At 49.8% G+C, this 57,671-nt stretch carries 51 protein-coding genes (1 of these 51 running past the window's edge); 31 read left to right on the forward strand and 20 right to left on the reverse strand.

Annotated features, from left to right (window positions below):
• Positions 1 to 108: IS4/Tn5 family transposase DNA-binding protein (locus tag L6J37_RS17065; RefSeq protein ID WP_237796058.1), on the reverse strand; the 108-nt coding region annotated here is incomplete at its 3' end.
• A gap of 51 nt (positions 109 to 159) precedes the next feature.
• Between L6J37_RS17065 and L6J37_RS17070 the strand changes: the two genes are divergently transcribed.
• Positions 160 to 960 (forward strand): hypothetical protein, encoded by an 801-nt coding sequence (locus tag L6J37_RS17070; RefSeq protein ID WP_237796030.1) that lies wholly within the window; start codon positions 160 to 162, stop codon positions 958 to 960.
• Here L6J37_RS17070 and miaE read toward each other — a convergent pair.
• Together miaE and L6J37_RS17080 are read right to left on the reverse strand one after the other, a co-directional pair.
• Positions 947 to 1,738, reverse strand: a complete 792-nt coding sequence (gene miaE / locus L6J37_RS17075; protein ID WP_192015303.1) for a tRNA isopentenyl-2-thiomethyl-A-37 hydroxylase MiaE — start codon at positions 1,736 to 1,738, stop codon at positions 947 to 949. The genes L6J37_RS17070 and miaE overlap by 14 nt on opposite strands.
• A gap of 219 nt (positions 1,739 to 1,957) precedes the next feature.
• Positions 1,958 to 2,740: an AraC family transcriptional regulator gene (locus L6J37_RS17080; protein WP_237796031.1), complete on the reverse strand. Its 783-nt coding sequence runs from the start codon at positions 2,738 to 2,740 to the stop codon at positions 1,958 to 1,960.
• Between the two features lie 179 nt (positions 2,741 to 2,919).
• Between L6J37_RS17080 and L6J37_RS17085 the strand changes: the two genes are divergently transcribed.
• The 6 genes from L6J37_RS17085 (at position 2,920) to L6J37_RS17110 (ending at position 10,383) form a co-directional block, all read left to right on the forward strand.
• A complete protein-coding gene (locus L6J37_RS17085) occupies positions 2,920 to 3,879 on the forward strand; it encodes an ornithine cyclodeaminase family protein (RefSeq protein WP_237796032.1) in 960 nt (319 codons plus the stop codon).
• Positions 3,880 to 4,015: 136 nt separating this feature from the next.
• Positions 4,016 to 5,500: a Na+/H+ antiporter NhaC gene (nhaC, locus tag L6J37_RS17090; RefSeq protein ID WP_218383092.1), complete on the forward strand. Its 1,485-nt coding sequence runs from the start codon at positions 4,016 to 4,018 to the stop codon at positions 5,498 to 5,500.
• 40 nt (positions 5,501 to 5,540) lie between these two features.
• Positions 5,541 to 6,821 (forward strand): NAD(P)/FAD-dependent oxidoreductase, encoded by a 1,281-nt coding sequence (locus tag L6J37_RS17095; RefSeq protein ID WP_218383094.1) that lies wholly within the window; start codon positions 5,541 to 5,543, stop codon positions 6,819 to 6,821.
• Between the two features lie 361 nt (positions 6,822 to 7,182).
• Positions 7,183 to 8,196, forward strand: coding sequence for an ABC transporter substrate-binding protein (locus L6J37_RS17100; protein WP_237796033.1), 1,014 nt, complete (start codon positions 7,183 to 7,185; stop codon positions 8,194 to 8,196).
• 59 nt (positions 8,197 to 8,255) lie between these two features.
• Positions 8,256 to 9,155, forward strand: coding sequence for an ABC transporter permease (locus L6J37_RS17105; RefSeq protein WP_192015305.1), 900 nt, complete (start codon positions 8,256 to 8,258; stop codon positions 9,153 to 9,155).
• A complete protein-coding gene (locus tag L6J37_RS17110; RefSeq protein ID WP_237796034.1) occupies positions 9,148 to 10,383 on the forward strand; it encodes a quaternary amine ABC transporter ATP-binding protein in 1,236 nt (411 codons plus the stop codon). The genes L6J37_RS17105 and L6J37_RS17110 overlap by 8 nt, the downstream gene beginning before the upstream one ends.
• A gap of 103 nt (positions 10,384 to 10,486) precedes the next feature.
• On the opposite strand, the gene L6J37_RS17115 is transcribed toward L6J37_RS17110, so the two are convergent.
• Positions 10,487 to 11,248, reverse strand: coding sequence for a hypothetical protein (locus tag L6J37_RS17115; protein ID WP_027253385.1), 762 nt, complete (start codon positions 11,246 to 11,248; stop codon positions 10,487 to 10,489).
• Between the two features lie 313 nt (positions 11,249 to 11,561).
• On the opposite strand from L6J37_RS17115, the gene cysB reads away from it, so the two are divergent.
• The 3 genes from cysB to L6J37_RS17130 all read left to right on the forward strand — a co-directional run bounded on the left by cysB (position 11,562) and on the right by L6J37_RS17130 (position 14,601).
• Positions 11,562 to 12,536 (forward strand): HTH-type transcriptional regulator CysB, encoded by a 975-nt coding sequence (gene cysB, locus L6J37_RS17120; protein ID WP_192015307.1) that lies wholly within the window; start codon positions 11,562 to 11,564, stop codon positions 12,534 to 12,536.
• Between the two features lie 134 nt (positions 12,537 to 12,670).
• A complete protein-coding gene (locus L6J37_RS17125; protein ID WP_237796035.1) occupies positions 12,671 to 13,873 on the forward strand; it encodes a methyltransferase in 1,203 nt (400 codons plus the stop codon).
• Complete coding sequence (locus tag L6J37_RS17130; protein WP_237796037.1) at positions 13,873 to 14,601, forward strand: sulfite exporter TauE/SafE family protein; 729 nt, start codon at positions 13,873 to 13,875, stop codon at positions 14,599 to 14,601. The genes L6J37_RS17125 and L6J37_RS17130 overlap by 1 nt, the downstream gene beginning before the upstream one ends.
• A 55-nt stretch (positions 14,602 to 14,656) precedes the next feature.
• Here L6J37_RS17130 and L6J37_RS17135 read toward each other — a convergent pair whose 3' ends face one another.
• Together L6J37_RS17135 and tyrP are read right to left on the reverse strand one after the other, a co-directional pair.
• Positions 14,657 to 16,621: a putative bifunctional diguanylate cyclase/phosphodiesterase gene (locus L6J37_RS17135; RefSeq protein WP_218383103.1), complete on the reverse strand. Its 1,965-nt coding sequence runs from the start codon at positions 16,619 to 16,621 to the stop codon at positions 14,657 to 14,659.
• A gap of 314 nt (positions 16,622 to 16,935) precedes the next feature.
• Positions 16,936 to 18,141, reverse strand: a complete 1,206-nt coding sequence (gene tyrP / locus L6J37_RS17140) for a tyrosine transporter TyrP (protein ID WP_237796039.1) — start codon at positions 18,139 to 18,141, stop codon at positions 16,936 to 16,938.
• Positions 18,142 to 18,597: 456 nt separating this feature from the next.
• Here tyrP and L6J37_RS17145 point away from each other — a divergent pair, with 456 nt between their 5' ends.
• Positions 18,598 to 19,830 (forward strand): CinA family nicotinamide mononucleotide deamidase-related protein, encoded by a 1,233-nt coding sequence (locus L6J37_RS17145; protein ID WP_218383106.1) that lies wholly within the window; start codon positions 18,598 to 18,600, stop codon positions 19,828 to 19,830.
• Positions 19,831 to 19,926: 96 nt separating this feature from the next.
• Here L6J37_RS17145 and L6J37_RS17150 read toward each other — a convergent pair whose 3' ends face one another.
• The 5 genes from L6J37_RS17150 to ubiG form a co-directional block, all read right to left on the reverse strand.
• The gene (locus L6J37_RS17150) at positions 19,927 to 20,214 is read right to left on the reverse strand and encodes a 2Fe-2S iron-sulfur cluster-binding protein (protein WP_192015313.1); all 288 of its coding nucleotides are present in this window, start codon (positions 20,212 to 20,214) and stop codon (positions 19,927 to 19,929) included.
• On the reverse strand, positions 20,211 to 21,344 hold the full coding sequence (gene nrdB, locus L6J37_RS17155; protein ID WP_027253377.1) for a class Ia ribonucleoside-diphosphate reductase subunit beta: 1,134 nt from the start codon (positions 21,342 to 21,344) through the stop codon (positions 20,211 to 20,213). Before nrdB ends, L6J37_RS17150 begins: the two co-directional genes overlap by 4 nt.
• 53 nt (positions 21,345 to 21,397) lie before the next feature.
• A complete protein-coding gene (nrdA, locus tag L6J37_RS17160; RefSeq protein ID WP_192015314.1) occupies positions 21,398 to 23,665 on the reverse strand; it encodes a class 1a ribonucleoside-diphosphate reductase subunit alpha in 2,268 nt (755 codons plus the stop codon).
• 344 nt (positions 23,666 to 24,009) lie between these two features.
• Entirely contained in the window at positions 24,010 to 24,726 is a 717-nt protein-coding gene (locus L6J37_RS17165; protein WP_225445107.1) for an HAD family hydrolase, read from the reverse strand.
• Positions 24,727 to 24,905: 179 nt separating this feature from the next.
• Positions 24,906 to 25,616: a bifunctional 2-polyprenyl-6-hydroxyphenol methylase/3-demethylubiquinol 3-O-methyltransferase UbiG gene (gene ubiG / locus L6J37_RS17170; protein WP_192015315.1), complete on the reverse strand. Its 711-nt coding sequence runs from the start codon at positions 25,614 to 25,616 to the stop codon at positions 24,906 to 24,908.
• A gap of 335 nt (positions 25,617 to 25,951) precedes the next feature.
• Here ubiG and gyrA point away from each other — a divergent pair, with 335 nt between their 5' ends.
• From gyrA to pyrF, 10 genes are all read left to right on the forward strand, one after another.
• Positions 25,952 to 28,594 (forward strand): DNA topoisomerase (ATP-hydrolyzing) subunit A, encoded by a 2,643-nt coding sequence (gene gyrA, locus L6J37_RS17175; RefSeq protein WP_218383110.1) that lies wholly within the window; start codon positions 25,952 to 25,954, stop codon positions 28,592 to 28,594.
• A gap of 239 nt (positions 28,595 to 28,833) precedes the next feature.
• Positions 28,834 to 29,916, forward strand: a complete 1,083-nt coding sequence (gene serC, locus L6J37_RS17180) for a 3-phosphoserine/phosphohydroxythreonine transaminase (protein ID WP_218383114.1) — start codon at positions 28,834 to 28,836, stop codon at positions 29,914 to 29,916.
• 86 nt (positions 29,917 to 30,002) lie between these two features.
• Positions 30,003 to 30,236 carry a hypothetical protein gene (locus L6J37_RS17185; protein WP_218383116.1) on the forward strand — a complete coding sequence of 78 codons (234 nt, stop codon included), beginning with the start codon at positions 30,003 to 30,005 and terminating at the stop codon, positions 30,234 to 30,236.
• A gap of 166 nt (positions 30,237 to 30,402) precedes the next feature.
• Positions 30,403 to 31,686 carry a 3-phosphoshikimate 1-carboxyvinyltransferase gene (gene aroA / locus L6J37_RS17190; protein WP_218383118.1) on the forward strand — a complete coding sequence of 428 codons (1,284 nt, stop codon included), beginning with the start codon at positions 30,403 to 30,405 and terminating at the stop codon, positions 31,684 to 31,686.
• A gap of 150 nt (positions 31,687 to 31,836) precedes the next feature.
• On the forward strand, positions 31,837 to 32,529 hold the full coding sequence (gene cmk / locus L6J37_RS17195) for a (d)CMP kinase (RefSeq protein WP_237796043.1): 693 nt from the start codon (positions 31,837 to 31,839) through the stop codon (positions 32,527 to 32,529).
• Positions 32,530 to 32,622: 93 nt separating this feature from the next.
• Positions 32,623 to 34,293 carry a 30S ribosomal protein S1 gene (gene rpsA, locus L6J37_RS17200; RefSeq protein WP_192015321.1) on the forward strand — a complete coding sequence of 557 codons (1,671 nt, stop codon included), beginning with the start codon at positions 32,623 to 32,625 and terminating at the stop codon, positions 34,291 to 34,293.
• 74 nt (positions 34,294 to 34,367) lie between these two features.
• A complete protein-coding gene (ihfB, locus tag L6J37_RS17205; protein WP_027253366.1) occupies positions 34,368 to 34,658 on the forward strand; it encodes an integration host factor subunit beta in 291 nt (96 codons plus the stop codon).
• A 129-nt stretch (positions 34,659 to 34,787) separates the two neighbouring features.
• Positions 34,788 to 35,075 (forward strand): LapA family protein, encoded by a 288-nt coding sequence (locus L6J37_RS17210; protein ID WP_046219696.1) that lies wholly within the window; start codon positions 34,788 to 34,790, stop codon positions 35,073 to 35,075.
• A 7-nt stretch (positions 35,076 to 35,082) separates the two neighbouring features.
• A complete protein-coding gene (gene lapB, locus L6J37_RS17215; protein ID WP_192015322.1) occupies positions 35,083 to 36,252 on the forward strand; it encodes a lipopolysaccharide assembly protein LapB in 1,170 nt (389 codons plus the stop codon).
• Positions 36,253 to 36,351: 99 nt separating this feature from the next.
• Positions 36,352 to 37,050: an orotidine-5'-phosphate decarboxylase gene (gene pyrF / locus L6J37_RS17220; RefSeq protein WP_192015323.1), complete on the forward strand. Its 699-nt coding sequence runs from the start codon at positions 36,352 to 36,354 to the stop codon at positions 37,048 to 37,050.
• A 340-nt stretch (positions 37,051 to 37,390) separates the two neighbouring features.
• Here pyrF and L6J37_RS17225 read toward each other — a convergent pair whose 3' ends face one another.
• From L6J37_RS17225 to pspF, 6 genes are all read right to left on the reverse strand, one after another.
• A complete protein-coding gene (locus L6J37_RS17225) occupies positions 37,391 to 38,215 on the reverse strand; it encodes a peptide ABC transporter ATP-binding protein (protein ID WP_192015324.1) in 825 nt (274 codons plus the stop codon).
• Complete coding sequence (locus tag L6J37_RS17230) at positions 38,212 to 39,210, reverse strand: peptide ABC transporter ATP-binding protein (RefSeq protein WP_192015325.1); 999 nt, start codon at positions 39,208 to 39,210, stop codon at positions 38,212 to 38,214. Before L6J37_RS17230 ends, L6J37_RS17225 begins: the two co-directional genes overlap by 4 nt.
• Positions 39,210 to 40,097: a putrescine export ABC transporter permease SapC gene (sapC, locus tag L6J37_RS17235; RefSeq protein ID WP_192015326.1), complete on the reverse strand. Its 888-nt coding sequence runs from the start codon at positions 40,095 to 40,097 to the stop codon at positions 39,210 to 39,212. Before sapC ends, L6J37_RS17230 begins: the two co-directional genes overlap by 1 nt.
• Positions 40,084 to 41,046 (reverse strand): ABC transporter permease, encoded by a 963-nt coding sequence (locus tag L6J37_RS17240; protein ID WP_192015327.1) that lies wholly within the window; start codon positions 41,044 to 41,046, stop codon positions 40,084 to 40,086. Before L6J37_RS17240 ends, sapC begins: the two co-directional genes overlap by 14 nt.
• 3 nt (positions 41,047 to 41,049) lie before the next feature.
• Positions 41,050 to 42,669: an ABC transporter substrate-binding protein SapA gene (gene sapA, locus L6J37_RS17245; RefSeq protein ID WP_237796044.1), complete on the reverse strand. Its 1,620-nt coding sequence runs from the start codon at positions 42,667 to 42,669 to the stop codon at positions 41,050 to 41,052.
• Between the two features lie 121 nt (positions 42,670 to 42,790).
• Positions 42,791 to 43,813, reverse strand: a complete 1,023-nt coding sequence (gene pspF, locus L6J37_RS17250; RefSeq protein ID WP_218383122.1) for a phage shock protein operon transcriptional activator — start codon at positions 43,811 to 43,813, stop codon at positions 42,791 to 42,793.
• 286 nt (positions 43,814 to 44,099) lie between these two features.
• On the opposite strand from pspF, the gene pspA reads away from it, so the two are divergent.
• The 6 genes from pspA (at position 44,100) to tyrR (ending at position 49,665) form a co-directional block, all read left to right on the forward strand.
• Positions 44,100 to 44,765, forward strand: coding sequence for a phage shock protein PspA (gene pspA / locus L6J37_RS17255; RefSeq protein WP_192015330.1), 666 nt, complete (start codon positions 44,100 to 44,102; stop codon positions 44,763 to 44,765).
• Between the two features lie 21 nt (positions 44,766 to 44,786).
• Positions 44,787 to 45,017: an envelope stress response membrane protein PspB gene (gene pspB / locus L6J37_RS17260; protein WP_027253354.1), complete on the forward strand. Its 231-nt coding sequence runs from the start codon at positions 44,787 to 44,789 to the stop codon at positions 45,015 to 45,017.
• A complete protein-coding gene (gene pspC, locus L6J37_RS17265) occupies positions 45,014 to 45,400 on the forward strand; it encodes an envelope stress response membrane protein PspC (RefSeq protein WP_237796045.1) in 387 nt (128 codons plus the stop codon). The genes pspB and pspC overlap by 4 nt, the downstream gene beginning before the upstream one ends.
• Before the next feature lie 83 nt (positions 45,401 to 45,483).
• Complete coding sequence (locus L6J37_RS17270) at positions 45,484 to 46,881, forward strand: YcjX family protein (RefSeq protein ID WP_192015332.1); 1,398 nt, start codon at positions 45,484 to 45,486, stop codon at positions 46,879 to 46,881.
• Positions 46,878 to 47,915, forward strand: a complete 1,038-nt coding sequence (locus L6J37_RS17275) for a YcjF family protein (protein WP_192015333.1) — start codon at positions 46,878 to 46,880, stop codon at positions 47,913 to 47,915. Before L6J37_RS17270 ends, L6J37_RS17275 begins: the two co-directional genes overlap by 4 nt.
• Before the next feature lie 214 nt (positions 47,916 to 48,129).
• Complete coding sequence (gene tyrR, locus L6J37_RS17280; RefSeq protein WP_192015334.1) at positions 48,130 to 49,665, forward strand: transcriptional regulator TyrR; 1,536 nt, start codon at positions 48,130 to 48,132, stop codon at positions 49,663 to 49,665.
• A 42-nt stretch (positions 49,666 to 49,707) separates the two neighbouring features.
• Here tyrR and L6J37_RS17285 read toward each other — a convergent pair whose 3' ends face one another.
• On the reverse strand, positions 49,708 to 50,193 hold the full coding sequence (locus tag L6J37_RS17285) for a methylated-DNA--[protein]-cysteine S-methyltransferase (RefSeq protein ID WP_192015335.1): 486 nt from the start codon (positions 50,191 to 50,193) through the stop codon (positions 49,708 to 49,710).
• A gap of 109 nt (positions 50,194 to 50,302) precedes the next feature.
• On the opposite strand from L6J37_RS17285, the gene rimJ reads away from it, so the two are divergent.
• Entirely contained in the window at positions 50,303 to 50,887 is a 585-nt protein-coding gene (gene rimJ / locus L6J37_RS17290; RefSeq protein ID WP_225445108.1) for a ribosomal protein S5-alanine N-acetyltransferase, read from the forward strand.
• Between the two features lie 113 nt (positions 50,888 to 51,000).
• Here rimJ and pyk read toward each other — a convergent pair whose 3' ends face one another.
• Positions 51,001 to 52,446 (reverse strand): pyruvate kinase, encoded by a 1,446-nt coding sequence (gene pyk / locus L6J37_RS17295; RefSeq protein WP_192015336.1) that lies wholly within the window; start codon positions 52,444 to 52,446, stop codon positions 51,001 to 51,003.
• A 284-nt stretch (positions 52,447 to 52,730) separates the two neighbouring features.
• Positions 52,731 to 53,585 (reverse strand): MurR/RpiR family transcriptional regulator, encoded by an 855-nt coding sequence (locus L6J37_RS17300; protein WP_046219713.1) that lies wholly within the window; start codon positions 53,583 to 53,585, stop codon positions 52,731 to 52,733.
• Positions 53,586 to 53,895: 310 nt separating this feature from the next.
• Here L6J37_RS17300 and L6J37_RS17305 point away from each other — a divergent pair, with 310 nt between their 5' ends.
• The 3 genes from L6J37_RS17305 to L6J37_RS17315 form a co-directional block, all read left to right on the forward strand.
• Positions 53,896 to 54,732 (forward strand): NAD-dependent epimerase/dehydratase family protein, encoded by an 837-nt coding sequence (locus L6J37_RS17305; RefSeq protein WP_237796046.1) that lies wholly within the window; start codon positions 53,896 to 53,898, stop codon positions 54,730 to 54,732.
• A 579-nt stretch (positions 54,733 to 55,311) separates the two neighbouring features.
• Positions 55,312 to 55,983, forward strand: a complete 672-nt coding sequence (locus tag L6J37_RS17310; protein ID WP_192015337.1) for a TetR/AcrR family transcriptional regulator — start codon at positions 55,312 to 55,314, stop codon at positions 55,981 to 55,983.
• A gap of 69 nt (positions 55,984 to 56,052) precedes the next feature.
• Positions 56,053 to 57,671: the 5' portion of an acyl-CoA dehydrogenase gene (locus L6J37_RS17315; RefSeq protein ID WP_237796047.1), read on the forward strand. The gene runs 655 nt beyond the window's last position; only the first 1,619 of its 2,274 coding nucleotides appear in the window; the start codon lies at positions 56,053 to 56,055; its stop codon lies off the right edge, out of view.

Below are 57,671 nucleotides of genomic sequence, written 5' to 3' on the forward strand. Positions count from 1 at the left end.
AGCGAGTTGCGCTGCCAACTGTACAAGTCGTTTGGTTCTGCGTACATCCCCCAACTTTGCACTCTGGAAAACACTCTGAGCCCACACGGATGGTTCACTTACAAACATGACAAGTTATATCTAAAACAAAAGGTCAGGATCAGATCAAACTTCTTCTAAATGGTTCAAAAAAAATCCCCCGGTGAAAACCGGGGGATTTGTGTAGAAGAGACAGGGCTGGTGCCGGGACAGACAGCACCGTTTTCGCAGCTCGAAAGCTGGGAAAAAGGGTGTGAGTATGCGCTGCTGAATGAAAATCGTGCTGGCTGGATGGCGGTGCCGGCACACAGGCAGCGATTATCCGCTTTTGTTCGTCAGATGCCGCTGCCTGCTGCTATGGTACCGGCAGATTACCGTGTTGCGAAAGGCATGTTGCAATCTGATCTGTCCTGTCACCACACCGGGGTGGCTGTGGATTTCTCAGACCTGGCAGTGCCTGACGCTCCGCTCTCTGTGCTGACTTATCAGTTGCGGGATCATATTGCCCTGGCTGAGCAACTGGCAGCGGCACTCAATGCCGCCGGTATTCCAGCGACTTGCTGTGTGGAAACATTTCCGGACTTCAACCGGACAGAGCGGCTGGCTCAGGCGGATATCATTATTTCCGGTGAAGTGTTTGGCGAAGATGCGGAACTGAGCTGGATGGAATGGCTCAAAGCGAGCACTGCGCTGGCCGTATGCCTGCAGCCACAGCAGCAGACACGGTTGCGGCGAGAATTAGAAACCGTCTTTCTGTCTGACAATCTGGCTGAGCGGCTGGACAAATTTCAGGAGATCGAACAATGGCTGGTGGACATCGGCATCTATCGTCCCTTGTGGCAAAACCGCCAGCAGCTCAATGTCCGAAGTCATCTCAATGGGGTATCACTGCTGGCGAATGGCTGGATTGATTTCAGCCGTGTGTTATTCAGCTCACCATAGCGGTGGCCGGAATGCCGCTGTGGAAGCGGAAATCTTGATCCGGGGTGTTGATGAGTCCGGCTTCGCGCTGGCCAATGTGCAGAATTCGGTCACTGATATCCTTACCGGCAATTTGCTCGGCCAGATTCAGGTAATCCTGATAATGACGGGCTTCAGAGCGCAGTAACGAGATGTAAAACTTTTTGAGTTCATCATCAAGAAACGGCGCCAGTCTGGCGAAACGCTCGCAGGAGCGAGCTTCAATGTAAGCGCCAACAATCAGTTTATCGATCAAGGTGGCGGGTTCATGAGTACGCACGGCTTTCATCAGCCCGCGGGCATAGTTGCCGGCACTCAGGTTTGAGTAAGCGATGCCGCGCTTGTCCATGATTTCAAGTACCTGTTCAAAGTGGTGGAATTCTTCTTTGATCAGGCGAACCATCCTATCAATCAGATCCTGGCCGTAAGGACAATCCGCCCTTGCTGTCAGTTCAGCACTCAGGCCATTCTTTCTGCCGTGGAAGGCGTCTTTTTGGCGTGACCTGCCATAGACGAAATCTTCGTACGGTTTGGCCCAGTCAAGCAGTGCCTGGCCGCTTTTCTCATCCACGGCGTATTTGCGGATCAGGAAAATAGCGGTCTGGCTGGCTTTCAGCTCACAGTTACAGTGATCAACCAGCAAGGCATTGAGGTTTTCCGGTTTGCGTGCCTCCTCAAGCCAGCTCTCTGGGGTTTCGCAATGCAGAAACCGGCGGACGGGAAGAAGTAGCTCGTTGATCATGCTCTGAGTGTCTGTCATGGATGGGTCTTATTGCTGAGTTGAACAGGGGAAAGAGAACCGGCGGATTATAACAAAGCTCTTCTAGCAGGAACAAGTTAACAAAACTTAGCTATCTAACAAAAAGCGAACCCATCGATTTGGCTTCGCTTTTGATCTTTAGCAGTGCTTGCTCGGGCGGATGGTCTGTGAATGCTACTTGATATTTATATACAACGTGGACCTGCCTGCAAGCTGTTGTTAGCGCGGTTTTCGGCGTGCGTCACTCGGTGAATGTTGAAAGCTGCGTTTGTAGGCACGAGAGAAACTAGACAGTTGGGAAAAACCAACATCTGCTGCAAGTTCTGTCATTGGTATACCGCTGTTGAGAAGCAAAAATTGCGCTTTTTGCATGCGTCTTTGCATCACGTACTTTTGCGGTGTAACCCCAAACTGCTTTTGGCATAAACAATAAAAGTGGCTCTCACTTAAATACATAGCGTGAGCAAGTTGGGTATTGGATAAGGCAGTGGTGATGTTTTGGTCTATATAAGCATTTAAATGGTTGGCGTCTAGGCGGCGGTGGGAGGGTGGCGCTGTATACGTCGATGACATTTGACCTAATTGTGTCAAAAATAACGAGACTAGCTGACAGTTTATCTGTGGTGACATCTGATCCTGATTAACTTTCTGAGCGGCAAAATCTAGCAACAGCTGGCTTTCTGCTCCTAAGTCTAAAAAGTAAGGCTGCTGAAATACCGACTCTTTTAATGATAGGTTGCACGCTTGTTCTAGAGCTTGGATATAAGGATCGGCAGGAGCTAAATCGATGACTAATAATTCACTGTCTTCACTTAAGCCATTGTAAAAATGTGGCGCATTAGCCGGCACTACGGCAACCGTTCCGTGACCTATCTGCTGACTTTCACTCTCAAACTCACAGGCCATTGTGCCTCTCCAACCGAGAAGCACTTGAGCGTAGCTGTGCAGGTGTTGGCCCTGACGTCTGGCGATAACATTTCTTCTTATCTGGGTTTGATTCACAGTACATTTCCTACTTTTAACTGCGCCGCTTAATTTCCCAACTGTAGTCTTTCCTTACCCAAAATTTTTCAGTTCCAGAGTCTGGGGTAAGAACGACAGAGTCTCAGGCAAATGTTAGTTCTGTTAATGGATATGATAATAGAACATCAACAGTAAGTTAACATGAAAGGAAGGATGACATGCAACTCAACCAACAACAGGTACACGATGCACTACCTTGGCTGCCACTAGTCGAAGCTCTAAAGGATATTTTTACGCGTGATGTAACGGCTCCTATTCGCCACCATCATACGATGCATGTACCGCAAGATCCGAGTGCGATTTTATTATTAATGCCTGCATGGATTGAAGGTGAGTATTTGGGCGTTAAACAGGTGAATGTATTTCCGGGAAATTCTGCTCATAATAAACCAGGGTTAAGCAGTCATTACCTACTTAGTTGTGGTCAGACTGGGCAAATGTTGGCTCAGATTGATGGTAACGAGTTAACTGCGCGTAGAACCGCTGCTGCTTCTGCTTTGGCTTCTCGTTATCTATCGCGTGAAACGGCTAGCAAAATGCTGATGGTTGGGGCAGGCAGAGTTGCACGACGTTTAGTGCCTGCGCATTTGAGTGTTCGCCCTATCGAAACCGTTCATGTGTGGGATATTAATCCATCAGCTGCAGAGCAATTGGCAACAGAACTTCGCGATGAAGGAGTGGATGCCATGGCATGTGCAAATGACCAGTTGGAAGCGATAGCGCGAGAAGCTGATTTGATTAGTTGTGCAACGCTGTCAACCGTACCAATTATTAAAGGTGAATGGTTAAAACCTGGTGCCCACTTAGACTTGGTAGGGAGCTTTACCCCGACGATGCGTGAAACGGATAATGAAGCACTAACACGGGCGAATGTTTTCGTTGATGTCAAAGCAGCAGCGCTTGTTGAGACGGGGGAATTGATCATGCCTATGCGAGATGGAGCGATCACTGAAGAGAGTATTTTAGCTGACTTCTCGGTTTTGTGTCGTGGCCAGCATGCCGGACGTGCAGACCTTGACGATCCAGAAGCGGCAATCACACTTTTTAAATCGGTTGGTGATTCTCGCGAAGATCTAGCTGGCGCTATTCTGGCTTATCAGTCAGTACAGAGTGCTTAAACAATAATAAGACCGAAGTGTACTTGGTTTTTATTTTGCTTTGTATCGGTCTTTTTATTTTATCTTCCAGCTGGATCTCCATGCGCTGCGCATTTTTTTCGGTGTGGTTTTTGCGACTTCATTTGGCAAAATACTTATGATTAAAAAGAATTTAGACTATACAGCTCCGCCACCGCTTGCTCTCGCGATCGTACCAATTATCCTTACCATGGGATTGTTAGCGATACAGATTTTTTATTATGATGATTTCACCCCGCATATAGCATTAGCGATTGGTTTTGCTATTACAGCGTTGGTTGGCTGGTATCAAGGACTGCGGTGGAAGGAAATTGAATCTGGTGCATTTCGTGTCTTACACGTGGCGATGCCTTCGATTGCCACTCTTATTGTTGTAGGCATGTTGGTGAGTACATGGATTGCTAGTGGTACGGTACCCACTCTGATCTACTACGGTTTAGTGTTAATCGAACCTCAGTGGTTTCTTGCTGCAACCATGTTGCTGTGTTCTGTCGTTTCCCTTTCCATTGGCTCTAGTTGGACAACCGTTGGTACTGTTGGGCTTGCCTTAGTTGGCATTGGTTTCGCTTTTGGTATCCCTGCACACTGGACAGCGGGAGCGGTTGTATCGGGTGCTTTCTTTGGAGACAAAATATCACCTTTATCTGATACCACTAATCTTGCCGCCGCAGTCACAGAAACCAATGTGTTTGCGCATATTAAAAATATGATGCCGACGACTGTTCCTGCAATGCTTATTGCTTTAGCGCTCTACTCTATTCTGGGTGGAGTGTTAATGGAGGATGTGACATCGGGTGCCCGGCAGCAGTTGCAAGATATTACTGCTATTCAATCAGGATTAGAGAATCATTTCAGCCTAGGTTTACTGCCTTTACTGCCACTCTTGGTTGTGATGCTGTTGGCGTTTTACAAAATAGCGCCAATCCCAGCCTTATTCACGGGCTTTGTTTTAGGCGCTGGTGTCGCCGTGCATAATTATGATTACAATCTTAATGACATCCTGACGTTTGCTCATAGTGGTTACAAGATAGATACCGGATCTTCTGCTCTGGATAATTTACTGAATCGTGGCGGCGTCACCTCAATGACCTGGGTTATTACCTTAATGATGTTTGCTTTAGCATTTGGTGGCGCGCTTGAACGTACAGGCTGTTTGGAATCTGTCGTTAATGCAATCATGAAATCCACTAGAGGTTTCAAAAGGTTGCAGACTAATACCATTCTTACCTCGATTGCGACTAACGCCGTATCTGGTGATGTGTACCTTTCTATTGCATTACCTGGCCGTATGTTTGGACCGCAATATGACAAGCTGGGCTATAGCAGACTCAATTTATCCAGAGCGATTGAAGAAGGAGGTACGTTAGTCTCGCCACTGATCCCCTGGAATGCGGGAGGAGCATTTGTGATGGGGACGCTAGGGCTTGCTCTTGCTCCCGGAGATTACAGTGCCTTGCTATATGCACCGTTGGCATTTGCTTGTTGGCTGTCACCCGTTATCGGCATTTTTTATGCACAGATCGGGTGGTTCTCAAAGCGTGCTGAGGAAGCGGCCACGACAGTAAAAGAGGCAGTCGCCGTTGCGAGTGGAAGATTCCACTGAACAGTGCCATAAAGATTTTTAGCAGGCCAATAGGTAAGACATGACACAATCCGTTATGAACACATTTAATGAGGCTAAGACTACGGTTGCTGTGATTGGCGCTGGAGTGGTTGGACTGTGCACAGCTCTAGAAGCGCAGCGCCATGGCTATCAAGTAACGCTGTTTGATAAAGGAGGGCCGGGTGAAGGAGCTTCGTTTGGCAATGCTGGTTACTTAGCAACAGAATTAATTGATCCTCTGGCAACAAAAAAGACATTATCTTCGGCACTTAAAATGTGGATAGACCCGAAAGGTCCACTGGCGCTGCCTTGGCAATATTTACCGAAAGCACTTCCCTGGTTGGCGCGCTTTATTCGGTCTGCTTCTTCTTCACGTGTTGAGAAAAGCCGATACGCCCTCTACCAACTCAATCAAGCGGCCGTTCCGGCTTGGCAGCGTTGCTTGGCTGATATTGGAGCGAAAGAGTATCTGGTACCATCTGGGTATTTATTGGTATGGGAGTCAGAAACAAAGTTGGAAGAGGCAAAGGAGCATGCCGCTTACCTTGCACAATGGGGTATAGAAAACGTTCTATTGCAAGGCGCGCAACTGAGGGAGAAAGAGCCTGAGCTGGCTGCGAGTGTTAGCCATGCTCTGTTTTTTCCCAATGCTTGCCGAGTTAATGATCCTTACCTGTTATCGAAACATCTATTTGCGGTTTTTGAGGAACGAGGTGGATGCTTTGAACAAACAGAAGTGAAAAACATTACTCCTCAAGGTGACTTTGTCGAGGTTGTAACCAGACAACCGTCTAGGTTTGAACATGTGGTGCTTTGTACTGGGGCTTGGGGGAAACCGCTACTCGAGCAAACAGGGATTTTTGTTCCACTTGAAGCAGAGCGTGGATATCACCTGACAATAGATACCACCGAAATAGAGCCTAAACTACTCAATCACCCTATCGGTTCTGCGGAACGTAAATTTGTGATGAGCCCTTTGGAGTCAGGTTTAAGGGTGGTAGGGATAACAGAAATTGGAGGCTTACGGTTACCTGCGTTCACTCATCGATTTAATGTGCTGCGTCATCACAGTCGGCAATTGTTGCCGGTATTGAACAATCCGGCGTTGCAGGTGAGTGAATGGATGGGGCATAGGCCAACGCTGTCTGATTCACTTCCGGTGATAGATCGGCATCCGCGTCATCCCCAGCTCTTGTTTGCCTTTGGTAATCAGCATTTGGGGCTGACTCAAGCTGCAATTAGTGCGGAATTGGTGATCAGTCTGTTACGAAAAACAGAGCCTGAGTTTGACGTGACTCCGTATCGGGTGGACCGATTTTAAACTTTTACAGCACACTTTTACTGTCCGCTTCCTCTTTAGCGAGACAGTTTAAACTGTCTCGGCATAGGGAAGTGGACTGTGTCCAGGTTCATTAAACCACACAATAGGTCTTATTGCTGAGTTGAACAGGGGAAAGAAAACCGGCGGATTATAACAAAGCTCTTTCTGAGCGGCCAGAGAATGACGGATATTGGCTCACCGGAAGAAACTAAGAAAAAAATGAACCACTTAGCTTTAAAAAATAGGGCTGTATCATCGTTATTCCATTTTGGTGTGTTTATACTGAAAACGTATGTGTCGATGGCTGGTGAAGGAGGTCTGCCGGTTATTGGCATCCAGATACATCAGAAAAGGACTTTATATGCACTTACCCCGGATTGCCCCCTGGTTACTGGCCGCTGTGACTTTACCTTTGAGTGTTAATGCGCAGGCTGAACAAGCGTGCGGGCATGTCACCATTGCCGACATGAACTGGAATTCCGCCACCTTTATTGCCCATTTGGATCAGTTTATTTTACAACAAGGATACGGCTGTGACGCCGAGCTTGTCCCCGGCGACAGCATTCCTACCACAACGTCCATGATTGAAAAAAGTGAGCCGGATATTGCCCCTGAAATGTGGAGCAATACCATGCGCGAAGCACTGGATAAAGGTGTTAAGGAAGGTCGGTTGCGCTATGCCGGTGTGACGTTATCTGACGGGGGTGAAGAAGGCTTCTGGGTGCCGGCCTACATGGTGGACAAAGAGCCAAGCCTGAAAACTCTGGCTGGGGTGAAAGCCAATGCCGGTTTGTTTAAGCATCCTGAAGACCCGGATAAATCCGCCATGATGGGCTGTCCTGCTGGCTGGACCTGCCAGATCACTTCTGAGCATTTGTTTGACGCACTCAAATTGGGCGATTCAGGTTTTGAGCTGGTGGATCCCGGTTCAGGCGCTGGTCTGGCGGCATCCATTGCAAAAGCCTATGAGCGGCAGGAGCCTTGGTTTGGTTACTACTGGGCGCCCACCGCGGTTCTGGGCAAGTACGAGATGGTGAAAGTAGACTTCGGCACAGGGGTAGATGCCGAGCATTATAAGGCTTGTATTACTCAGGCTGACTGTCTGGACCCCAAACCGACCATGTATCCGCCGTCACCGGTTGATACTGTGGTGACTGAGAGTTTTGCGGCACGAGCGCCTGACGCGCTGGCCTATTTATCAAAGCGCGCCTTTACCAATCCGCAAATGAACAGCATGCTGGCCTGGATGGAAGACAACCAGGCCGACGGTGAAATAGCTGCAGAGCACTTTCTCGCGGATAATGTGTCACTGTGGAGCCAGTGGGTAACGCCGGAAGCGTTACAGCGCATTAAGCAAGCCCTGGCGGCTCGCTGAACCAGCCAGACCCGGTAGCTGCCGGGTCTGTTCATTTTACCGATCTACGGCACCCCGATATGTCTGAACTCTCCTGGATTACCGATTTCCCCCAACTTGACCGTTATCAACTTCTCGCGATTCGTAAAACCCTCGATGGCGCATATCGTACGTTTTCACGTGAGTACGGCGACAGTATTGAATCTTTTTTTGACCCGCTGCTCTCTATGCTGATTGGCTTTGAAAAGCTGCTGCTGAACACCCCCTGGTGGCTGATGATTGCCATATTAGCCGGACTGGCTTTTTATGCCAGCCGTTCCTGGAAGCTGGTATGCGGTGTGGTGGTTGCTTTTGTGTTCATTGGTCTTTTCGGTATGTGGGAAGATACTATGCGTACTATGAGCATCATTATTGCTTCCACCCTGCTGGCGATAGTACTGGGTTTACCGATAGGGATTCTGATGGCCCGTTCAGACAGGGCGCAAAGTGTGATCACCCCGCTGCTGGATGTGATGCAAACCATGCCGGCGTTTGTGTACCTGATCCCGGTTGTGATGCTGTTGGGCATAGGCAAAATACCGGGCCTGATTGCTGTGGTGATTTATGCGATCCCCCCTGTGATCCGCCTGACTAATCTGGGTATCCGGCTGGTGGACAAAGAAGTGCTCGAAGCGGCAGAAGCGTATGGCGCGAGCGGCTGGCAACGGTTGACTGGTGTGCAGTTACCGCTGGCGATGCCGACTATCATGGCGGGGATTAATCAGACCATTATGATGGCGCTGGCCATGGTGGTGATAGCGTCCATGATTGGCGTAAAAGGCTTGGGGCAGCCTGTTCTTAAATCGATTACTAACCAGTACTTTACGCTGGGTCTGCTCAACGGGCTGGCCATAGTGGCGCTGGCTATCATTTTTGATCGTATCTCTCAAAGCTATGCCCGGCGCACTCAGCAACATCTTTCGGGGCGAAAACATGACTGATTCAATCCACACGCAAGACACAGGCACCACGCCGCTCATCCGTGTGCGCGATTTGTACAAGGTGTTCGGCCCCCAATCTGAGCGGGTACTGAAACAGGTGCATGCCGGAAAATCAAAATCTGCCATTCTGGCGGAAACCGGGCATACGGTCGGCCTGAACAAGATTAACCTGTCGATATGCCAGGGCGAGATATTTGTCGTGATGGGTTTGTCCGGTTCAGGCAAGTCGACCTTGATCCGGCATTTTAATCGTCTTATTGAGCCGTCTGCCGGCCAGGTGGAAATTGACGGGGTGGATGTCACCGCTTTGAGTGCTTCTGCATTGCAGGCATTCCGGCGACAGCGGATGGCAATGGTCTTTCAGCGTTTTGCCTTACTGCCTCACCGGACTGTGTTGCAAAACATTGGCTATGGCCTGCAAATACAAGGCGTTGATAACAGTGAGTGGCGGGAAAAAGCCAGCTACTGGCTGGAGACTGTGGGGCTGGCAGGCTATGGCGAACACTATCCATCGAGCTTGTCCGGCGGGCAGCAGCAGCGGGTTGGACTGGCGAGGGCACTTTGCACCGATGCCGATATACTGCTGATGGATGAGGCCTTTTCGGCACTGGACCCGCTGATTCGCAGCGAGATGCAGGAGCAGCTGATGGCCCTGCAGTCCAAACTCGGTAAGACCATCATCTTTATTACACACGATCTGGACGAAGCACTGCGGCTGGGAGACAGGATCGCGATTTTGTGCGACGGTGAGCTGATTCAGCAGGGCCGGCCTGTGGATATTTTGCTGCACCCCATTGACGATTATGTCGAAGCCTTTGTTAAAGATGTGAATCGGTCCAGAGTGCTGAAAGTCGAGGCTGTCATGTCGCCGGGCGCGCACTGTGTTGGGTTATGTTCGGTATCTGAGGCGAATCGCTACATGGAGCAGCATAGCCTGAACGAAGTTTATGTACTGAATGAGCAGCAGCGGTATCTGGGCGTGCTGACCCGTCACAGTATTGAAAAGGCCATGACTGACGATCCGGATGGACAGTTAGAAGAATCGGCCTTGCTGCCGGTGCCTGCGATTTCGCGTCACCAGCTGCTAGAGCAGGTGTTGCCCGTCACCCTGGAGGCAGATGTCGCTTTGCCTGTGCTGGGAGAGCAGGGGGAAGTGTGCGGCCGTCTATCACGTTCCACACTGGCCAAAGTGCTCAGTGAACATCATGTCCTAAACCCCACATCGTAATCACCACGTCGTAATCACAATGTCGGCTAATTAATTGTTCGGTACAGCCCAAACGAATCAGGCCGCTTAAAAGCGGCCTGATTGGATTAGCAATGTGCTGTCTTTACCATTTCTTTTTCGGCTGGAACAGGATATCCAGTTCGTCCTGTTCTTTTTCCAGCATTTCCTGGCGCTGTTTCGCATTGCTCTGATTCTGCGAGCTGTCAATTTCATCCAGCATGGCCTGCAATTTTTCGCGGGCCTGGTTAGCATAATTGTGATTTTTGGTCGCCAGCGCATCCAGCCCTTTTCTTAACAGCTGTTTGGCAGTACCAATCTGGCGTTTCATGCGGGCATCGTTGGCACGTTTAACAACGTTTTCAATGTTGATACGCAGCTGTAACCCTTCCAGACGCGCATTCTCAGCAACGAATGCCTGGGTGCCCAGACGGCCTTTGCTGTGTTCGCTTTTAACTACCTGTTTCAGGCGTTTAACCAACTGCAGCATAGCAATAGCCTGACGGTCTGTGGTGGGTACTTTAAAGCCAGACATTTCGTTAGGAGTGTAATTTTGCTGCAGCTGATGAATCTGCTCCCGGACGTTGTTAATACGCTGGGGCATAGAGCGATCTTTTTGATCAACCTCGAACATGCTTTCCAGGGCTGACAGAATGCGTTGATTCAGACAGACCAGTAGTTCTTTGCTGTAAGGCAAATGATGAGCATGACCTATCAGATCTTCACTGGAGTCGATGATGGCAATGTGCTTGGCCAATTCCTGCTGCTTCTGGCTCTCCAGCTGCTGCCGGTACTGAATGATAACGTTATAACCCACAACCAGGACTAACAACAGGCCGATAAGACCGACCACTAAAGGTATACTCATAAAACTCGATCAGATAATCCACAGACAAATGAAGCCATAAGATACACCATCTGATCATGAGGTCATAGCATAGGGTAGAATTTTGCTCATAGCCTCACATTCGCAGTGCGCACATTTTTACATTGGGAGAGGCCGCCGGTGACCTGTCGCTAACGCCGGGCCAGTATAGATTTCCACCTGTTGTCAAATTATGGTGGTCAGAACCCTTGTGTTGCTGTACATGTGCATTTTAGACACTATGATACTGTATATAACATAGTGAAATAGATAGTCGCATTGTTAGAATGTAACGGACTATATTTGGGGCGGGAAAATGAAACTACAACAATTACGCTATATCGTTGAGGTGGTAAACCATAATCTCAATGTGTCCTCAACGGCTGAAAATCTGTATACCTCTCAACCGGGCATCAGCAAGCAGGTACGTTTACTTGAGGATGAGCTCGGCATTCAAATTTTCGAGCGTAGCGGTAAGCACCTGACCAAAGTGACGCCAGCGGGTGAGAACATTGTCCGTATTGCTCGTGATATTCTTTCGCGAGTAGAAAGCATTAAATCGGTTGCCGGCGAGTATACGCACCCGGAAATGGGCACACTGCATATCGCGACGACACACACACAGGCGCGTTATGCGTTACCGAATGTGATTCAGGGCTTTATTGAACGTTACCCGAAAGTTTCATTACACATGCATCAGGGAACACCTTCCCAGATAGCGGATGCGGTTTCCAAGGGCACCACTGTCTTTGCCATAGCAACGGAAGCACTGCATTTATATCAGGACATGATTATGTTGCCGTGCTATCACTGGAATCGCTCAATTGTGGTGCGCTCGGATCATCCCTTGGCCCAGAAGAAAGATATTACGATTCACGATCTGGCGGCTTATCCCTTAGTGACTTACGTATTTGGTTTTACCGGGCGTTCTGAACTGGATAATGCGTTTAACCGCTCCGGGCTAACACCGCGTATTGTGTTTACGGCGACAGATGCTGATGTGATCAAGACCTATGTGCGTCTGGGAATTGGCGTCGGTGTGATGGCGAGCATGGCGATTGATCCTGAGACGGATCATGATCTGGTTGCCATTGATGCCAGCCACATTTTTGAAGCCAGTACGACGACCATTGGCTTTAAGAAAGGCACCTTCCTGCGTACCTATATGTACGATTTCATGGAGCGCTTCGCCCCGCATCTGACCCGGAACGTGGTTGATCAGGCATTAGCACTCAAGAGTAATGATGAAATAGAAGCCATGTTTGCCAGTATTAAACTGCCGGTGCGCTGAGTTTTTAAAGCCCTGCAGTAATCAATAAGCCGCACTCTGCGGCTTTTTTGTACTCTCTTCACTATTCACTGCTTTTGCGACCTGATATGAGATAAAATACGGCCCTTTAGTTAATTAGCGTATCAGGGGCGTCAATGTCTGCCTATTCAGACACATTTTGTCAGTTGGATGCCTTGCTCACTCAGGAACGAGCATACTGGCAGTTTATGCCTTTCGCCTGCCACGAATATCCCTGGCAGCACAGTATGCCTGCGCTGTCGGACTGGCTGGATTCTCTGTCCGATCAGGATGTGGCGAACTTATTGGAAGACACTGCTGCGCTCATTGGTGAATTAGCGGTTTTTCTCCCAGTTCTGCCTGAAATGCATCAACTTGCCAATATTCCTGTACTGCCTCCAGTCTCAGAGATTTCGCCGCGTCTGCCCCGAGGATTAGATGTCGGTATTCCGGGCCGGAAATGGCAGCAGGTGCTGGCATTCAATGCAGTACTGCCTTCGCACAAGCTTCCCTGGCTGGAATGGTGTGCCGGGAAAGGATATTTAGGGCGCGTGCTTGCAGCATGTCATAACACCCGGGTCACCAGCCTTGAATGGCAACGCAGTTTGACTGAAGACGGTCAGTCTGCAGCGAACCAGTTGGGGTTGCCAATGACCTTCGTTCAGGCGGATGCTTTTGCACCGGAAAGCGCCAGTGTGATACGACCAAGTCAGCATGCGGTGGCTTTACATGCCTGCGGCGATCTGCACGTCAGTTTGCTGGAGCGGGTGGCTGCAAAGCGCACAGCGGCAGTCAGTATCTCACCTTGCTGCTACCACCTGATCCGTCATGATGCGTATCAACCATTGTCGGCACCGGCAATAAAGAGTGAGCTGAGATTATCAAAGCACGATCTGAGAATGCCGTTGCAGGAAACCGTCACAGCCGGACAACGGGTGAAACAGCAGCGATTTGTCGAAGTCAGTTACCGTCTGGGCTTTAATGCTTTGCAGAAACATCTGACCCACAATGACGCTTATTTGCCTGTCCCCAACGTACAGAAAGCCCTTTTAAAGAATGGTTTTGCTGATTTTTGTCTGTGGGCCGCTCAGCAAAAAGGATTGCAACTGCCGGAGGACATTGATTATGCGCACTGGCAGCAAAAGGGAGAAGCCTGCTTTCGGAAGGTAGAGCGCATGGAACTGGTTCGTCAGGCTTTTCGCCGACCCCTTGAAATGTGGTTGGTTTTTGACAGGGCGCTGTTTATGGAAGATGCCGGATATCAGGTGTCTGTTGGCACATTCTGTGATAAACCCATCACACCAAGAAATATTCTTATTCACGCACAATTGGAGAAATAATGGAGACAAGCACGCTGATTTTCTGTGCGCTGGCTTTATCGGCTGGTTGTTTTGTTCAAAGTACCGTTGGCTTTGGCATGGCCATTGTGGCGGCGCCGATTGTGTATTTTTATGAACCACGTTTTGTTCCGGGTGTGGTGACATTTGTTGGTCTGATACTGGCGCTGATTAATATGTGGCAGTACCGGCGAATGATTTCATTTACCGGAATGAGCGCGGCGTTTGTGGGGCGTGTGCCTGGCACCATAGTTGCCGGCTGGATCTTGGTATACATCAGTGCTGAGCATCTGGCTCTGATACTGGGCGTAGGTGTGTTACTGGCGGTTCTGATCAGTTTATCTAAGGTTCGTTTCAAACCTACCCCGAAAGCCTTGTTTGTGGCTGGTTTTACGTCGGGCCTGATGGGGACGACAACCAGTATTGGTGGCCCACCTATGGCTTTAGTGCTGCAGCATGCGGAAGCCGGAAAATTAAGGGCAAATCTGGCTGTGTATTTTGTTTTCAGCTGTGTTTTATCGCTGGTTGTCCTTTCGGCAACGGGCCACTTCAGTCTGTGGCACCTGAAATACGCATTGATTGTGCTGCCCGCACCGATATTGACCACCTTGTTAGCATATAAGGTTCAGCATTTAATCAAAACCGAATGGGTCAGATATGCCTTGCTGGTGCTGTGTACTTTTGCCGGCATGGCGGCCATGTGGCAGGGACTCAGCCCTATGTGGACGTAACATTACAGAGGCCGCTGAGAGCAGCGGCCTCTGATGTTGGATGGGGTCGGTGTGGTTAGCTGGCTTTGGGGATGATGTTGAACAGATTAAATTGTCGCTGTTCCAGCTCATGGGCGGGCATGGGTTTGCCCAGATAGTATCCCTGACAATAGTCAAACTCGCATTGCTGGATATATTCCAGCTGTTCAAGCGTCTCAACACCTTCGGCGACCAGTTTCAGGTTCAGCTTGTCGCAGATTGCACAGGTCGCTTCCACAATGGCCCGGCTGCTTTGGTTATTGGCCTGCACGAAGCTCTGATCTAATTTCACCATAGTGATGGGCAGGTTCTGCAACTGAGAGAGTGACGAATAACCGGTACCAAAATCGTCAAGGTGAAGTTCAATGCCCAGTTCTGCCAAATCGACGAGACATTGCTTGGCGTCATCATACTCCTGCAACATGGCAGACTCAGTGAGCTCTAATGCCAGTTGGCTGGCGTTAATGTCGTAGTGTTCGAGTAATGTTCCGATATAAGTTGCGAGACTGGCATGGAGCTGGGCCCGGGACAGATTCACACTGACAGTAAAACGCTTACCATAGGTTTTATTCCAGTGTGAAAGCTGCATACAAGCTTGTTTCAGCGTCCATTTTCCTAGCGGCACTATCTGGCCGGTTTCTTCAGCAAGCGGAATAAATTCAGACGGTGCCACCTGGCCGAGATCTTCATCATACCAGCGAATTAAGGCTTCGAATCCACCTAACCGATTGTTTTTTAAATCGACTATGGGCTGGTAATACAGTTCAAAGGCTTCAGCATCCATGGCCAGCGTCAGGTGATGGCGCAATGTCATTTTACGGTATAAATCTTCAGCCATCTCAGGAGAGAAATGATGGCAGCGATTACGCCCCCTCAGTTTGGCGCGGTGCATTGCCATGTCGGCCTGAGTGATGAGGGTTTCAATTTTCTTTGCGTCATTGGGGAAGCTGGCCATCCCGATACTGCAGCCAATGGATAACTCACCTACCTCTTTCAGGTGAAAAGGCTTATTGAGATTGGTAATGAGTTTTCGCGCAAACTGGGCCGGATCTTCAACCTGGCGGTGGTCAATCTGGATGATGAATTCATCTCCGCCAAAACGGGCCAGTAAGCCATTGAATTTTACAATTTCGCTGAGTCGAATAGCGATAGCCCGCAACATCTTATCGCCGATGGCATGACCATAGGTGTCATTGATGAGCTTAAACCCGTCCACATCAAGAAACAGCAAGGTATAAGGCTGAGACGAATGCTGAGAGGCGTGGATAGCAGTAATCATGCCCCTGCGGTTCAGCAGGCCGGTCAGGTAGTCGTGTTCTGACTGGTATTTCGCTTGTTTTAACTGCTCTTTTTCCTGGCTGATATTGACCAGGCTGAGTAAGAGCTGTTGTTTGTCTGCCAGCCACTTGCCATCAATGCTAAACCAGTCGTAGTTTCGGCCTGTCCAGCACAGCTTTCTGTGGTTTACCACTTGTCCTTCGCTGGCATCATGCAACCATTTCTCTGCCAATTTGATGTCGCCGACAAAAGTTGCGAGGCTGTCCAGCTGTTCACCAAAAGCGTGAATGAAGGCGCGATTGGCACTCAGCAGCTGCCCTTCAGAAGAAAAAAGCAGGGCAAGATTTGAGCCATCAGAAAATGCCAGTTCTCGTCTCAAGCTGGCTTCCTCAGAAATAACATGAACCAGCATGGCGATTCTGCCATCTTCGCTCGGAATACCAGAAAAATGACACAATGCATTTTTCACTTTGCTCTTGGGGCTGTAGCTCCACCATAGCTTTAGCGACTCACCGCGTTTGAACATTTGTAAATAGTCATTCAGGGTTGCTTCTACCGCGTCGGACATATCCTGTCCCAGGTCCCGTGATCTAAGCTCGCTCAGGCTCTCTGCCTCCCAAAGGGGAAGTGCAGCAGAATTCGCCCAGATAATGGCTTTGTTTTCAATGTCGAAAACCCATACCGGGGATTGCAGATATTCAAAGGTCGTAAAGAATTGGCTCATACCAGATAAAGGAATGACTTTAAAGGGGCAATGCCTCAACGATAGCCTAAATTGCCTGTGGCATACATGCGACAGGGTGTAAAGCGTGATCTTGATTCAGGAAGTGCGTGTTGCGTAAATGTAAATTAATGATAAATAAGTACAAATAGTGAACTGGGAGTGGGTCTTTTGGCTCGGTAGTGCACTGTACAAGTGATGAGTTAACTTCTGAGAAAGGACTTAGCTAAACAGCTAAGCCCAGAGTTATTCTTACTCTACAAGTAAATGCACACTCACTTTTCATTATGAAACTCAGTGTGCATTTTTATGGTGTTTTACCCGACGGCAGGAATAAGTCCGGCCATCTGGAGGAACTGTGCTGTGATGATCAGCACACCTGCTCCGGTAGCCATTATGAGAGCAGGTTTGCCGCCGCTGACCTGGTACTCACCGATTGTCTGTCGTTGTCCTCGTTGAACATGCACCATGGCCACTGGCAGAAAGATAGCCAGAATGACGAGCGCAATCGCCGCATAACCCAGCGCCATAATAAAGCCTTGAGGATAAAACAGAGCAAAGCACAGCGGTGGTACGAAGGTAAACAGAGCCGTTTGTACTCTGCCGGATTTTGAATTTTCCTGATTTAAGGTATCAGACAGGAAGTCAAACAAGCCCAGGCTTACCCCGAGGAAAGAGGTCGCCAGCGCAAGGTCTGCAAAGACAGAGACGGAATTACTGACCATAGGGCTTTTTAGCAGCGTGCTCAGTGCGGCAATAAAGCTGCCCAGGCTGGAATTGGCGATCAGATCAGACTGGCTGAGAATGCCCTGGCTGGCGACTTGCCACAGCAGATAAATGACTAAAGGCACAGAGGCACCCACTATCATCACCTTGCGCAGCGCTTTCATGTCTATGCCCACATAGCGGACGATAGAAGGAATGCTGCCGTGGAAGCCAAATGAGGTAAACACCACTGGTAGTGCCGAGATGAGCAGACCTTTTTCGACTGGCATATCAACCAGGTGTTGCCCCTGAATATGCGGCAATAACAGGCTTAGCATAATAACCAGCGCAATAATTTTCAGCGTGAACAGGATACGGTTTACCAAATCTACCGAGTGTGTCCCGACCGATACCACAGTGGCAATCAGTAAAGTGAACAACACTGTGCCAGCCTGAGGCATGACATCAAGTCCAAACCAGCCGGATAACTTGTCATTTAACTGGGCACCGCCACCGGCAATATAAGCCGCGCACAATGCGTAAAACAGAAACATCATCGCAATGTTGGCGACAACTTGTCCTTTTGTACCCAGCAGCTCTTTCGCCAGCGAGTGGAGAGTGGCCGAAGGATCAGCATGTTGATGGACTTCCAGCATAAGCAGCGCTGTGTATACCATCAGCGCCCAGATACCGACCATTGTTAGTGTGGCGGTTGTAAAACCCAATCCGGCCGATGCCAGCGGCAGAGCCAGCATCCCTGCGCCAATGGTTGTTCCGGCAATAATTAAAGTACTGCCGAAGGTTTTGTTCATGCTCATCGAGTAAAAACTCCCTGTATTTTTATTGGTTTAATTAATGGGAGAGGGGGGCGGTAAGGCTGATTCTCTCCGAAGAAAAAATATAGCCACAATGGTGCACTGGGTTGGAAGGAATTGATATGTTCAGGTTTCTTTACAACACGCTCGACCACTGCGGCCGACGATAATAGAATTTCATGGCAAACTTACTCATAATATTTGTACAACAATTAGTGTTTTTGTCTGCAAATTACACTTATTGGCAGGCGTAATTTACTGCCGTCACTTTAAATGCAGAAAAATGACCTGTCAACTTTTGTTTATTTTTGTGTAAATGTAAGTTTACAACATGAGTGATTGTGCAGTGCGTGTAATGCATTGCACCGGAGGGGGTTTTCAATTATCAGTGCTTAAGATTCTCTCGTGGTTGACTAAGTGTTACAGTGAAGTGCCAACTGAATAAATAAGAGGAACAACATGTTGCAAGTTGTCATGATAAGTACCGGTGAAGAAGTCCTGCATGGAGATATCGTTGATACCAATGCTGCATGGCTGTCCCGTTTGTTTTTTCAGAACGGCTTCGCGCTGTCGCGACGCACTACGGTCGGCGATCAGCTTGAAAGTCTGGCATCGGAAATAGAACAGTGCAGCCTGACGGCTGATATCGTTATTGTAAATGGTGGTCTGGGACCGACCACCGATGATTTGACAGCCCAGGCTGCAGCCATTGCAGCAGGAGCCGGTTTAGAGCAGTCGGAATTCTGGGTTGAGCAAATGATCGAGAAGTATCGGACTCTGGGGCGGGACATGCCGCAGGCAAACCTGAAGCAGGCCATGTTGCCAGAGGGAGCAGACGTACTGGATAACCCGGTTGGTACCGCATGCGGCTTCATGATGAAGCTGAACCGTGCGCATTTGTTCTTCACCCCGGGTGTACCCAGCGAATTTAAAGTCATGGTAGAAGACGAGATTCTGCCCAGGCTGAAATCGTTGCACCCGGATGTCGCAAGTCTTGAGTGTCACCGGCTGTACAGTTTCGGATTATCAGAGTCAGGCATCAACGATACTTTGGCTTCCCTGTCCTTACCGCCGTTATTCCAGCTGGGTTACCGCTCTTACTTGCCTTTTATTGAAGTGAAGTTGTTTGCACCTAAAGATGATACTCAGGTCGCTGCTGTGTTAGCGCAAATTCAGACGCGTCTGGGTGAGAACATTGTCGGTGCTGGTGAAACCTTGCTGGATACCATAGGTACGCATTTCTCCAAAGCCCCTCTTACATTAACGGTGGCAGAGCAGTTTACCGGCGGTGATGTACTTAACTGGCTGCAGGATAATCCGACAACCCAGACCGCATTAAGTCAGGGATGGTTGCTGACAACTCAGGTCGATCCCTCTTTGAGCGACGCAGAACCTATGGGGGCCTCTTTAGCGATGGCCGCCGCCGCCCGGCAGCAAACTGGCTCTGATCTGGCACTGGTTTGTGGCCCGCTGTATGACAACAGTATTGCGATTGCCCTGTCTACACCAAATGGCGATTGGGCGCAGCACGTGCGTACCAGGCGACAGTATGCCAATAAGCCTCATCGTAAAATGGTTGCGACTTTGATGCTGGATATGTTGCGCCGGTGGCAAACGGGTCAGACTGTGATTGGCCAGTATGAATCGTTCGAGAGACTGAGCGAGTTGTTTTTACCGGCCGAGCCGAACTGATCTCAGGACGGGACACAAGAAACTAAAAAGCCAGCCTGGCAATCCAGACTGGCTTTTTTTGACAGAGGCATGAGCTGTGTTCAGCGCTGAGGTGGGTTACTCGTTAACCGCAGATTGAGAGAGCTGGACCTGATAATCAAACTCCAGACTCAAATCTGAGGTGGGTACTGACCGGCAGGCAAGTATTTCTCCCGGTGCGACAAAGGCCATCGCCTCGCGCTGATCCACCTGGCCTGCTATCAGTTTGCACCGGCAGGCCCCACACATTCCATTGCGGCACTGGTACTCAGGCTGTAAACCTGCACGTTCCAGTTGGACTAATAAGGGTTCATCGTTATTACCATAAACCTGCTGTCCGTTAACCGTAATGGTCAATCGGCTCATAGTTCAAAGTCACCCAGATCGTCAGCACTGACGTCGTTATCAATCTGACCAACCAGATAAGAACTGATTTCCGCTTCCTGTGGTGCAACTTGTACGTTGTCAGAGGACAGCCAGGCGTTAATCCATGGAATTGGGTTTTGAGTGGCGCCAGGGTAGGCGGGTTTCAGGCCAACTGCTGTCATACGCAGGTTGGTGATGTATTCAACGTACTGGCAAAGAATGTCTTTGTTCAGGCCGATCATAGACCCATCTTTGAACAGGTACTCCGCCCATTCTTTTTCCTGCTCAGCGGCATCTTTAAAGATGTCGAAGCTCTGCTGTTCACACTCACGGGCAATGTCAGCCATCTCAGGATCATCCTGACCGGTACGCATCAGGTTAAGGATATGCTGAGTGCCTGTCAGGTGCAGGGCTTCATCACGAGCGATCAGCTTGATGATTTTGGCGTTGCCTTCCATCAGCTCACGTTCAGCGAAGGCGAAAGAGCAGGCAAAGCTGACGTAGAAACGGATAGCTTCCAGCGCGTTGACCGACATCATGCACAGGTACAGTTTTTTCTTTAACTCGTGCAGGCTGACCACAACGGTTTCCCCGTTGACCACATGCTCGCCTTCACCCATACGGTGATAATCGCTGGTGTCCTGGATCAGTTCGTCGTAGTAACGGGAAATATCCGCCGCGCGTTTAATAATGTGCTCATTTTCAACGATATCGTTAAATACCACAGCAGGATCGTTAACGATATTGCGGATAATGTGCGTGTAGGAACGCGAATGGATAGTCTCTGAGAATGACCAGGTTTCAATCCAGGTTTCCAGTTCAGGAATAGAAACCAGTGGCAGCAGGGCAACGTTTGGGCTGCGTCCCTGAATGGAATCCAGCAGGGTTTGGTATTTCAGGTTACTGATGAAAATGTGGCGTTCATGCTCAGGCAGATTGTTGAAGTTAATGCGATCACTGGATACATCAACTTCTTCCGGACGCCAGAAGAAAGATAATTGTTTTTCAATCAGTTTTTCGAAAATCTCGAACTTTTGCTGGTCGTAACGTGCAACGTTAACCGGCTGACCAAAGAACATAGGTTCATGCAGCGGGTTGTTGTTAGTTTTACAGAAAGTACTGTATGCCATTGTGTCCTCAGCATCAAAGGGGAGCCGAAGCTCCCATTTGTTTTTGTTAGTTATTAAATCTTGCAGCTGGTGCAGTCGTCTGCAGCGACATCGCCCTGCGCATCAGAAGCACCATCGCGGGTGTTGTGATAATACAGAGTTTTAACGCCGAGTTTATACGCTGTCAGCAGGTCCTTGAGCAAGAGTTTCATTGGCACTTTGCCACCTGGCTGAATGCTCGGGTCGTAGTTGGTATTAGCGGAAATCGCCTGATCGACGAACTTCTGCATGATACCGACCAGTTGCAGGTAGCCATCATTGCTGCCAATGTTCCAAAGCAACTCATAGTTGTCTTTGTACTTATTGTATTCAGGAACCACCTGCTTCAGGATGCCATCTTTAGACGCTTTGATGGAGACGAAACCACGAGGCGGCTCAATACCATTTGTCGCGTTAGAAATCTGAGAGGATGTCTCAGACGGCATAAGAGCAGACAGCGTTGAGTTACGCAGGCCGTGAGTCATGATTTCCTGACGCAGCGCATCCCAGTCATAACGCAGTTCCTGACCACAGATTTTGTCCAAATCTTTCTTATAGGTATCAATAGGCAGGATACCTTTCGAATAGGTGGTTTCATTGAACGCCGGGCAAGCGCCGCGCTCTTTGGCCAGGCCAACAGAAGCTTTCAGCAGGTAGTACTGAATGGCCTCAAACGCCTGGTGAGTCAGGTTGTTCGCACTGCCGTCTGAATAACGCACACCGTGTTTTGCCAGATAGTAAGCAAAATTGATCACACCAACACCCAGAGTACGACGGTTCATGGTCGCACGACGAGCTGCAGGCAGCGGATAATCCTGGTAGTCCAGCAGGGCATCCAAAGCGCGGACAGTCAGCTCAGCCATTTCCTCCAGCTCATCCAGGTTCTCGATAGCACCCAGGTTGAATGCAGACAGAGTACACAGCGCGATTTCACCGTTTTCATCTTCTACGTTGCTCAGCGGTTTGGTTGGCAGCGCGATTTCCAGGCACAGGTTAGACTGGCGAATTGGCGCAACAGCCGGGTCAAACGGGCTGTGAGTATTACAGTGGTCAACGTTCTGGATATAAATACGACCAGTAGACGCACGCTCTTGCATCAGCAGAGAGAACAGATCGATGGCTTTTACTGTTTGCTTTTTGATGCTGTTGTCTTGCTCATACTTCACATACAGGCGTTCAAACTCTTCCTGATCGGCAAAGAATGCATCATATAACCCAGGTACATCCGACGGTGAGAACAGAGAAATGGTCTCGCCTTTGATCAGACGGGTATACATCAGTTTGTTGATTTGAACACCGTAATCCATGTGGCGGACACGGTTTTCTTCAACACCACGGTTGTTTTTCAGTACCAGCAGAGATTCAACTTCGCGGTGCCAGATTGGGTAGAACAGTGTGGCAGCGCCACCACGAACGCCGCCCTGAGAACAGCATTTTACCGCAGTCTGGAAATACTTGTAGAACGGAATACAGCCGGTATGGAAAGCTTCGCCGCCACGGATTTCAGAGCCCAGGGCACGAATACGACCTGCGTTGATACCGATGCCCGCACGCTGGGAAACGTAGCGAACAATCGCGCTGGCGGTTGCATTGATAGAATCCAGGCTGTCATCACATTCAATCAGTACACATGAGCTGAACTGACGGGTTGGCGTGCGCACACCAGACATAATAGGTGTAGGCAGGGAAACCTTAAACAGGGACACAGCATCATAAAAGCGCTTGATGTAGTCCAGACGCGTATCTTTCGGATACTTACTGAACAAACACGCTGCAATCATAATGTACAGAAACTGGGCACTTTCGTAGATTTCACCGCTGACACGATTCTGGACAAGGTACTTACCTTCTAATTGCTTCACTGCAGCATACGAGAAGTTCATGTCGCGCCAGTGATCGATATAGTCATCCATCACTGCCATTTCTTCGGCAGAATAATCTTCGAGCAGATGCTTGTCGTACTTACCCTTGTCGACCATTTTACTGACATGGTCGAGCAGTGTAGGTGGCTCGAACTGACCATACGCTTTTTTACGCAGATGGAAGATAGCAAGGCGGGCAGCCAGATACTGGTAATCTGGCGACTCTTCCGAAATCAAGTCAGCAGCTGCTTTAATGATGGTCTCATGAATATCTTCTGTTTTGATACCATCGTAGAACTGGATATGAGATTTCAGCTCAACCTGCGACACTGACACATTTTCCAGACCTTCAGCGGCCCAGGTAATGACACGGTGGATCTTGTCCAGATCGATGCGTTCTTTGCGTCCATCACGCTTGGTTACAGTTAGCTGTTGATTCATTTTTAATCGTTTTCCCAGTTTTCCCTGATCTATAGTGCTTTTTTGCAATTTTATTAAAAAAGTAAAAGAAGATTGTGATCTTCGTTACACTTAAAATGATAGACCAAAACACTATATGTTGGGGTGTTAAGCCATGTGGCAAACAAGATAGTGGTGAGGATACGAATTTGCAAGCTGGTATTTTTTGACCGCTTGTGGATAACATGGGGATGTAAAACGGATAGTTAGTGCGTACTCACCTATTTCATCAGACTTGCCAGTGTCATAGGAAAATGCAAACAAAAAGCACCTGTTTTTTCCGCCGGAAAAATTTTTTTTCCCTTGATTTTTCCTGATTTTCCGCTCTATTTTTGCGTGCAGCATGATTGGTTAAAAAAGGCGCTTTCGTTACGATTATGTTGTTCCAGTATGGGGATGAGTGCGGCGGGTTCAGGCAGGATCGCCTGAGCTTGCCACAGGTCGGGATGATGCTCATCACCTATGTATCCCCATCCTGCGACAGCACCTGGCATGCGTGCGGCTCGCGCGGCAATCATGTCCTTTTCAATGTCACCGACATACAGGCAACTTTCAGGTGGGATGTTAAGGAGCTGGCAGGCATGCCAGAGCGGATCGGGGTGTGGCTTGGCTTTGTCTAATGTGTCGCCACAAACGACAACTTCTGCTTCGGACAAAACAGGGAAGTAGGGAAGCAGGCGCTGAGTGAGAAACTCAGGTTTATTTGTCATTATTCCCCATGGTACTTTATTTTTATTCAAATAGGATAAAAGTGTATCAATTCCACTATACATTGATGTTTTTAAACAAATTTCATCATGGTAGTAATCAAGGAACTGTTGTCTGAGGTGCGTGGGGTTCAGATGCGCGGGTATTGTGCCAAATCCCGCTTTTATCAAGCCATTGGCACCGTAACTGGTATTCGCCTGGATTTGCGCTGCGGTCAGTGGCTGAACATCATAATCTGCAAGCACTCTGTTAGCCGCTCTTGCCATATCCGGAGCGGTATCAAGCAAGGTGCCGTCCAGGTCAAAAAGTACAGCGTCAATCCGATACCCCAACATAGGCCGTGTCCTTATCTCAAAGGCTGATAAAACGTGTGCAATGAATGTGCTTAAAGCATATCAGCAAAAAGGCGAAGTCGTAGGATTATGGGCATAATCCGGGTATTGGATCAAACGAGGCAGAAAGGTGAGGTCAGCCAGACCAGAATGACCAGCCTGGCTGCGGTGAGACAGGTTACTTATTCTGGTTTCACTGTGTGCAGGATATAATTCACGTCCACGTTACGGCCCAGCTTGTAGGTGTCAGTAAGTGGATTGTAGTGCAAACCGGTAATATGGCGGTCTTCGAGCGCAGTCAGATCAACCATCGCCATCAATTCTGACGGACGAATAAACTTTTTGTGATCATGCGTACCTTTTGGGACCAGTTTCATGACCTGCTCGGCTCCGACAATCGCAAATAAATAGGATTTCATGTTCCGGTTCAGGGTTGAAAAGAACACATGGCCGCCAGGCTTCACCAATCTGGCACAGGATGCAATCACAGAGGCGGGATCCGGCACATGTTCCAGCATTTCCATACAAGTGACGACGTCGTACAGTCCGGGGTGCTGTTCAGCATGTTCTTCAACCGTCTGCTGGATGTAGTCCAGCTTAGTGCCGGTTTCCAAAGCATGCAGACGAGCCACAGTTAATGGCTCTTTACCCATGTCTAGGCCCGTAACATCCGCGCCTTCTCTGGCCATACTTTCGGCCAGAATGCCGCCGCCGCAGCCCACATCGAGGATTTTTTTGCCAAACAGTCCGCCGGCATGGTCGATCACATAGTTTAAGCGCAGTGGGTTAATCTGGTGCAGAGGCTTAAACTCGCCTTCCAGATCCCACCAGCGTGATGCCATTTCTTCAAATTTACTGATTTCTGCCGGATCGACATTTAACTGCTTGGTCATTATTGCTCGCCATTTCCATTGATGTCAGAGCGGGCATTATAGCGAAAGACGGCTGACATGAAATGCTTGTTTGCCTAACCTAGCTCTGTCGCAAGAAAATACAGTGATGCTGGTGCATCTTTGGCCTGTCGCTGTTTTTCTGTATTAAAAACCTTCACTTGATGTCGGAGGATGGCCCAAGGATTGCACAGAAGGACAAGAGTTTATTTTCAATTCGCAAAATTACTCACAAGAAAGGCACTGAAAGGTGTGCCTATTAAGTGGGAAATATGCTATATTCCCGCACCTTGCACGTATAAAAATACGACAGAATCTACCTGAGGGATAGTGGCTCCATGAGCGATCTTGCAAAAGAGATCACGCCGGTAAACATTGAAGAGGAGCTGAAAGGCTCATACCTCGACTACGCGATGTCAGTCATCGTGGGTCGTGCTCTTCCTGATGTGCGTGATGGCCTGAAGCCGGTACATCGCCGCGTACTATTCGCGATGAACGTACTCGGTAATGACTGGAATAAACCATACAAAAAATCTGCCCGTGTTGTGGGCGACGTGATCGGTAAATATCACCCTCATGGTGATAGTGCGGTATACGACACCATTGTTCGTATGGCACAACCTTTCTCCCTTCGTTATATGCTGGTTGACGGCCAGGGTAACTTCGGTTCCATTGATGGCGACTCAGCCGCAGCAATGCGTTATACCGAAGTGCGGATGAGCAAAATTGCTCACGAACTGCTGGCCGACCTGGATAAAGAAACTGTCGACTTTGTTGACAACTACGATGGCACAGAGCGTATTCCTGCTGTGTTGCCAACCAAAATTCCTAACCTGCTGGTTAACGGTGCGTCCGGTATTGCCGTAGGTATGGCGACCAATATTCCACCGCATAATTTGGGTGAGGTGATTGACGGCTGTCTGGCATTTATGGACAACGATCAAATTACCATCGACCAGCTGATGGAATATATACCTGGCCCCGATTTCCCGACAGCGGCGATGATCAGTGGTCGTAAAGGTATTATTGACGCTTATAAAACGGGGCGCGGTAAAGTTTACATGCGCTCTAAAGCCGATATTGAATCAGACAAAAATGGTAAAGAAACCATCGTTGTCACAGAGATTCCCTATCAGGTCAACAAAGCGCGTCTGATTGAAAAAATCGCTGAACTGGTCAAAGAGAAAAAAGTTGAGGGCATCAGTGCACTGCGTGATGAGTCTGATAAAGACGGTATGCGCATTGTTATTGAGTGTCGTCGTGACGCTGTGGCTGAGGTGGTACTGAATAACCTGTATGCACAGACTCAGCTGCAGACTACGTTCGGTATCAACATGGTGGCGCTGGATAAAAATGGCCAGCCTAAGCTTTTCAATCTGAAAGAGATGCTGGAAAGCTTTGTTAACCACCGCCGTGAAGTTGTGACACGTCGTACCATCTTTGAACTGCGTAAAGCGCGTGAGCGTGCACATATTCTGGAAGGTCTGGCGATTGCACTGGTCAATATTGATGAAATCATCGATCTGATCCGTCAGGCGGCGACGCCGCAAATTGCCCGTGAAGGCCTGTTGGCCCGTCCATGGCAATTGGGTGACGTAGCAGCCATGCTGGAACGTGCCGGTGTGGATGCGGCTCGCCCTGAGTGGCTGGCTGCTGAGCTGGGTGTTCGTGATGGTATGTACTACCTGACGGAACAACAGGCACAGGCAATTCTGGATCTGCGTTTGCACAAGCTGACCGGTCTGGAACACGAGAAGATTCTCGACGAGTACAAAGGTCTGTTGACTCAGATCGAAGAGCTGATGCTGATCCTGAGCAGTGCTGAGCGCTTGATGGAAGTGATTCGTGGTGAACTTGAGCTTGCCCGAGAGCAGTTCAATGATGTTCGCCGTACCGAAATCACAGCGGCCAGCCACGATATCGATCTGGAAGATCTGATCACTCAGGAAGACGTGGTGGTGACTTTGTCTCACCATGGCTATGTGAAATATCAGCTGCTGGCTGATTACGAAGCACAGCGTCGCGGTGGTAAAGGCCGAGCAGCAACGCGTATGAAGGATGAAGACTTCATTGAGCGTCTGCTGGTTGCCAATACCCACGATACTATCCTGTGCTTCTCAAGCCGCGGCCGGATGTACTGGCTGAAGGTTTATCAGTTGCCGCAGGCTAGCCGGACAGCACGTGGCAAGCCGATTGTGAATATTCTGCCGCTGGAAGAGAATGAGCGTATTACCGCGATTCTGCCGGTGAAAGAATATGAAGAAGATAAGTTTATCTTCATGGCAACGGCCGACGGTACGGTTAAGAAAACACCGCTGACTGATTTCAGCCGTCCTCGCAGCGCCGGTATTATTGCCGTGAACCTGCGTGAAGGTGACTCACTGATTGGTGTGAATATCACAGACAGCAGCAATGACATTATGTTGTTCTCTGCCGCCGGTAAAGTGGTGCGCTTCTCTGAAGAACAAGTGCGTGGCATGGGCCGTACGGCGGCAGGTGTCCGCGGTATCAAGCTGGCCAATGACGACAAAGTGGTGTCGCTCATCGTACCTGGCAATGAAGGCGATGTGCTGACTGTGACTGAAAACGGTTACGGTAAGCGTACCAGCCTGGAAGAGTACCCAGCGAAGAGCCGTGCAACTCAGGGTGTTGTTTCCATCAAAGTCTCCGAGCGTAATGGCTCTGTGGTCGGTGCAGTTCAGGTACAGGAGGGTGATGAATTCATGATGATCACCAATGCCGGTACTCTGGTGCGTACCCGTGTCGCAGAAGTCAGCCGCGTAGGTCGAAATACTCAGGGGGTTACCCTTATCCGTACAGCAGAAGATGAACAAGTTGTTGGTCTTCAGCGTATTGAGGAACCTGAGGATGACGAGTTGCTGCAAGTTGACGGCGAAGAGGTTGTGGCGGAAGTGACAACGGATACCGATGCGGTATTGCCTGAAGAAGGCGATGAAGCCAAAGACAGCAGCGAAGACTGATTGTTAGCTTAACCTTAAAAACGCAGCTCAAGAGCTGCGTTTTTTTATAACATTTTTTTAGCAAAATGCCTCTCTTGTTTGTTTCGCTGGCGTTTATCGGTATTTTTTATTGTTTACTCAACAAAAAAGGTTTTCAGCAACGAATGAAAGGTGTAAAAAAATAAAACACAGATCCGGTTATTCATGATGTTGATAACAGGGTCACCACATTTTCGCAAAGCAGGAGCATGTTTCTCATCATGGATAAGGTTTATAACTTTTGTGCAGGTCCAGCAATGATGCCAGCAGAAGTGTTGGTAAAAGCCCAACAGGAATTGGTGAACTGGAATGGTCTGGGAACCTCGGTCATGGAGATCAGCCACCGAAGTAAAGACTTTATCGCTGTAGCAGAACAGTCTGAGCGCGATTTACGTGACCTGCTGACTATTCCTGACAACTATCATGTTCTTTTCTGCCACGGTGGTGCACGGGCACAATTTGCTGCCGTGCCGATGAACCTGCTGGGCGATGCCACCACGGCGGATTACATTGATGGCGGTTACTGGGCACAGAGTGCTGTTGACGAAGCCCAGAAATATTGCCAGCCGAATGTTATCGATATCACTTGCGAGCGTGATGGCAAAAAAGCGGTTCTGCCGGCGAGTGACTGGGCGCTGACTGAACAGGCGGCCTATGTGCATTTCTGCCCGAATGAGACTATCGACGGTATTGAGATCCGTGACTTGCCGCAGACGGACAAGCCGATTGTTGCCGATATGTCTTCTACCATTTTGTCGCGCAAAATCGATGTGTCACTGTACGGGGTGATCTACGCCGGGGCGCAGAAAAATATCGGCCCTGCTGGCCTGACAATCGTGATTGTTCGTGATGATTTACTGGGTCTGGCCAAAGACATCCTGCCAAGCATACTGGATTACAAAGTGCTGGCAGAGAAAGAATCTATGTTTAATACACCACCCACCTTTGCTTGGTATCTGGCTGGTGAAGTGTTCAAGTGGCTGAAAGCCATCGGTGGCGTAGAAGTGATGCAGGCGCGCAATGAAGCGAAAGCGAAATTGCTTTATGATTTTATTGATCAGTCTGATTTTTATCGCAATGAGGTGCATCAGGCTAACCGTTCATTGATGAATGTTCCTTTCCAGCTGAAAAATGCGGAACTGGATAAAGCCTTCTTGCAACAGGCGGATGCCGCGGGTTTGAAAGCTTTGGCTGGCCACCGTGTGGTTGGCGGTATGCGGGCCTCTATTTATAACGCGATGCCGATTGAAGGCGTGCAGGCGCTGGTCGACTTCATGGCGGTATTCGAACGCGACAATGCCTGAGTAAAGAACCTCTGCCGTCAAGCCGCCTGATAAGGCGGCTTGTTTGTTTATACCTGGCGATTGCCGCTGAAGGTCAGGTGAGCGCCGTGGAAGTGGACTTTGAACAGTCTTCTTCTCAGATCGCAACGGATCGGTTCAGTATTGAAGGGACAGCGCAGTATGTTAATGGCTCGCTGTCTGTGAATGGCGTTGAATTGCTGATGAGCTCAATGGTTCACCTGGATGACGGTCTGACGAAAGCCTCCTCGGACGGGCAGTGGGTTGAGCTGGAATGTTATTTTGATGGCTCGGCCGGCAGCCAGTGTCGTCTGGATGACTAGCGGGATTCAGGCAGTGTAAATGACCCTGTCACAAGGTTTCGCAAGCAGGGTTTATCCCCTGTCTGGCGCGGGATGGCGCGTTTTGAGCCCTGGGATGACTAGCATCACTTCGAAATATTGGTTACTCTGCGGAAACGCAAATACAACAGGATAGAAAAATCACCCAATGGAGAGTTTAACTTTACAGCCAATTCAGCGTATTGACGGGGAAGTGAACCTGCCAGGTTCCAAAAGTGTGTCTAACCGGGCGCTCTTGCTGGCAGCACTGGCGAACGGCACTACGCGTCTGACGAATCTGCTCGACAGTGACGATATCCGTCACATGCTCAATGCTCTCACCAAGCTGGGCGTTTCGTATCAGCTTTCAGAGGATAAAACCGTCTGTGAAGTACAGGGACTGGGTCAGGCATTTCATGCCAAACAGCCGATCGAGCTGTTTCTGGGCAACGCGGGTACGGCTATGCGTCCGTTAGCTGCGGCCTTGAGTTTAGGTTCGGGTGAGTATGTGCTGACCGGAGAGCCGCGGATGAAAGAGCGCCCGATTGGCCATTTGGTCGACGCACTGCGCAGTGCCGGTGCGGATATTACTTACCTCGAAAATGAAGGTTTCCCGCCGCTGAACATTAAGGGAGCCGACCTCAAAGGCGGTGAAGTAGAGATTGATGGCTCAATTTCCAGCCAGTTTCTGACTGCATTTCTGATGACCGCACCTCTGGCGTCAGAAGAGACAGTGATCCGTATCAAAGGTGAGCTGGTTTCTAAACCCTACATTGATATTACCCTGCACATCATGGCGCAATTTGGGGTACAGGTCGAGAACGACAACTATCAGCGCTTTATCGTAAAAGGTGGCCAGCAGTACCAGGCACCGGGTGATTTTATGGTAGAAGGAGATGCTTCTTCCGCTTCATATTTTCTTGCTGCCGCAGCCATTAAAGGCGGTACTGTGAAAGTTACCGGAATTGGTAAATCCAGTATCCAGGGCGATACCCAGTTTGCTGAAGCACTGGCGGCTATGGGTGCTGAGATAGAGTGGGGTGATAACTATGTCATCGCCCGTCGCGGCACGCTTCATGGTGTGGATATGGATTTTAACCATATCCCGGATGCGGCCATGACCATTGCCACAACGGCATTGTTTGCAGAAGGGACGACGGCTATCCGTAATGTCTATAACTGGCGTGTAAAGGAAACGGATCGTTTATCCGCCATGGCAACTGAGCTGCGTAAAGTGGGCGCGACAGTCGAGGAAGGCGAAGATTACATTATCATCACACCTCCGGCGCAGTTGCAGCATGCTGCCATCGACACTTACGACGATCACCGCATGGCGATGTGTTTTTCGTTAGTTGCGCTGAGCGAAGACACACCGGTGACGATTAATGATCCCAAGTGTACCTCAAAAACGTTCCCGGATTACTTTGAGAAACTGGCCGCATTAAGCCATTGATCCACTTCCTCAGATTTGTCCCTGTCACCCAGCTTAAGGCTGGGTGATTTTTTTCCCGACTGGAAGTGCCTCAAGGGCAAATTTACCGTATAATACGGCCCGCGTTGAAACAGCAAGTTTGCTGAAGGTTTAACAAATTCGGAGAATTCTATGTCTACAAACGCACCAGTGATCACTGTTGATGGGCCAAGTGGAGCCGGTAAAGGAACACTTTGCATGCTGTTGGCAGATAAGCTGGGCTGGAATTTACTGGATTCTGGTGCTATTTACCGAGTACTGGCACTGGCAGCAATTCATCATGGTGTAGAACTGGACTCTGAAGCCGCATTGGTTCCACTGGCTGCGCATCTGGATGTGCAGTTCCTTGCAGAAGGCGAACTGGTGAAAGTGATTCTGGAAGGAGAGGACGTCTCTACCACATTACGTACTGAAGACGTTGGCAATGCAGCGTCAAAAGTTGCGGCATTGCCTCGGGTGCGTGAAGCATTGTTACGCCGCCAGCGTGCATTTAGCGGAGAGCCTGGCCTGGTTGCGGATGGACGTGATATGGGTACAGTGGTTTTTCCTAACGCTGAAGTAAAAATTTTCCTGGATGCCAGCGCCGAAGAGCGCGCCAAACGCCGCATGAACCAGTTGCAACAAAAAGGCTTAAGTGTTAACTTTGACAGTCTTTTAAGCGAAATTCAGGAGCGTGATGATCGCGACCGCAACCGTGCTGTTGCGCCATTACGCCCCGCAGCAGATGCTTTAGTGCTAGACTCTACGCATCTGTCGATTGAGCAAGTGACCGAACTGGCGCTGGCTCACATTGAAGAAAAATTGTCGGCTGAGAAATCGGCCTGATGGTATGTCGGTGTCAAGGAATGATAACTGACTTTGTTTTCAACCCCATGCGGTAGGATACCCATGGTTGTTCATATACTGAAGATTATTTAAATGACTGAATCTTTTGCTCAACTCTTTGAAGAGTCTCTAAAAGAAATCGAAACACGCCCTGGCGCGATCGTTAAAGGTACTGTAGTTGCCATTGAGAACGGTTTCGTTCTGGTTGACGCTGGCCTGAAATCTGAGTCAGCTATTCCTGCTGAGCAGTTCAAAAATGCTGCTGGTGAGCTGGAAATCGAAGTTGGCGTTGAAGTTGACGTAGCTCTGGACGCGATTGAAGACGGTTTCGGTGAAACTCAACTTTCTCGTGAGAAAGCGAAGCGTCACGAAGCTTGGATCCAGCTTGAGAAAGCTTACGAAGATGCTGAAACCGTTATTGGTATCATCAACGGTAAAGTTAAAGGTGGCTTCACTGTTGAGCTGAACGGCATCCGTGCGTTCCTGCCTGGTTCTCTGGTTGACGTTCGTCCAGTACGTGACACTGCTCACCTGGAAGGCAAAGAGCTAGAGTTCAAAGTTATCAAGCTGGACCAGAAGCGCAACAACGTTGTTGTTTCTCGTCGTGCTGTTATCGAATCTGAAAACAGCGTTGAGCGTGATGAGCTGCTGGCTTCTCTGCAAGAAGGCATGGAAGTTAAAGGTATCGTTAAGAACCTGACTGACTACGGTGCATTCGTAGATCTGGGCGGTGTTGACGGCCTGCTGCACATCACTGACATGGCTTGGAAACGCGTTAAGCATCCATCAGAAATCGTTAATGTTGGTGACGAAATTAACGTTAAAGTTCTGAAGTTCGACCGTGAGCGTACTCGCGTATCTCTGGGTCTGAAGCAACTGGGTGAAGATCCATGGGTTGCTATCGCTAAGCGTTACCCAGAAGGTACTAAGCTGTCTGGTCGCGTAACTAACCTGACTGACTACGGCTGCTTCGTTGAAATCGAAGAAGGCGTTGAAGGTCTGGTACACGTGTCTGAAATGGACTGGACCAACAAGAACATCCACCCATCTAAAGTGGTTAACGTGGGTGACGAAGTTGAAGTTATGGTTCTGGACATCGACGAAGAACGTCGTCGTATCAGCCTGGGTCTGAAGCAATGTAAAGCTAACCCTTGGCAGCAGTTCGCTGAAGCACAAGCTAAAGGCGACCGTGTAACTGGTAAGATCAAGTCTATCACTGACTTCGGTATCTTCATCGGTCTGGACGGTGGCATTGACGGTCTGGTTCACCTGTCTGACATTTCTTGGAATGTTGCAGGCGAAGACGCTGTTCGTGACTTCAAGAAAGGCGACGAGATTTCAGCAGTTGTTCTGGCTGTTGATGCTGAGCGTGAGCGTATCTCTCTGGGCGTTAAGCAAATCGAAGAAGACCCGTTCAACAGCTTCGTAGCTCTGAACAAGAAAGGTACTCTGATAAACGGTAAAGTGCTTGCCGTTGATGCTAAAGGCGCAACCATTGAGCTGGCTGAAGGCGTAGAAGGTTACCTGCGTGCATCTGAAGCTTCTCGTGACCGCGTAGAAGACGCAACTCTGGTTCTGTCTGAAGGCGATTCAGTTGAAGCGAAGTTCACCGGTGTTGACCGTAAGAACCGCGTTATCAACCTGTCTGTACGTGCGAAAGACGAAGACGAAGAGCAAGAAGCAATGGCTAGCCTGAACCAGCAGGACGAATCTGCATTCGGTAATGCTATGGCTGACGCGTTTAAAGCGGCTAAAGGCGAATAATTTGCCCCAAGGGGGGAAGCATTTTCCCCCTTAACGGTTATACTATTGAGAAACATACTAAAAACGGGGTGATTATGACAAAGTCTGAATTGATCGAAAGGCTGTGCAGCCAACAAACTCATCTTTCTGCCAAACAGGTAGAAGATGCGATCAAGGAAATCCTTGAGCATATGGCAACAACCCTTGCTGAAGGGGACCGTATTGAAATCCGTGGCTTTGGTAGTTTCTCTTTGCATTACCGTGCACCGCGCGTAGGGCGTAACCCGAAAACCGGTGATAAAGTGGAATTGGACGGCAAGTACGTTCCTCACTTTAAACCTGGTAAAGAGTTACGTGACCGCGTGAATGCACCGAATGCAGGATAATCGTATTTAGCACGAAAAAACGGCATGCTGTAAGTATGCCGTTTTTTTATGTCTGTTGATCATGGTCTGATGAGTCGTTTTACTGCATAATCTAATCATCAAGTTTTTGATCTAGTGAGAGGATTCACGATGAAAATAGTAGGCATTATTATCTTGATAGCGTGTTTTTTATTAACGCTGGCGCTGGGTGCGCAGAATCAGGTGATGGTTGACTTCGATTTTCTGATAGCCAAAGGACAATTTCAGCTATCTACGCTTTTAGGTGCGACCTTCGGTATTGGATTTGCAATTGGTTGGTTGATTTGTGGCTCTATGTATCTGAAAGCCCGCTTCACAAAAAATCGTTTAACAAAAAAAGTCGCCAAACAAGAAAAAGAACTAGAGCAGTTGCGTTCTGTAGAGACCGCCAAGGAATAATCACTTCATGCTAGAGCTGTTGTTTCTGTTACTTCCTATTGCCGCAGCATATGGCTGGTACATGGGTAACAGAAGCGCGAGTAATAAGCGGCAGGAAAAGTCTCATCACCTGTCACGCCAATATGTGACAGGCCTGAACCTGCTGCTCTCTGATCAGTCTGATAAAGCTGTCGATTTGTTTATTGAATTATTACAGGTTGATAGTGAAACGATAGATACTCACCTTGCCCTGGGGAACCTGTTCCGTAGCCGGGGTGAAGTTGATCGCGCTATTCGCATTCACCAAAACCTGATTGCCCGCCCGAACCTGACTATTGACCAACGTAACCTGGCATTGCAACAATTGGCTAAAGACTATATGGCTGCCGGGTTCTTCGATCGCGCAGAAAAAATCTTTGAGCAGTTGCTGGACGAGCCTGATCACAGAGAAGGGGCGTTGCAGCAGTTACTGACGATTTATCAGCAAACCCGAGAATGGGATAAAGCGATCGAAATGGCCAGTCAGTTGGTCAAGATGGGTAAAAATAAGCTCAGGCATGATATAGCGCATTATTGGTGTGAGCTGGCCATGCTGGAACTGAGCGCGCATAATTCAGAAAAAGCCAAGCAACTGCTGAAGAAAGCACTGTCTGCCGACAAACACTGTGTACGTGCCTCAATCAGCACCGCCCGGATTCTTATCGCTGAAAAGAATTATAAATCTGCAGCGCAGCAGCTGGAAAAAGTCGCCGAGCAGGATGTGGATTACATTAGTGAAACCCTGCCAATGTTGCTGGAATGCTATGAAGCGACTCACAATGAGGATGGCTGGATAAAGTATCTTCACCACTGTGTTGACAACCATGCCGGGGCGACCGCTGAACTGATGCTTGCGGATGAGATTGCTCGTCATGAAGGCGCTATCATGGCGCAATCCTTTATGACGCGACAACTGCTGAAGAACCCAACGATGAAAGGCTTCTATCAGTTGATGGATTATCATCTTGATGAAGCAGAAGAAGGCCGCGCCAAGGACAGTTTGTCCACGTTGCGCAGCCTGGTCGGTGAACAATTGAAAATGAAACCACATTATCGTTGCGGTAAGTGCGGTTTTGAAAGTCATTCACTTTACTGGCAATGCCCGTCCTGCAAAGGGTGGGGGGCAGTGAAACCCATTCGAGGACTGGATGGGGAGTAATGGCGACAAAGAGAATGTAAATTTGAAAGGGCTGATCACTGTGCGTGCTGGCCCTTTCTTTTGAAGATAGCAATGCAGAACAGAAGTCTAGGAGAAAGCATGTTAGACCCAAAAGTGATAGTGGCACTGGATTACCCTACTCAGGATGCGGCACTGGCCTTTGTTGACCGCATTGAGCCAGGCAGTTGCCGACTGAAAGTAGGCAAAGAAATGTTTACTTTGTTTGGGCCGGACTTTGTGCGTAAGTTACACGACAAAGGCCATTCCGTCTTTTTGGATCTTAAGTTTCATGATATCCCGAATACCTGTTCCCGTGCGGTGAAAGCGGCGGCCGAACTCGGGGTGTGGATGGTGAATGTACACGCCAGTGGTGGTGAGCGCATGATGAGCGCCTCTCGTGAGATTCTGGAGCCTTACGGTAAAGACAGGCCGCTGTTGATTGCCGTCACTGTGCTGACCAGCATGGAAGCACAGGACTTGGCCGGGGTGGGTATCTCCTGCTCACCAGAAGAACACGTACTGAATCTTGCGACTCTGACCAAGAACAGTGGGCTGGATGGCGTGGTATGTTCAGCACAGGAAGCGAGTCTGCTGAAGGCAAATCTGGGTGCTGAATTTAAACTGGTGACGCCGGGAATTCGCCCTGCCGGCAGTGCCGCGGGTGATCAGCGCCGTGTGATGACCCCTGCAGAAGCGGTGAAAGCAGGGTCAGATTATCTGGTCATCGGTCGTCCTATTACTCAGGCTGACGATCCGGCTGCAGTGCTGGCCGAGATCAACCGTTCTCTTCTGGCGTAATTTTCTCTTCCTATACTGCCTCTGTCTCTCTATGTCATCCCCGCTCCGGCGGGGTTGTTTTTACAGCACTTCAGGATGTTTCTTACACTTTTACTTGTAAGTACAGATAATAAAGCCGTATAGAGCATGTGCTGGACTGGCAATCTCCACTCTGGCGGTTGGTTGGGATTGCCATATTGATAGGGGTGATCGTTGGTTTACAGCATGACTGGCTAACCCGTAATCAACCAGAAGGGCAGCGTGCATTCGGACTTGTTCATTGGCCGGCTTTCTGCGAGGGCTGATTGGTCATCAGGCGGGCATTTATTCGGCTGTTGATCTGAACATTACTGACTCTCAGTTAAACATGAATCTTCGCTGAGCGGCTGCTGGTCCGGGTGCTGCGATCGTGCGACGGCGCCGTAAAGTGACTGTCCAGCAGCTTCTGAGTCAACGGGTGCTGTGGCGCACTGAACACCTCCTGCGTTGCACCCTGTTCCACTACTTCTCCTTTTTGCATCACCATCAACTTATCGCTGAAATGCTTAATCACGCCCATATGCTGAGAAACATAGATGTACGACAGCCCCATTTCCTGCTGGAGATCGAGCAGCAGGTTAATGATCTGAGAGCGTACTGACATGTCCAGTCCATTGAGGGCTTCGTCTGCCACGATAATACAAGGCTGCAGAATCAGTGCGCGAGCCAGTGATACCCGCTGTTTCTGGCCGGTTGCCAGCATTTGCGGGTAGAAATAGGCATGTTCCGGCAGCAAACCGACACGCAGCAAAGTGGCCTTGATACGGTTTTCGCGCTCCTGCGGCGTCATGCTGGTATTACGTTTCAGTGGCCCTTCCAGGAGCTGACCAATTTGAATCCTTGGATTCAGCGAGGTATTCGGATCCTGAAATATCATGCGAATCAGCTTACAGCGGGTTTTGTAATCCTCGAAAGCCAATGGCTCGTCGTTGACCCTGATTTCACCGCCCGAGGGGTCGACAACGCCTGCCAGCATCTTAGCCAGAGTCGATTTACCTGAACCATTTTCACCGATCAGAGCCAGGGTTTCACCCACCTCCAGGTTGAAAGATACCGGTTTGACAGCTTCTGAGCTGCGGCGGCGGAAAAAGCCGGAACGGTGGTGGTATTCTTTTCTCAGGTCAGTCACTTCCAATAGGGCACTCATGATTTAGGCTCCGGCATATTCAGCGGGAAATGGCAGCTGTATTTATGGTTTTTGACTTTCTTGCGCTTAGGGATTTCCACACACTTACGCTGTGCATAGGGGCAGCGCGGTCCCAGCCGGCAACCGATAGGCAAATGCTGCAACGGTGGAATCGAGCCGGGCAGCGTGGTGAGTTTACTCTTATGCGGAATATCCTGGCTGAAATCCGGCATGGCCTGCAGCAAGGCGATCGTATAAGGGTGGTGCGGCGTGGTCAGTAACTGTTTACGGCTGCCGGATTCAACCGCCTGTCCGCAGTACATCACTGTGATCCGGTCGGCCCACTGGGTGACCGTTGTCAGGTCGTGGCTGACCAGCAGTATAGTGGTGTTATTGAGCTGGTTCATCCGGCTCAGCAAACGGAAAATCTGCGCCTGTGTGATGGGGTCCAGATCGTTGGTGGGCTCATCGGCAATCAATAACCGTGGCCGGTTGGCAATGGCCATCGCTATCATGATTTTCTGGCACTCACCGTCAGTCAACTGATAGGGATAACTGCTCATAACGCGTTTATGGTCTTTTATGCCGACCTTGTGCAGCAGGGCTATCGCCTGTTTCTGACGCCAGTGGAAGCGCTGCCAGAAGGTACCATTGAAAGAGCTGCGCGGAATGGCTTCTTCCAACTGCTGGCCCACATGCTCAGAGGGATCAAGGCAGGAAGAGGGTTCCTGAAAGATCATCGCAATTTCGCGGCCCACCACTTTGCGGCGTTCGCGCGGAGACAGTGCCTGAAGATCAATATCGCCAAGGCGTAAGCGGTCGGCACTGACCCGCCAGTTGTCTTTAGTGACACCGGCGATAGCCTTCGCGACCAGACTCTTACCTGACCCTGACTCGCCAACCAGTCCGCGAATTTCACCTTCATTCAGTGTCAGGCTCATGCGCTCAACGGCTTTGACCATGCCCTGAGGCGTTTCAATTTCAATGGTGAGGTTTCGTATATCGAGCAGTGGCATCAGTCGACTCCTGCATTAATTGCCTGACGGAGACCTTCTCCTACTAAGTTTACCACTAAGATGCTGAAGGTGATGGCCAGGCCGGGCAGGGTCACTGTCCAGGGTGCCAGATAGATCAATTCGATGGAATCACCCAGCATGGCACCCCATTCCGGTGACGGAGACTGTGCCCCCAGCCCCAGAAAGCCCAGCGCCGCGATATCTATCATGGCGATAGAGATCGCCCGGGTCAGCTCACTGATAATAACGGGCTGAATATTTGGCAAAACAGAGTAGTACAGCAGGTAGAAACTGTTCGCACCGTCTAGCCGCGCTGCAATGATGTACTCTTTTTCCATCTCATCGTGGACAGCAGAGTATATCGCACGGATAAAACGCGGGATCAGCGCCAGCCAGATTGCCAGCAGAATACTGGTCATGCCGGTACCCATGTAGGCAATGATGATAATGGCAAGCAGCAGCGACGGTATCGACAACACAGTATCCAGTACGTGGTTAAGGATACTGGACTTCAGCCCGCGAGTCATACCTGCCAGTACGCCTATGATTATGCCCAGGATCGCCGAAGCCAGTGCCACAAGCAGCGCGTAGCCAAAGGTCAGCTGGCTTCCCAGCAGAATTCGGGTGAAGAGATCGCGGCCCAGATCATCAGTACCGAAGAAAAATTCCACATGTCCACTGGCGTCCCAGGAAGGGGGCATCAGAAACTCGCCCACTTGCTCTCCCGGCCCGTAGGCAACCATTAACGGGGCGAAGATTGTTATCAGCAGCAGGAAGCCAAGGCACCACAATCCAAACACCGCCAGAGAATTGGCCTGATAATTTTGCCAGGCCCGTTCCCATTGCGTCGGAATCTTATGTTCCTGATATATATTATTTGATGGCATACCATTCCTTACGGGTCAGTGGGTTCACCATAGCGCCCGCCAGGTCAGAAAGAATGTTCGCGAACAGAATGAATCCACCGACAGTAATCACACCGGCCTGAATGGCTACATAGTTTTGTGTGGCAATGGCGTCAAGCAACCAGCGGCCTATACCGGGCCAGTTGAAAATGGACTCTGTTAACATGGCGAAGGTCATCATGGTTGAAAACTGCATCCCCAGTTTGGGGATAATTGGCGGAATGGCATTTTTCAGGGCATGCCGGATGATGATCTCCCACATTGACAACCCTTTGGTTTGCGCAACCCTAATGAAGTTTTGCTGCATGACATCGGCAACAGAAGCACGGGTCAGACGTATCACTTCGGTCGTTGGTGCTATGGCCAGCACTAATGTCGGTAATACCAGATGGCGGATGACATCGATCAGTGCGGCTGAACGATAGCTCACGTCAGACAGAAACACATCGATCAGGGCAAAACCTGTCACGGAATCAATCTGGTAGAGCAAGTTATAGCGCCCGGCAACAGGCAGCCAGCCAAGCTTGAGCGAAAACAGCATAATAAACAGCATGGCCAGCCAGAATAACGGCAGGGAATAACCCACCAGTGTCAGGGATGAAATGCAGGTATCCACCCAACGGCCACGCTTGACGCCTGCCAGTGTGCCAAGCGGGATGCCAACAATCAGCGACAGAATAAAGGCGAAAAAGCACAGCTCCAGTGTGGCAGGGAACACCTGGAGAATCTCTGACAGAATAGGTTGCCCTTCCTGATTCAGCCCGAGGTTACCCACCATCAGGTTATCGAGGTACAGCAGCCAGCCGGGCCAAAATTCGTGAAGATTCCAGTAGCTGGACGGCTCAATACGTAAAATGCTGTAGCCGATCAAGGTGAGTATGAACAGGGTGATCAGAAACAGATTCAATCGGCGAATGGTATAGATAAACATCAGTTATTCGCTCCGGTACACATTAGAGAATGAGCGAGTACCGAACGGACTCAGATGCAGCCCGTGCAGAGATTTATGGTGGATCTGATAATGAATACCGTGCGCCAGCGGAATAATCGGCACTTCGTCGCGTAATATTCCCTGAGCATATTGGTAGTAGTCCATGCGTTGATCCAGCTTAGTGGTGCGTGACGCCAGTTCCAGCAGGTTATCAAACTGAAGGTTGCACCAGTTAGCGACATTCAGGCCAGCTTGCTTGGCGCTGCACGACAGCAGCGGGCGCAGGAAGTTATCCGGATCGCCATTATCCGCCACCCAGCCAGTCAGGGTCAGATCTATGCCTTTCTGGGCCACCGAACCTGGCCGGAGCGGCCTGTCCTGTAACAGTAAGGTGACATCAACCCCCACTGCCCGTAAGTCAGCCTGGATTAACTCGGCCGTTTTGCGCGGGCTGGGGTTGTAAGGTCTGGGTTCCATTGGAACGGCAAGGATCAGGTGCAGGTTATTACTGTAGCCAGCCTCTTTCAGCAATGCCATGGCTGTGTCCGGGTCATAATTGACGTCTGTCAGATGAGCATCATGTGCCCAGGACATGGGTGGCAGCAATGTTTTGGCCTTGGTACCCGTGCCGTAGTAGACAGAATCAAGCAGGTTCTCACGGTTAATGGCCAGATTGAGCGCCTGACGTACCCGAACATCCTGCAAAGCGGGGATATTATTATTGATGGCCAGAAAAGCAACGTTCATGGCTGTCTGGGCAATCAGTTCGAAGTCCGGGTTATTTTTAATCACAGGTAACTGACTGGCAACCGGCGAGGAGAGAACATCACACTCATGATTGAGAAGCTTGGCCAGTGATCCTGTGCCGCGAGACGAAATATCAAACACCACCTGATTCATGAAAGGCGCACCACGCCAGTAAAAAGCATTACGTTTCAGCCGGATCAAATCATGCGGATGATATTCAGCCAGATAGAATGGGCCAGTGCCTACCGGTTTGGTATCAATGTAGTCAGGATGGCCTTCACGCAGCAGCTGATCAGCGTATTCTGCTGAATGAATGGCCGCATACGAACTCGACAGGGTAGATAAAAAGGCATTGTCAGGCCGGGTGAGAGTGAATCTCACTGTGCTGGTATCAAGGCTATCTATACTGTCAATCAGCTGGCCGAATGACTGACTTTCGAACCAGGGATAATGACCGCCAGAGACAGAATGATAAGGGTGCTTGGGGTCGATTACCCGCTTAAAGCTGAATACCACGTCTTCGGCATTAAAGTGCCTGGTAGGTGCAAAATTTGCGGTCTGCTGAAAGCGCACATCTTTTCTGAGAGTGAAGGTGTACTCCAGACCGTCCTCACTGACGCTCCAGCTGCTGGCAAGCGCAGGTTGCGGCAGATGACTGATAGGATCAAGCTGGAGCAGACGGTCAAAAACCTGAGCGGCCAGACTGTCTGCGGTATGTCCGCCATCGGTTAACTGCGGGTTAAAGGTCCAGGGTGTATCCTGACCACAATAAATAAACCCCCATTGGCGTATGGTGTTATCGTGTTGTGGCTGTGAACAGGCCGTCAAACCCAGCAATCCGGCACAGGTGAGCAGCAATCGGAAACAGGCGTTCATAACAACGCTCTTATCTAAATGGTGTCGAGAAAAAACAAGTGGCTAAATTTACCACTTTCCGTGCCAAGCACCAAGGTATCTCCTTCAATATCCAGTGTGTTTTTATCCGAAGGTCCTTTTTCTATTCTTCCAGATTACTGCCCACCATATTATGTTTACGCAGTAAGCCCCTGAGTTGATGGTAGCTTAATCCCAACAGTTGTGCGGCTTTTCGCTGGTTGTACTTGGCTTGCGCCAGAGCATGGTTAATTAACGCAATTTCCTGTTCGGTCTGATACTGACGTAAATCCAGCGGTAACACAGGCAGAGCATTAACGGACTGAGTACTGTTTTCTGAGTCGTCGTTTTCTTGATCAGAGTCATTAGCTGACCAGGGTGACTGAAACGGGTCCAGTACAATATCCTGTATTGGAAGATCCTCATTTGACTGGCGGAACACGGAACGCTCTACGGTATTTTTCAACTCTCTGACGTTACCGGGCCATTGGTAAGCCAGTAAAGTGCGCTGGGCTTGTTGACTGAATCCGGCAAAGTAGCTGAATCCCATTTCCCGGCACATGCGCACGGCATAGTATTCAGCCAGTGGCAGAATGTCTTCCTGGCGTTCACGAAGTGGCGGAAGATGTATGATATCGAAGGCGAGTCTGTCCAACAGATCCGCTCTGAACTTGCCGGCTTCGGCCATCGCCGGCAGATCGGCATTGGTGGCACAAATCAAACGGACATTTGCCTGGCAGGTTTTGCTTCCTCCCACCCGTTCGTATTCCCCGTATTCAATGACACGGAGCAGTTTTTCCTGAATGCCCATCGGAGAGGTGGCCAGCTCATCCAGAAACAGCGTTCCTCCTTCCGCCCGCTCGAACCTGCCCTGATGGCGGCCTTTGGCGCCGGTAAAGGAGCCGGCTTCATGGCCGAATAATTCAGAGTCTATGATGCCGTCACTCAGTGCGGCACAGTTTAACGATACCAGAGGCTGATCCCAGCGCTTTGATAAATAGTGGATACGCTGGGCAATCAGCTCTTTGCCTGTCCCGCGTTCACCAAGAATCAGTAAAGGGCGTTCAAGCGGAGCCAGACGGGATGCATGATCCAGGGCTGCCAGAAAGGGTTCAGATTCACCGATCAGATTGTCTGTTTTTTGCATCAGGTTATCCGTTACTGTGTAGAAAATGAATATATGCCCAACTGGCGAGAGGTTGCCGGGAGGCACAATACTGGTGTGGTGAATTTCACCAACTCTTGGTGTAAACACTCATAAGATAGCAGCGAGAATCTGTATCTGCAAAGGTAAATGTCTGAAATTACGGCTTTTTAAAAGTTGGCACGGCTCTTGTAATAAGAGTTACAGGCAGATTGCTATCTGGTGAAATGACATATCACAATGCTTGCAACCCGACATGTGTGGTTGCAGCGATGAAAGGAGAGACATAATGGGTATTTTTTCTCGTTTTGCGGACATTGTAAACGCCAACGTGAATTCGCTGTTGGACAAAGCTGAAGATCCGCAAAAAATGATCCGCCTGATCATTCAGGAAATGGAAGACACGCTGGTGGAAGTCCGTACTTCTTCGGCCAAAGCGATGGCAGATAAAAAAGAGCTGTATCGTCGTATTAACAGTCTGCAATCACAGTCTGAAGACTGGCAGAACAAAGCTACACTGGCACTGCAGAAGAGCCGTGAAGATCTGGCACGCGCTGCGCTGATTGAAAAACAGAAAATCAGCGATGTGGTACTGACGCTGCAGGAAGAATATAAGCTGGTGGAAGAAACCATCGAAAAGCTGGCAACAGAAGTGGCTGAACTGGAGCGTAAGCTGCAGGAAACCCGCGCCCGGCAGCAAAGCCTGGTGGTGCGTCATCAGGCTGCAGATAATCGTCGTGAAGTCCGCCGCCAGCTTGATACCGGTAAAGTGGAAGAAGCCTTGTCTAAATTCGAGCAGTACGAACGCCGCATTGATGAAATGGAAGCAGAAGCTGACAGCTATAATATAGGCCGGGGCAAAAGCCTGGAGCAGGAATTTGCAGACCTGCAGGCGCAGGATGACATTGAAAAAGAGCTGGAACGCCTGAAAGCGGGCATGAAAGACAAAGAATAACGTCTCAAAAGGAGAGTGTGCATGTCCATGGGATTTATTGTAGGGCCGTTGATTGTCTTTCTGGTGTTTGTTGCGCCACTGTGGCTGATTTTACACTACCGCAGTAAGCGTCAGACGGCACAGGGGCTGTCAGGTGAAGATACTGACAAATTACAAGGGCTGGTGGTCCGTGCTGAGCAAATGCAGCAACGTATTGTGACACTGGAAAAAATACTTGATGCGGAAGCGCCACACTGGAGGCAGAAGCCATGACGAAAACCTTATACCGTGATCCGAAGAACGGCAAGCTGGGCGGGGTTTGCGCCGGGATCGCCGAATACTTCGGGGTGGAGGCCTGGGTTGTCCGTATTCTGACTGTGTCTGCCTTTCTGCTGGGTATCGGGTTCTTTGTGACGCTGGCTTATATCGCAGCTTGTCTGTTTCTCGACAAGATGCCGGAAGAGCGTCAGATTCAGCAGCATGCTTATAAAGAGCACACAGTGAAACAGAAACCCTGGCAGTCGGGACAGTCGCCGTCGCAGCTATTGGATAATATTGAAAATGAGTTTGATCAGATGGAAGGCAAGCTCCGCGACTTGGAAGCCTATGTCACCTCATCGGCCTTCAATGTAGAAAAAGCGTTCAAACAGCTTTAATTTATCGGTCAAGTGTTACGAAAAGCAGGCAGTGGCCTGCTTTTCTGTTGCGTATCAGCCAATAACAACCAAAAGGGCAGGATATGATTCATTTGGGGCAAGAGCTCAACAAACTGGTAAACCGTGGCCTGGACAGGCATGTGCGTCTGGCGGTGACAGGATTGTCCCGAGCCGGTAAAACGGCCTTTATTACTTCGCTGGTGAATCAACTGCAGCATGTCAGCACCAACCCGCGGCTGCCACTGTTTCCGGCCGTCAGTGACGGTCATCTGCTGGGCGCGCGCCGTGTCCCTCAGGTTGATATGCATGTACCGGCTTTTGGTTACGAAGAAGGCATGCAGGCTTTGCTGCAATCGCCCCCGCACTGGCCGGAACCGACCCGGGACGTCAGTCAGATACGTATGGCGCTGCGCTTTAAACCGCAGAAAGGCCCGTTAAAACTGCTGCAGGATACCGCCACTCTGTATCTGGATATCATTGATTATCCTGGTGAGTGGCTGCTGGATCTGCCGTTACTGGAAATGGATTACCTGGCCTGGTCAAAACAGCAGGCTCGGTTGATGACTGGCCGCCGTCAACAGCTGGCAAGTGACTGGCTTGCTGCAGGCGAGACACTGGATCCCTTCGCGCCGGCTGACGAACAAGCATTGGCGCTTCTGGCGGCGACCTTCACCGACTATCTGTTCAAGTGTAAAGCAGAAGCCGGGTTGCACTGGGTTCAACCAGGACGTTTTGTGTTACCCGGTGAACTGGCAGGGGCACCGGTGTTGCAGTTTTTCCCGTTTATGTGGCTGGAAAAATACACCGAAGCCCAGTTAAATGAAGCGGGTGACGACACCAATATCGGCTTGCTGAAACGCCGCTACAAGTATTATCAGCAGCACGTGGTGAAAGGCTTTTACCGGGAGCACTTTTCCCGTTTCGACCGACAGATCATTCTGGTCGATTGCCTGCAACCGCTCAATGCCGGCCGCGAATCGTTTAATGATATGCGCCATGCACTCAATCAACTGATGCAGAGTTTTCATTATGGCAGAAGCTCCTTGTTACGCCGCTTGTTTTCGCCTCGTATCGATAAAGTGCTGTTTGCGGCGACCAAGGCCGATCACATTACCCCGGAGCAACATCCGAATCTGGTCAGCCTGTTACAGCAAATGGTCAATGAAGCCTGGCAAACGGCTTCTTTTGAGGGCATTAACATGAGCTGTACCAGTCTGGCTGCCATTCAGGCCACGGAGCCGGGCTTTGTGGATCATCAGGGCAAGCAGGTGCCGGCACTGCGGGGGCATACCTTGTCAGGACAGGCACAGACAGTGTTTCCTGGCGAAGTGCCGCGCAGACTGCCGGATGATGCTTTCTGGCAGGCGCAGGGGTTTGACTTTGTCAGTTTCCGTCCGCTGCCACAACAAAGCGATGAGCCCTTGCCGCACATTCGTATGGATAAAACATTGGCGTTTTTGCTGGGAGATAAACTGCGATGACTAAGCCGTATCAAAGCAAAATTGTATTTGATGAGAAGGACGCCGAGCCGCCAGGCCCGGATCTGAAAAGTCGGCTGGAATTTGCCGGGCAGGACAGCTTTTTGCCCGCCGCAGCCGAAGAGGAATCTGACTCGCAGGCCGAAGCGCAATTGGAGAAAACGCTGGGAAAATCGTCTTCCCGGGGACGCTGGCTGAAAACCTTGCTGCTGGGCGGCATCGGACTGACGATGTGGCAGAGCGTTGATTATGTTGCCAGCGCCTATCTGAGCGGTGACTGGTTGTCACTGGGCTGGAGTGTGCTGGTGGCCTCGGTAGCTGCAACGGGTATCGGTGTGCTTGGCCGTGAATGGCTCAGGCTACGCCGCCTCAAAGATCGCCAGACAGAACGCGAGCAGGCTGAAATGTTACTGGCCGCCGAGGGCATCGGGCAGGGGAAAGCATTTTGTATCCGCCTGGCCAAGCAAGGTGCAATTTCGGCTGAGAACCCGGGTTACAGCCGTTGGCAGGCGTCTTTGGCGGCAACACATAATGATGCGGAAGTGCTGGCCATGTATGACCAGCTGGTGCTCAGTCAGCAGGATAAGCAAGCCAAAAAGCTGGTGGTTAAATATGCGCGGGAAGCCGCCCTGATGGTCGCGGTCAGCCCGTTAGCGATTGCTGATGTGTTGCTGGTCGCCTGGCGGAATTTTCGTCTGATTGATCAGATAGCGGCAGTCTATGGTATCGAGCTCGGCTACTGGTCGCGTATTCAGTTGTTCAAGCTGGTATTGAAAAATATGGCCATAGCCGGTGCCAGTGAGCTTATCACCGACAGCAGTATGGATATCTTGTCTGTGCATCTTGCCGGTAGACTGTCTGCCAGAGCCGCGCAAGGACTGGGTGTGGGTTTGTTGACGGGCCGTCTTGGCCTTAAGGCCATGAATCTGATGCGTCCGTTACCCTGGCAACCGGAACAAGCCCCGGCATTGAGTGATATTCGTCGTGACTTACTCAGCCGGCTGGGCGGGGATAAAGCAGAAAAACCGGCAGACTGATGCCCTGAAATACAACGACCAGCCGTAGCGTGCTGGTCGTTTTTTATCCGATTAACGGCGTTTAGAAACAAAAAGTATTTTCTGCTGCCATTTCATCACGATATAGCTCTCACCTTCGGGCATTGCCGTCTTGACGACACACCGACTTCCGCGCACACTTCTTTTCGTGTCACGAATTGTTGACAGTTTTGTCTGGAGCGAAAAGGCAACCACTATGAGACTACAAGTCTTTTGTGTCGATCGGCTTGGGATGACCCGTGAACTGCTGGATATTCTGGCGAGCCGGGAACTGGATCTGCGGGGAATCGAAATCGACCGCAGCGGTATTATTTATCTCAATTGTCCGGAAATCGAATTTGAAGAGTTTCGTCAGTTAATGTTTCAAATCCGTCAGTTAGACGGAGTCACGGATGTGCGTAAAATACAGTTCATGCCGAGCGAGCGTGAACACAAAGAATTGAAAGCCTTGCTGGAAGCACTGCCGGATCCCTTTTTCTCTGTCAATCTGCAGGGAAAAATTGATCTGGCTAATCAGCCGGCAGAGCAGTTATTAGGCAAAACCCGCGAAGCTGTGCTGGGAGAAACCGTCCACAGTGTGCTGGGTTTCAATTTCCATCGCTGGCTGGAGAAAGACAGCGCCAAGCATTACAGCGAAATGGTGGTGTTGTCCGGCCTGGATTATCTGATGGAAGTCATGCCGGTCTACGTGGCCGATGAATCTGATAATGAAGTGCTGGCCAGTGCAGTGATTTTGCTGAAGTCCCTGTCTGAGGCCAAAATGCCGCTGGCGATGCGCAAGATCAGCGGTGACAATGGTTTTGAGCATCTGGTCGGGCAATCTTCCCGTTTCCGTCATTTGATTGCACAGGCGAAAAAACTGGCCCTGCTCGATGCACCTTTGCTGATTCAGGGTGAAACCGGGACGGGTAAAGAAATGCTGGCCAGAGCCTGTCACCAGCGTTCACTGCGGCGGGAAAAACCATTCCTGCTGGTCAATTGCGTGTCTATGCCGGATAACGCCGCCGAAACCGAGTTGTTCGGGGTGGCCGGTACCGGTGGTGAATCCGGTAAGAAAGGCATTTTCGAACAGGCCAGCGGCGGTACGGTGTTCCTGTATGAGATTGGCGAGATGTCCTCTCATTTGCAGGTGAAACTGTTACGCTTCCTGCAGGATGGCACTTTCCGCCGGGTCGGCGAAGAGAAAGAAGTGCGGGTCGATGTCCGGGTTATTTGCTCCACACAGAAGCGGTTGCCGGATCTGGTTGCCGCGGGGCAATTCCGCGAAGATTTGTACTACCGCCTGAATGTGTTATCTCTGGTGGTTCCGCCGTTGCGGGAACGTGCGGCAGATATAGTGCCCCTGGCTGAACTTTTTGTGTCTCAGTTTGCCCAGGAGCTGCAGCAGGCGAAACCTGTGATGTCAGATAAACTGTCCCAGATGCTGAGCCAGTATGCGTGGCCGGGCAATATCCGCCAGCTGCGCAATGTTCTGTTCCGGGCCATGACGCAGCTTGAAAGCGCCGAAATGACGGTCGATGATATTCAGCTGCCAGAGAATGAATCGGCCAGCGTGATCAACGAAGAGACACTCGATGGCTCGTTGGATGACATTATGAAGCGCTATGAAACCGGCATCCTGACAAACCTGTACCGGAGTTACCCTTCTACGCGTAAATTGGCAAAACGATTAGGGGTGTCTCACACCGCAGTAGCGAATAAATTACGCGAGTATGGCATCAGTAAGCCGTAACCTGCTTGCTGTGCTACGTCAATCACCCGGAAGGCCACTCAGCTAAAGTGGCCTGATTTTGGACTGGATGTGGCCATTTTCAAGGGCCCGTAAAAGGTTGATCAAATCCAGCCCAAAACGGCAACTGATTCTCGGATTCTGGCAGATCACGCGGTGACAGGGTATGAGTATAGGGATGGGATTCACATTTTTAGCCAGTGCCACCGCCTGATGAGCTTGTTTATTACCGAGCTGGGCAGCCAGTTCCTGACTGGTGCGTGTTTCGCCATAGGGAATGGCCTGGATAGCCTGCCAGACCTGATGCTGAAAAGCTGTGCCATCGGGCGCTAAACGCAATGAAAATTGCTGACGCTGGCCTTCCAGGTATTGCTTGAGCTGAAGGGTGTACTCTTGTAATTTTTTAGGGTGATGAACCCAGCAGGGGGGAGGCTGATAGCCGTCACTGGCAATGGTGATCAGTTTCAGCCCCTGGTCGTCGGCCTGCAGATAAATCAGACCAAGCTCAGTGTTGATCAGGTCATAGTACATAATTGCCTTCACCGGTCAGAGAGTCTTAACGGCTACCTTCAGCCAGGCACAGGGGAACGCCTCAAATGCCGGTAGCGTTAAAGTGAAAGTATAGTATGCAGAGGTCAGCTTGTTTCATTCAATCATGCAGCGTTCATCAACCTTAAAAGTTGATGAACTGACAGTGCGTCTGGTGACAAATAAAGATGCGCGTCAGATAGCGTCATATTATCAGCGTAACAAACAGTTTCTCCAGCCCTGGGAACCGCTTCGGGATCCGGCTTTCTTTACTGTGGAAGGCTGGGAACGCCGTCTGACACAGTTGGCTGAGCTCCATAAACACCAGCTGGCGTATTATTTTGTTATCTTCATGGAAGGCTCAGAAGAAGTCTGCGGTGTCATTAATTTCAGTAACCTGGTGCGCCACCCTTTTTACGCCTGCCATGTCGGTTATTCACTGGATGAAAAATGTCAGGGTAAGGGTATTATGCGGCGGGCGTTGAATGCTGCTATACGCTGGATGTTTGACGTGCAGCAGTTTCATCGGGTGATGGCGGCTTATATACCGCGCAATAAGCGCAGTGCGGCAGTACTGAAATCGGCGGGTTTCGAGCAGGAAGGTGTTGCCCGTGAATACTTGTTAATCAATGGGCGCTGGGAAGATCATATACTGACGGCCCGTATTAACCCGGACTGGTCGCAACCTTCGCAGTAACGGTTTACAGGGCGCATTAACTGTGGGCCGGTAAAACGGAAATAAAAAAGCTTGCGTTTACTGTATGCTCAGTACCGCAAGCTTTTTTCGTTTCAGCGTGTTGCTCTGACTTATCAGTCGACAGTCAGGATACGCATGTTGTTGGTACTGCCGACCGTGTCCATGATGTCACCTTGAGTGATAATCACCAGATCGCCTGTTTTCAGCAGATTCAGCTCTTTCAGATCGTGAATCGCATGTTTGGCAACATCCAGACCTGCGTCACCGGCACGGTCGAAAAAGACAGGTGTGACACCACGATACAGTGCGGCGCGATTGAGTGTCTGCTCATTGCGCGACAACGCAAAGATTGGCAGGCCGGATGAAATACGCGACATCATCAGCGGTGTACGACCGGATTCGGTCAGGGTGATCATGGCAGTGACACCGACCATGTGGTTGGCGGCATACATGGTTGACATCGCAATGGTTTCTTCCGGGGTATCAAAGGTGCGGTCCATGCGGTGAGAAGACACGTTCACACTGTGCTCTTTCTCGGCACCCAGACACACGCTGGCCATGGCTTTGACTGTCTCAACCGGATAATCACCTGCAGCGGTTTCAGCCGATAACATTACCGCATCCGTACCGTCGAGTACGGCGTTAGCCACGTCCATCACCTCAGCACGGGTTGGCATCGGGCTGGTGATCATGGATTCCATCATCTGAGTGGCAGTAATGACAGTACGGTTCAGGCTGCGAGCGCGGCGGATCAGTTTCTTTTGCACACCGATCAGTTCCGGGTCACCAATTTCCACACCCAGGTCACCACGGGCAACCATCACAGCGTCTGAGGCCATGATAATATCGTCCATGGCTTCTTCGCTGGCAACCGCTTCAGCACGCTCTACTTTCGCCACCAGACGGGCATTCAGGCCAGCATCGGTTGCCAGACGGCGCGCATAGTGCATGTCTTCGCCGTTGCGGGGGAATGAAACCGCCAGATAATCCACATTCATGGCCGCTGCCGTGATGATATCGGCTTTATCTTTTTCAGTCAGGGCTTCGGCGGACAGGCCACCCCCTTTCTTGTTGATGCCTTTATTATTGGATAACGGGCCACCAACAGTCACTTTTGTGTGTACTTTGTTACCTTCAACATGCGTGACTTCAAGCTGTACACGGCCATCATCAAGCAGCAGTAAGTCGCCAGGACTGACATCTTTTGGCAGCTCTTTATAATCCAGACCAACCGCTTGCTGATTACCTTCACCTTTAGGTAAGTCGCTGTCGAGGGTGAACGTGTCACCGATAGCCAGCTTGATTTTGCTGTCTTTGAAGGTAGAAATTCGGATTTTCGGGCCTTGCAGATCGCCAAGTATAGCGACGTGGCGGCCAAGCTTAGCAGCGATTTCACGGACTTGTTTAGTGCGTTGAATATGATCGTCAGGGCTGCCGTGCGAAAAGTTCATGCGTACCACGTTGGCGCCGGCCGCAATAATGGCTTCGAGGTTGTTGTCGCGATCGGTAGCAGGGCCGAGTGTAGTTACGATTTTGGTACGTCTTAACCTTTGAGACATGAAGCTCTCCATATAGTCGAAAGGATACGATGAGATGGGTTATAACTTGGGTATATAGTGTTAGCATTATCTGTAATTATATTACAGGTGCTTGTAGTAAAAAGGCGACATAGGACAATGAATTGACGACTTTGTCGTCCGTGTTGGTCGTTTTCATTCTCAGCTAAGCGGGTATTATTGTCCGTTTTAAACGCAGAGGGAATACTGAGGGTATAAAAAAGCATGGCTATATCACCATGCTTTGATGTTTTTCCACCCTGAGAATCATAAACAGGTCGTTGAGTTTAAAATAACCCTTCTTTTGCAATGCGTGAATCTTTGATGGTCTCTTTTACGCGTTTCAGGTTCTCTCTGAAACCCGGGCCACGGCGCAAGGTAAAGCCGGTTGCGAGCACATCAATGACCGTCATCTGTACCACACGGCTGGCCATAGGCATGTAGATGTCAGTATCTTCTGGAACATCGAGGCAGATAGACAGTGAGCATTCGCGATCCAGCGGCGAGTCTTTGGCGGTAATACCAATAACAGTCGCACCGTTTTCACGTGCCATCTCAGCAATTTCTACCAGATTCTTGGTACGGCCAGTGTGAGAGATCAGTACCACAACATCATTGTCAGTGCAGTTAATCACACTCATACGCTGCATCACAACGTCATCAAAACAGACAATAGGGATGTTGAAGCGGAAGAACTTATTCATGGCATCATGGGCCACCGAGGCTGATGCGCCCAAGCCAAAGAATGAAATGCGTTTTGCCTGAGTCAGCAAGTCTACTGCTCTGTTAACTTGCATCGGATCGAGACTGCTCTTAGCAACATCCAGACAAGCCATGGTGGACTCGAAGATTTTGGCTGTGTAAGCTTCTGCGCTGTCGTCTTCTTCAACGTTACGGTTTACATAGGGAGTACCGTTCGCCAGGCTTTGAGCAAGATGGAGTTTAAAATCCGGGAAACCTTTGGTATCAAGGCGACGGCAGAAACGGTTGACCGTTGGCTCGCTGACATCGGCCATTTTGGCCAGCGTCGCAATGCTTGAGTGAATGGCGGTTTGCGGGGAAGCGATGATAACTTCAGCAACCTTACGCTCTGACTTACTAAAGTTTTCTAAATTGTTTTGGATTTTTTCAAGGGTATTCATACGATAACCGCGATTCGTTGCTGAATTTCAAAATAGGCGAGTTCGTTGGGACGCTGCCAAATATGATGAAACTATACTACTTTTCTTTTCTGGCCTCCTAGCAAATCTCTGAAAATCACTTTTCCTTTTTATTATAGTTTGATCACGATCTACTTTCCCTTTCAGTTTTGAAATGATTTTAACGGGGAAAAACCAATGAAATGCCGAGTATTAAGCTGCTTTGTGTTATTTATTTTCAATGCCCGGAATTAATTTACAGTTTGAATTAAATGTACAACAAAAAGACAACGAATAAATTTCAAAGGAAGTAATGATGGAAAAAGCAAAGCGTGTCAGTGTCTGTGGCTGCGGTTGGTTAGGCTTGCCTTTGGCCAAGCGCCTGCATCATTCCGGTTATGAAACATTCGGTTCAAAGCAGACTCAAGAGGGCGCTGAAGTATTGGAGCGCCAGGGTATCAAAGGTGTTGTGGTTCGTTTGCCGCTACTGCTCGAGGCGCACTCGCCGACGCTGAACGCATTTTTAGCGGCAGATGTTATGGTGCTGAATGTGCCGCCCGGGAGACAGACAACGTCAGCAGATGAATACAGCACAAAAATCCTGTCGTTATCTGAGGCAGCGAAAACGGTCGGTTGTCATAGGTTGATTTTTATCAGCACTACCTCGGTTTACGGGGATGCCGAAGGAGAAGTTACTGAATCAACCGAGCCTGCTCCTTCGACAGAATCTGGCAGGGTACATGCTGATCTGGAACAGCAACTCCGTCAGTCATGGGGTGATGATCTGGTGGTGCTGCGTTTAGCCGGCCTGATTGGCCCTCAACGGCATCCGGTGAAGTTTCTGGCCGGACGACAAGGCATTGCCAATGGCGGGGCGCCAGTCAACCTGGTGCATCTGGATGATGTGATATCTGCCGTTATAGCAATCTTAGAATGCTGGCCGACAATGACGACTGTGCATTTGTCTGCGCCACAGCACCCCAGCAGGGAAAAATATTATCGGCAAATGGCCCGTTTGGCAGGATTAGCCCTGCCTGAGTTTCAGCCTGGTGGCGAGCAGGGGAAGTGGATAAATGCATCCGCAACCGTTGAGGCTCTGGGTTTGAACTGGCGTTATGAGGATATAATGACTCTGGCTCCTGAGCTCTGAGGAGGGGTCAAGCGCTTCACCATGTAGGCTCGGTGTTGCGAGTGCCAGATAAAAAAAATCCCGCTGAAAAGTCAGCGGGAGGAATTTATCCTTAACACAATTAGGAGTTTAGCAGCAGTGGCATTGTCGATTAAAGCTGTTCAGTGAACCATTCATTGGCGGCCGGTTATCAATCACTTCGTTAATCTTAATGTCACTAGTTATGACCGAGCGCTCATCGCTTAGTTCCGATTTCACACCGCTTTTTTTGAAATATTTTCTAACCAATTGATATCTATAAGACAAAATAAACCGTTTTTTAAACAACCGCGCACTTGCTGAAACGTTCAGGCCAAGGTTGTCTGTCATCTGGTGAAAATGAAAGAAACCCGTTTCCAGACGAAAACGGGCTTTGAAGAAAATCTTCTAAGAAAAAGCAGTGGCACTATGTATGACTCCGGTATTCAGCCTTGGTTCCCACCGTACTTCGCATTATTTAAATTTTTTTCTTTTCTTCTCCGTTTCAATACTGTTCATCGCTTGTTAAATCTGTTAGCAAGGTGTAGAGTTTAAACATGTGTTTAATACGGGTGACTTAACATGGTAGTCAAAGCTGATACAAAAAGCCGCATTCTGGACGCCGCTGAACTCTTGTTTGCAGAGCATGGCTTCAAAGAAACGTCGCTGCGAACAATAACCAGCAAAGCGGGAGTCAACCTGGCCTCTGTTAACTATCACTACGGTGATAAGAAAACGCTTATCCGGGCAGTGCTGAGCCGCTACCTGGAAGAATTCATGCCAGCGCTTAAGCAGGAGCTGGAAGTGCTGCTGACCCGAGATGATTTCAGCATGGAAGATGTCTTCCGCTGTACCAAGCAACCTTTGCTGAAGCTCGGCAATTTCCGTTCTGGCGGTGCCACTATTTTCATGTCCCTGATTGGTCGCGGTTATACCGATGTTCAGGGCCACTTACGCTGGTTTATCGTAACGCGTTATAACCCGGTGCTAAACCTGTTCACGAAAGCGGTTTGCCGCGCCAATCCGTCATTAGATCCGGAAACCCTGTTCTGGCGCTTGCATTTTACCTTAGGGGCGTCCGTTTTTACGATGGCATCCAGTACCGCACTGCGTGAAATTGCTGAAAATGATTTCAAATGTACTGTGTCGACCGCCGATCTGATTGATCGCATGGTGCCGTATCTTGCTGCGGGTGTTGCCGCGCCGATAGAGATGCCTGCACCAGTATCAGCTGCGACAGAGAACTCTTACTGAACCCTGCAAAAAAAAATATAACAGTTAACTCTCGCCAAGACGTGGCAGAAAGACAAAAGGACGTGACCCATGAGTAATAAAAGTCTGAGACAACGCTACATCAGTGATCCTGCTTTCAAGGTATTTAAGAAAGTGTTACCGCCACTGTCTGATACCGAACGGGAAGCCATGGAAGCAGGCAGTGTCTGGTGGGACGGTCAGCTTTTCGCCGGTAAGCCGGACTGGAATACCCTGCTGAATTATCCCAAGCCTAAGCTGAGTGACGACGAACAGTCTTTTATTGACAATGAGCTTGAAACTCTGCTGAAAATGCTGGATGACAACCAGATTGTTCGTGAAGATCGTGATTTGCCTTCTGAGGTGTGGGATTACCTGCGAAAAGAAAAATTCTTCTCATTGATCATTGGCAAAGAGTATGGCGGTCGCGAGTTCTCTGCGCATGCCAACTCGACCATTGTGACGCGTATTGCAACCCGAAGCCAAAGCGCCGCCGTGTCTGTCATGGTACCTAACTCTTTGGGCCCGGGTGAGCTACTGAGTCACTATGGTACAGAAGAGCAGAAGAATTACTGGTTACCGCGCCTGGCTGACGGTACAGATATCCCGTGTTTTGCACTGACCGGTCCGGAGGCGGGCTCTGATGCCGGCGGTATCCCGGATATGGGTGAAGTTTGTTATGGCGAGCATGAAGGTAAGGAAGTACTGGGTATCCGCGTAAGCTGGAACAAGCGATATATTACCCTGGCACCTGTTGCCACTGTGCTGGGACTGGCCTTTAAACTGCGTGATCCGCAAGGTCTGATTGGTGATCAGAAAGATATCGGCATTACCTGTGCCCTGATTCCAACCAGCCATGATGGTGTGGAAATTGGTGAGCGTCATGACCCGCTGGGTGGTGCCTTCATGAATGGTCCAACCCGTGGTCAGGATGTGTTTATTCCTATGGAGTGGGTGATCGGCGGTCAAGACTATGCTGGGCGTGGCTGGCGTATGCTGGTGGAATGTCTGTCAGCTGGCCGTGGTATCTCACTGCCGGCGTTGGGGACGGCCATTGGCCACCTGACATCTCGCAGCACCGGGGCCTATTCTTATGTGCGTAAGCAGTTTGGTATGTCGATTGGTCACTTTGAAGGTGTTGCCGAAGCTCTGGGACGTATTGGCGGCATGACTTATATGCTGGAAGCGGCCCGTACGCTGACGACCACTTCTCTGGATATGAAAGAAAAACCGGGCATAGTGACGGCAATTGCCAAGTACCACATGACGGAAATTGCCCGTACTATCCTGAACGATGCCATGGATATTCACGCCGGGCGGGGAATTCAGTCCGGGCCGATGAATTATCTGGCAAATCAGTATATTGGTATGCCTGTGGCGATCACCGTTGAAGGGGCAAACATTCTGACCCGTAACCTGATGATCTTTGGTCAGGGGGCGACCCGTTGCCACCCTTATGTACTGAAAGAAATGGAAGCCGCTGCGAATCCGGATGCAGACCAGGCAGCGAAAGACTTCGATCAACTGCTGTTCAAACACATTGGTTTTGCGGTGGGGAATGTCAGCAAAGCCTTGCTCAATGCCTTCACCGGCTCCAAACTCAACCGGACACCGGTATCGGGTGAAACGGCATATTACTATCGTCACTTGTCCCGCATGAGCCGTGCTCTGGCTGTAGCGGCAGATTTCTC

Source organism: Photobacterium sp. WH77, assembly GCF_022014395.1.
In the GTDB taxonomy this organism is placed as follows: Bacteria; Pseudomonadota; Gammaproteobacteria; order Enterobacterales; family Vibrionaceae; genus Photobacterium; species Photobacterium arenosum.

Coding starts and splice junctions, on each gene's coding strand:
- L6J37_RS17070 (WP_237796030.1), top strand. CDS start 160: ATGGTTCAAAAAAAATCCCCCGGTGAAAACCGGGGGATTTGTGTAGAA.
- miaE (WP_192015303.1), bottom strand. CDS start 1,738: ATGACAGACACTCAGAGCATGATCAACGAGCTACTTCTTCCCGTCCGC.
- L6J37_RS17085 (WP_237796032.1), top strand. CDS start 2,920: ATGCAACTCAACCAACAACAGGTACACGATGCACTACCTTGGCTGCCA.
- nhaC (WP_218383092.1), top strand. CDS start 4,016: ATGATTAAAAAGAATTTAGACTATACAGCTCCGCCACCGCTTGCTCTC.
- L6J37_RS17095 (WP_218383094.1), top strand. CDS start 5,541: ATGACACAATCCGTTATGAACACATTTAATGAGGCTAAGACTACGGTT.
- L6J37_RS17100 (WP_237796033.1), top strand. CDS start 7,183: ATGCACTTACCCCGGATTGCCCCCTGGTTACTGGCCGCTGTGACTTTA.
- L6J37_RS17105 (WP_192015305.1), top strand. CDS start 8,256: ATGTCTGAACTCTCCTGGATTACCGATTTCCCCCAACTTGACCGTTAT.
- L6J37_RS17110 (WP_237796034.1), top strand. CDS start 9,148: ATGACTGATTCAATCCACACGCAAGACACAGGCACCACGCCGCTCATC.
- L6J37_RS17115 (WP_027253385.1), bottom strand. CDS start 11,248: ATGAGTATACCTTTAGTGGTCGGTCTTATCGGCCTGTTGTTAGTCCTG.
- cysB (WP_192015307.1), top strand. CDS start 11,562: ATGAAACTACAACAATTACGCTATATCGTTGAGGTGGTAAACCATAAT.
- L6J37_RS17125 (WP_237796035.1), top strand. CDS start 12,671: ATGTCTGCCTATTCAGACACATTTTGTCAGTTGGATGCCTTGCTCACT.
- L6J37_RS17130 (WP_237796037.1), top strand. CDS start 13,873: ATGGAGACAAGCACGCTGATTTTCTGTGCGCTGGCTTTATCGGCTGGT.
- L6J37_RS17135 (WP_218383103.1), bottom strand. CDS start 16,621: ATGAGCCAATTCTTTACGACCTTTGAATATCTGCAATCCCCGGTATGG.
- tyrP (WP_237796039.1), bottom strand. CDS start 18,141: ATGAGCATGAACAAAACCTTCGGCAGTACTTTAATTATTGCCGGAACA.
- L6J37_RS17145 (WP_218383106.1), top strand. CDS start 18,598: ATGTTGCAAGTTGTCATGATAAGTACCGGTGAAGAAGTCCTGCATGGA.
- L6J37_RS17150 (WP_192015313.1), bottom strand. CDS start 20,214: ATGAGCCGATTGACCATTACGGTTAACGGACAGCAGGTTTATGGTAAT.
- nrdB (WP_027253377.1), bottom strand. CDS start 21,344: ATGGCATACAGTACTTTCTGTAAAACTAACAACAACCCGCTGCATGAA.
- nrdA (WP_192015314.1), bottom strand. CDS start 23,665: ATGAATCAACAGCTAACTGTAACCAAGCGTGATGGACGCAAAGAACGC.
- L6J37_RS17165 (WP_225445107.1), bottom strand. CDS start 24,726: ATGTTGGGGTATCGGATTGACGCTGTACTTTTTGACCTGGACGGCACC.
- ubiG (WP_192015315.1), bottom strand. CDS start 25,616: ATGACCAAGCAGTTAAATGTCGATCCGGCAGAAATCAGTAAATTTGAA.
- gyrA (WP_218383110.1), top strand. CDS start 25,952: ATGAGCGATCTTGCAAAAGAGATCACGCCGGTAAACATTGAAGAGGAG.
- serC (WP_218383114.1), top strand. CDS start 28,834: ATGGATAAGGTTTATAACTTTTGTGCAGGTCCAGCAATGATGCCAGCA.
- aroA (WP_218383118.1), top strand. CDS start 30,403: ATGGAGAGTTTAACTTTACAGCCAATTCAGCGTATTGACGGGGAAGTG.
- cmk (WP_237796043.1), top strand. CDS start 31,837: ATGTCTACAAACGCACCAGTGATCACTGTTGATGGGCCAAGTGGAGCC.
- rpsA (WP_192015321.1), top strand. CDS start 32,623: ATGACTGAATCTTTTGCTCAACTCTTTGAAGAGTCTCTAAAAGAAATC.
- ihfB (WP_027253366.1), top strand. CDS start 34,368: ATGACAAAGTCTGAATTGATCGAAAGGCTGTGCAGCCAACAAACTCAT.
- L6J37_RS17210 (WP_046219696.1), top strand. CDS start 34,788: ATGAAAATAGTAGGCATTATTATCTTGATAGCGTGTTTTTTATTAACG.
- lapB (WP_192015322.1), top strand. CDS start 35,083: ATGCTAGAGCTGTTGTTTCTGTTACTTCCTATTGCCGCAGCATATGGC.
- pyrF (WP_192015323.1), top strand. CDS start 36,352: ATGTTAGACCCAAAAGTGATAGTGGCACTGGATTACCCTACTCAGGAT.
- L6J37_RS17225 (WP_192015324.1), bottom strand. CDS start 38,215: ATGAGTGCCCTATTGGAAGTGACTGACCTGAGAAAAGAATACCACCAC.
- L6J37_RS17230 (WP_192015325.1), bottom strand. CDS start 39,210: ATGCCACTGCTCGATATACGAAACCTCACCATTGAAATTGAAACGCCT.
- sapC (WP_192015326.1), bottom strand. CDS start 40,097: ATGCCATCAAATAATATATATCAGGAACATAAGATTCCGACGCAATGG.
- L6J37_RS17240 (WP_192015327.1), bottom strand. CDS start 41,046: ATGTTTATCTATACCATTCGCCGATTGAATCTGTTTCTGATCACCCTG.
- sapA (WP_237796044.1), bottom strand. CDS start 42,669: ATGAACGCCTGTTTCCGATTGCTGCTCACCTGTGCCGGATTGCTGGGT.
- pspF (WP_218383122.1), bottom strand. CDS start 43,813: ATGCAAAAAACAGACAATCTGATCGGTGAATCTGAACCCTTTCTGGCA.
- pspA (WP_192015330.1), top strand. CDS start 44,100: ATGGGTATTTTTTCTCGTTTTGCGGACATTGTAAACGCCAACGTGAAT.
- pspB (WP_027253354.1), top strand. CDS start 44,787: ATGTCCATGGGATTTATTGTAGGGCCGTTGATTGTCTTTCTGGTGTTT.
- pspC (WP_237796045.1), top strand. CDS start 45,014: ATGACGAAAACCTTATACCGTGATCCGAAGAACGGCAAGCTGGGCGGG.
- L6J37_RS17270 (WP_192015332.1), top strand. CDS start 45,484: ATGATTCATTTGGGGCAAGAGCTCAACAAACTGGTAAACCGTGGCCTG.
- L6J37_RS17275 (WP_192015333.1), top strand. CDS start 46,878: ATGACTAAGCCGTATCAAAGCAAAATTGTATTTGATGAGAAGGACGCC.
- tyrR (WP_192015334.1), top strand. CDS start 48,130: ATGAGACTACAAGTCTTTTGTGTCGATCGGCTTGGGATGACCCGTGAA.
- L6J37_RS17285 (WP_192015335.1), bottom strand. CDS start 50,193: ATGTACTATGACCTGATCAACACTGAGCTTGGTCTGATTTATCTGCAG.
- pyk (WP_192015336.1), bottom strand. CDS start 52,446: ATGTCTCAAAGGTTAAGACGTACCAAAATCGTAACTACACTCGGCCCT.
- L6J37_RS17300 (WP_046219713.1), bottom strand. CDS start 53,585: ATGAATACCCTTGAAAAAATCCAAAACAATTTAGAAAACTTTAGTAAG.
- L6J37_RS17305 (WP_237796046.1), top strand. CDS start 53,896: ATGATGGAAAAAGCAAAGCGTGTCAGTGTCTGTGGCTGCGGTTGGTTA.
- L6J37_RS17310 (WP_192015337.1), top strand. CDS start 55,312: ATGGTAGTCAAAGCTGATACAAAAAGCCGCATTCTGGACGCCGCTGAA.